Genomic DNA, 47,969 nt, shown 5'->3' with positions numbered 1-47,969 from the left:
CTTCCCCGACATCTTTCATTCTCTCTCCGCCCCCCACCTTGGAATGGAAATGACGAAGCGACAACTATCCTGACATGGAGGGCGCGCCCAGAAAGGTAACCCAAAGATGCGCTCGAACACCAGCTTCCCGGACCTTTGCTCGGGCGCTTCGAGTGGCCAATCCCCCGCGCGACCACTGTCTCCAGCGCCACCGTTACCTATCCCGCGCGGATGCCGTGCCGGCTCATTTCGCCTCGCTGCGCATCGGCTGGTTCTCTGGTCACCCCGACGAAAGTCGGGGGTGACCGGCCAATGGGTCCCGGCTCCCGCCGGAACGACAAGCATTGGGCCAGCCAGCGAAGCGGCAAAGCCCTGGAGCGCGTGCGCCAGGGGAGCCAAGCGCAGCGAGCGACAGATCAAGCTACCGCCGAGCCCGGGTCCCCCGGGCTCCCCCATGGGGGGACCGGCGCGAAGCGCCGTCGGGGGCCCTATTCAGGCCTGCAAGAATTGCATCTGCGTGCCGGCCAGCTCGATCACGTCACCGTTTTTCAGGTGCATCGTGTCGCCGACGAGCGGGTTGCCATTGACGGTGGGGCGCACGGCGCCCTCGACGTGGGCGAAGACGTAGCCGCCCGGGCGCTTCGTGATGGAGGCCACCTGCACACCGGGCTTGCCCACCGTGGTGACGACCTTCGTGAGCGCCACTTCACGGCCTGCCGCGGCGCCGTTGAGCACCTTGATGGAGCCCGGCACCACCGGCTGGCCGAGGCCGCCGAAGTTGGAGTTGGGGGCGCTGGTCTGCGCAAAACCGTGGCTGTAGCTGGGCGGCGGCATGGCCGGCGCACCCTGCTTCATGATCATGGTCTTTTCGTAGTCGGTGCCGTCGTCGACGAGGTACTTGATCTTGTACTTGCCGATCTCGACAGTGTCGTTGTGCGCCAGCAACTGCTTCTTCACGGCCTTGCCGTTGATGTAGGTGCCGTTGGTGCTGTTGAGGTCTTCGATGAAGACGTCGGAGCCCACCATCTGCAGCACGCCGTGTTCCCCGCTTACTGCGAGGTTGTCGATCACGATGTCGTTGTACGGACGGCGGCCGAGGGTCGTCTTGTCCTTCGTGATCTGCACTTCCTTGATCACCACACCGTCGAGCGATACGACCAGCTTGCCCATGCTTAACCTCTAGTTTTGTCTGTAACGCGACCTGCCTCGCAGGCCGGAGTGGTGTCTTGCTGATCAGCGCCGGAACGGCCACCAGGACCGCGAGGCAACGCTCTGCCCCCGCACGCGAACCAGCACCACGGCGATATTATCCTTTCCGCCGGCGTCGTTGGCCGCATCGATCAAGGCGACCCCCGCGGCTTCGGGCGATTCATGCGCCTGCAGCACCTGGGCGATGCTGTCGTCATCGAGCATGTCGGACAAGCCGTCGGAGCACAGCAGGTACATGTCGCCCGGCATCACGTCGTGCAGATGGGTTTCCAGCAGCACGGTGTCTTCCACGCCCACGGCGCGGGTCACGAGGTTCTTGTTGGCCGAGAACGCGGCCTGCTCGGGGGTGATCAGGCCGGCGTCGATCTGCTCCTGGAGCAGCGAGTGGTCATGGGTGATCTGCACGAGGCGGCCGGCACGGAAGCGGTAGCCGCGTGAATCGCCCACGTGGCCCATCAGCAGGCGCCCCTCGCGGAACGCGCCCACCACGAGCGTGGTGCCCATGCCGGCATATTGCGGGTTGGAGTTGGCGGCGTTGAAGATGGCGCGGTTGGCGTTGTCGACACAGATGTCCATGGCCCGGCGCACGTCGCCGTCGGACGCGCTGTCGGACGCCTCGAGCAGCCAGCGGCCCAGTTCGGTCTTGATGAACGAGGTGACCATGCCGCTGGCCACTTCGCCGGCGTTGTAGCCACCCATGCCGTCGGCCAGCACCACGAGAGCCGAAGGCTCATGGATCGCGACGGAATCCTCGTTGTTGTTGCGAGCGCGTCCGGTGTCCGTGGCACTGAAGTATTCGAGCGTCATCGAAGAGGGTGGCGCGGGGAGGTTCATCGGACCTGGGGTGCGGGCAGAGGGGGGAATTGTGCCTTCATTCGGAACGGTTTATTTTCACGGTGGCATCGAAACCGCCGGAATTGGGGGGTAAGACCTCGGTTGGTGCGTTTTCGGCGGCGGTTGGCGCCCCCACGAGGGTCAGCGCGGCGTTCAGGTCGGCGGCCATCTGCCGGCCATCGGCGTACCGGGATTCGGGGCGCTTCTCGAGTGCGTGCGCCACGATGCGAGCCACGGCTTCCGGCACCTCGGGACGCCAGTTGCGCACGTCGGGCGGGGTCTGGTTGGCGATCTCGTACATCAGCACGGCCATCGAGTCCGCCCGGTGCGGCAGGTGGCCGGTGAGCAGTTGGTACAGCATCACGCCCAGCGAGTACAGGTCGCTGCGGCCATCCACCCGCCGGCCTGCCATCTGCTCGGGCGACATGAACGACGGGGTGCCCAGCACCATGCCCGTGCGGGTGCGGCTGGAATCGGCGATGCGGGCGATGCCGAAGTCGGTGACCTTCACCAGGTCGGCGGCCAGGTCGATCATCACGTTCGCAGGCTTGATGTCGCGGTGGACCACGCCCTGGCTGTGGGCATAGGCGAGCGCCTCGGCCACGCGGGCGGCAATGCGCACCACGTCGGCCACCGGGAGCAGGTTCTGGGTGTAGCGCTGCAGGTCCTCGCCCTTGAGGTATTCCATCGCGATGAAGGCGAGGTCCTGATCCTCGCCGGCATCGAAGATGGTGACGATGTCGGGGTGCTGCAGCCGGCCGGCCGTCTCGGCCTCGCGGAAGAAGCGCTGGCGGGCCTCGGTGAGTTCGTCGCCATGGAATTCCTTGCTCAGCGCCATCGTCTTGATGGCGACCGGGCGGCCGATCTTGGGGTCGGTGCCGAGGTACACGGCCCCCATGGCACCACGGCCGATCTCACGTTCGACGCGGTAGCGGCCCAGCGTCTTGCGATCGAGCACGGCGGGGGCCGTGGAGACCGGGGCCGGTGCGGCCCGCTGGGGCGCGGGAACGGGCACCGGGCGCGGGCGAAGTGCCAGCACCCCGAACATCCAGCCGGTGTGGCCCACGCCGAGCGCCACCGCCCCGAGGACACACGGCAGGTCCCAAGGGGCGCGCACCACGGCCGCGAGCAGCAGCAAGGCGATGACCCCACTTGCCGACCCGAAGATGGCGGTGATGGGGGCCAGGCGGGGCAAGGCCCACCGCAGGTAGGCCAGCACCAGCACCACGAACCCGCACGCCAGCCCGATGGCCGGCCCTTGCTGGATCCAGAACAACCTCATGCGCGATCACTCCCCTGGGGCCCTTGGAGGGCCGCCTCATTGACGAAACGGGGAATCGGCTTCAGGTCGATGTCAGGCCGATTCCTCTGCATTGCCCGCCGATTGTCGGGCCACGAGGATCTTGCCCAACGCCAGCACCAACAGGGCTCCGGCGATACCCGCAGCGTACTTGATGGTTTCGGTGGGCACGATCTTCGGGAAGTCGGGCACGACGGCCGGGCTCACGAGCGCCGGGTCGGTGACGAGCATGCTGCCGGCAATCCAGCCGAGGAGCATCCCGCCCGCGGTGATGATGATCGGGAAGCGGTCCATCAGCTTGATGACGAGCTGGCTGCCCCACACGATGATGGGAATGCTGACCAGCAGGCCGAAGATCACGAGCGGCATGGTGTGGCCGCCGCCCACGTTGCCGGCGGCGCCGGCAATCGCGATGACGTTGTCGACGCTCATCACCAGGTCGGCAATGATGACGGTCTTGACCGCGCCCCAGAGCCTGTCGCTGCCCTCGATCTTCGAGTGGTCGTCCTCGGCCTCGGGCACGAGCAGCTTGACGCCGATCCACACAAGCAGCAGCGCGCCGACGATCTTCAGGAACGGGATGGCCAGCAGTTGCAATGCGAAGAAGATCAGCGCCACGCGCATCACGATGGCACCGGCGGTGCCCCACAGGATGCCGCGGGTGCGCAGGTTCGGGGGCAGCTTGCGGCACGCGAGCGCGATGACCACCGCGTTGTCGCCGCCAAGCAGGATGTCGATCATGATGATCTGCCCCACTGCGATCCAGAACGCAGGGGTGATGAACTCCGCCATGGAGATTCCTTCAGAAATTGGGCCGAGCCCGGGAGTTCGGGCAGAACGGGAAGTTTAGGGGCGCGCGGTGACAGGTGGGCTGCGTGGAATTACTCACACCGACGGTGCACGCCGACTGCGCATACCGGCGCCTGAAGCGCACAAGGCCGCCCGGAGGCGGCCTTGTGCGGTGCGGCAGGCGCCGTCAGCGGATCAGAGCAGGCCCTTGAGCAGCTTGCCCATCTCGGACGGGTTGCGCGTGACGGTGAAGCCACACTCTTCCATCACCGCGAGCTTGGCATCCGCCGTGTCGGCGCCACCGGAGATCAGCGCGCCGGCGTGGCCCATGCGCTTGCCCGGAGGGGCGGTGACACCGGCGATGAAGCCGACGATCGGCTTTTTCATGTTGGCCTTGGCCCAACGGGCGGCTTCGGCTTCGTCCGGACCGCCGATTTCGCCGATCATGATGACCGCATCGGTCTCCGGATCGTCGTTGAACAGGCGCATCACGTCGATGTGCTTCAGGCCGTTGATGGGGTCGCCACCGATGCCCACGGCGCTCGACTGGCCAAGGCCGATTTCGGTGAGCTGCGCCACCGCTTCGTACGTCAGCGTGCCCGAACGGCTCACGACGCCGATGCGGCCCTTGCGGTGGATGTGACCCGGCATGATGCCGATCTTGATCTCATCGGGCGTGATGAGACCGGGGCAGTTGGGGCCCAGCAGCAGGGTCTTCTTGCCGCCAGCGGCTTCCTTGGCCTTCATGCGGTTGCGCACTTCCAGCATGTCGCGGACGGGGATGCCTTCGGTGATGCAGATGGCCAGGTCCAGGTCGGCTTCGACGGCTTCCCAGATGGCGGCAGCGGCGCCTGCGGGCGGCACGTAGATCACGCTCACGGTGGCGCCGGTGTTCTTGGCGGCGTCCTTGACGTTCGCGAAGATGGGGATGCCTTCGAAGTCTTCGCCAGCCTTCTTGGGGTTCACGCCAGCGACGAAGGCGGCCTTGCCGTTCGCGTAGTCACGGCACATGCGGGTGTGGAACTGGCCCGTCTTGCCGGTGATGCCCTGGGTGATGACCTTGGTGTCTTTGTTGATCAGGATGCTCATGTTGTTTCCTTGGTGCTCTGTCGGCTTACTTCAGGGCAGCCATGACTTTTTGCGCGGCTTCGGCCATCGAGTCGGCGCTGATGATCGGGAGGCCCGACTCGGCCAGCATCTTCTTGCCGAGTTCCTCGTTCGTGCCCTTCATGCGCACGACGAGCGGCACGTTCAGGTTCACGGCCTTGCACGCGGCGATGACGCCTTCGGCGATGGTGTCGCAGCGCATGATGCCGCCGAAGATGTTGACCAGGATGGCCTTGACCTTCGGGTTGCCAAGCATGATCTTGAAGGCTTCGGTGACCTTCTCGGCCGTGGCGCCACCGCCCACGTCGAGGAAGTTCGCGGGTTCGCCGCCAAACAGCTTGATGGTGTCCATCGTGGCCATGGCCAGGCCGGCGCCGTTGACCAGGCAGCCGATGTTGCCGTCGAGCTGGATGTAGGCCAGGTCGAACTTGCTGGCTTCGATTTCAGCCGGATCTTCTTCGTCGAGGTCGCGGTAGGCGACGATCTCGGGGTGGCGGAACAGCGCGTTGCTGTCGAAGTTGAACTTCGCGTCGAGGGCCTTGATGCCGCCGTTGCCTTCGAGGATCAGCGGGTTGATTTCGGCGAGCGACGAGTCGGTGTCCATGTACACCTGGTACAGCTTCTTGAACACGTCGATGGCTTGCGCCTGCGAGGCGGCCGGCACGCCAATGCCGTTGGCCAGTTCGATGCCTTGCGCATCGGTCAGGCCGGTGGCGGGGTCGACGAACACCTTGATGATCTTCTCGGGCGTGGCGTGGGCCACTTCCTCGATGTCCATGCCACCTTCGCTGCTGGCCATGATGGCGACCTTCTGCGTGTCACGGTCGGTCACGGCAGCGACGTAGTATTCCTTCTTGATGTCGGCGCCTTCTTCGATCAGCAGGCGGCGCACCTTCTGGCCTTCAGGGCCGGTCTGGTGGGTCTTGAGCTGCATGCCGAGGATTTCACCCGACAGCTGCTTCACTTCCTCGATGGAGCGGGCCAGCTTGACACCACCACCCTTGCCACGGCCACCGGCGTGGATCTGGGCCTTCACCACCCAGACCGGGCCGCCCAGCTTCTGTGCGGCATCGAGTGCCTCTTGAACGCTGAACGCGGGATAACCGCGCGGCACGGGCACGCCGGCCTGGCGCAGGATTTCCTTGCCTTGGTATTCATGGATTTTCATCGCTGACTCTCTTGCTCGGGTTCGGGAACGGGTGGGGTGATTGCGCGGCGCAGGACGCCGTCACACGGGCCTCTCGGCACGCCGGACCGGGGCGGGCGCACCTTGCCCTGCGCGGGAGCGCGAGGGGCAATGGGGTGCGCGCACCAGGGGCGCATCGAAAGGCAGGGCCATCGGGATGGGTTCGAAGGTGAGGCCTGCCATCAAGCGAGAGCAAGCACGAATCCACAGGGAAAAGCCTTGGGAATATAGCATCTTGCACTGCACCAATCTGGCGCGAGTGCTGCGTACGTCCCCCGTTGCAACGGGGCTTCCCCGGAAATTTCAGTCGTCGTCAGCACTGCTGCCGCCCTGCACGACGCGGCGGATCACCTCGGGTGAAAAGCCCCGCCCGCCCAGGAAACGCATCTGGCGGGCGCGGTCCGCCGCGTCGGCCGGTGGCTCCCCGAACTTGCGGCGCCACACGTCGCGCGCACGTGCGAACTCCGAATCTTTCAGTGACCGGGCTTCTTCGGCCGACAGGGTCACGCCGTGCTGGGCCAGTTCCTGGCGGATGCGCAGGTTGCCGTAGCGAGAGGCGCGCGCGTGAACCCGGCTTTCGACAAACCGTTCTTCACTGAGGTATCGGTGGGCTTGCAACCAGTCGAGGATGGCGTCGACGGTGTCTTCGGGGGAAGTGGCGGGCGTGTCGGAAGGCGGAGGCTCAGCCTGGCCTGCGCCGGGCAAATCGAACCCGGGACGGTGGAGATCCCGGCTTTCGCCGGGATGACAAGCTGCGGGATGACAAGCTGCGGCCGCCTCGGCCCGCGCATGGCGCAGCAGCTTCTGGCGCAGCTCGGAGCGGCTGTGTTCGCGCTGGGCGAGGTATTGGAGGCCTCGGCCCTTGAGGGACAGCTTGGGTTTCACGGGGATGGTGAGGGACCGGCCGGCGATGGCATGGGGCGGGGGTGGGGTCCGGCCTCGGCTTTCACCCTCGGCTGCCCGGAACAAGTGCCTTGTCACCCCGACGGAAGTCGGGGCCCACCGGGTTCGGGCGCTGCGGCGCTTCGGGCCCGGTGGGTCCCGGCCTTCGCCGGGATGACGGCCGGGGATGGCGGCAGGGATGGCGGCCGGTATCGCAGCCGGGATGGCGCCACCGGCCAACGATCACTCCTCGGCGGGGGCGTCCTTCGGGGCGGCCTTGGCTTTCGATGCCTTGGCCGGCTTGGCCTCGGGTTCAGGGGCCTGCTGCACCGGCAGCAGCGGGATGCCCATGGCTTCGCGCACCTTGTTTTCGATCTCGACGGCGAGGTCGGGGTTTTCTTTCAGGAACTCGCGGGCGTTGTCCTTGCCTTGGCCGATCTTCTCGCCGTTGTAGGCGTACCAGGAACCGGATTTTTCGAGGACCTTGGCTTCGACACCCATGTCGATGACCTCACCTTCGCGGCTGATGCCCTGGCCGTAGAGGATGTCGAATTCGGCGGTCTTGAACGGGGGCGACACCTTGTTCTTGACGACCTTGACCTTGGTTTCGTTGCCGATGACCTCTTCGCCCTTCTTGATGGAGCCGATGCGACGGATGTCGAGGCGCACCGAGGCGTAGAACTTCAGCGCGTTGCCACCCGTGGTGGTTTCGGGTGAACCGAACATCACACCGATCTTCATGCGGATCTGGTTGATGAAGATGACCATGGTGTTGGTCTTCTTGATGGTGCCGGTGAGCTTGCGCAGGGCCTGGCTCATCAGGCGGGCCTGCAGGCCGGGCAGTGAATCGCCCATTTCGCCTTCGATTTCGGCTTTGGGGGTGAGTGCGGCCACCGAGTCGACGACGACCAGGTCGACCGAGGCGGAGCGCACCAGGGCATCGACGATTTCGAGGGCCTGTTCGCCGGTGTCGGGCTGGCTGATCAGCAGCTCTTGCAGGTTCACGCCGAGTTTCTGGGCGTATTGCACGTCGAGGGCGTGTTCGGCGTCGATGAACGCGCAGGTGCCGCCGAGCTTCTGCATTTCGGCGATGACCTGCAGCGTGAGCGTGGTCTTGCCGCTGGATTCCGGGCCGTAGATTTCGACGACACGGCCGCGCGGCAAGCCGCCCACGCCCAGTGCGGCATCGAGGCCGAGGGAGCCGGTGGAGACCACGTCGATGTCGTCGATGACCTCGCCTTCACCGAGGCGCATGATGGTGCCCTTGCCAAACTGCTTCTCGATCTGCGCGAGCGCAGCCTGCAGGGCCTTGGCCTTTTCGGTGTTGAGGGTGGCGGGTTTGACGGCAGCGTCCATTGGGCGATCTCCAGAAAGGTTGTTCGAGATTATCTACAAGGCTGGTTATTTGTACAGTCTTTTCGACAGCCCCTAAATGGCCCCATCCGAGGGGTAGCCCCGAAGCCGGTGTCACGACGGCGTGCGAAACTCATCGCATTCCCCCCGACCGGACCCTCGACCGTGCCATGCGTATCCTGATAGCCGAAGACGACCAGGTCTTGGCGGACGGCTTGTTGCGCTCGCTGCGCAACGGCGGTTATGCCGTCGACCACGTCGCCAGCGGCAGCGAGGCCGATGCCGCCCTCGCCTCCCATGAGTTCGACCTGCTGATCCTCGACCTGGGCCTGCCGAAGCTGCACGGCCTGGAAGTGCTGCGCAAGCTGCGGGGCCGCGGCAGCAGCGTGCCGGTGCTGATCCTGACCGCGGGCGACAGCGTCGAGCAGCGCGTGAAAGGCCTCGACCTGGGCGCAGACGACTACATGGCCAAGCCGTTCTCGCTGCAGGAACTCGAGGCCCGCGTGCGTGCCCTCACGCGCCGCGGCCTGGGCACGGCCTCGCACGTGCTGAAACACGGCCCGTTGAGTTTCGACACCACGGGACGGGTGGCCTACTTCAACGACCAGATGATCGAGCTGTCGGCCCGCGAGTTGAGCCTGCTGGAAGTGCTGCTGCAGCGCGCCGGCCGCCTCGTCAGCAAGGACCAACTGGTCGAGCGCCTGTGCGAATGGGGCGAAGAGGTGAGCAACAACGCCATCGAGGTCTACATCCACCGGCTGCGCAAGAAGATCGAGCACGGCCCGGTCCGCATCGCCACCGTCCGGGGGCTGGGCTACTGCCTGGAAAAGATTGCGGCTTGACATCTTCCGCTGGCGCCGCCTGACGCGCCGGGCCGAAGGTGTTGCGCCTCCGGCCGGCGAGGCCGCCTTTCCCCGCGAACAGCGTTCGCTGTTCGGCGAGATCCTCGACTGGATGCTCGCCCCGCTGCTGCTGCTGTGGCCCATGAGCGTGGTGCTCACGTGGCTCGTGGCGCAAGGCATCGCCAACAAGCCGTTCGACCGCGAGCTGGGCGACAAGGCCCGCTTGGTGGCCCAGCACCTGAGCGTGCAGGCCCAACCCGGCGGCACCCCGCACACGCTCTTTTCGCTGCCGGCCGAGGCGGCCGAACTGCTGCACGCCGACGAGTCGGACACGCTGTACTACCAGGTGATCTCCCCGGGCGGCGAGTTCATCGGCGGCGACCGCCTGATGCCCGCACCGGCCGACGAGGAAGTGGCCGCGATCGGCTCGATGGTGTTCCGCGACGACGAGATGAACGGCGAACCGGTGCGTGTCGCCTACGTCCGCGTGCGGTTGCCCGGCCAGGCAGACGGCGCCCCCCTCGTGCAGGTGGCCGAGACGCTGGGCAAGCGCTCGCGCCTGGCCACCGAGATCATCAAGGGCGTGATGCTGCCGCAGTTCGTCATCCTGCCGGTCGCCGTGCTGCTGGTGTGGCTCGCGCTCGCCCGCGGCATCGCGCCGCTCAACGAGCTGCAGCAGCGCATCCGCCGGCGTGAGAGCCACGACCTGAGCCCCATCGATGAACGCGAGGCGCCCGAGGAGGTGTCGCCGCTCGTGCGCGCCATCAACGACCTGCTGGCCCGCCTGGACCGCAGCATCAGCACGCAAAAGCACTTCCTCGCCGACGCGGCCCACCAGCTCAAGACGCCACTGGCGGGGCTGCGCACGCAGGCCGAACTGGCCCAGCGCGAGATCGACGCCGGCCAGTCGGACCCGCAGACGCTGAAGAAATCGCTGCAGCAGATCGCGCGGTCGAGCCAGCGGGCGGCCCACATGGTGAACCAGCTGCTCGCGATGGCCCGCGCCGAAAACGCGGCCCAGTCGCTCACGCACCCGGCCATCGACATGACCCGGCTCGCCACCGAGGCGGTGCGCGACCTGGTGCCGCGAGCCCTGGAAAAGCGCATCGACCTCGGCTACGAAGGGCCGGAGGCGGTGCGCACGGGCCGCCCCGCGCCCGGCCTGCATGTGCGCGGACAGCCGGTGTTGCTGCGCGAGCTGATCCGCAACCTCGTCGACAACGCGCTGAACTACACACCGTCCGGCGGCACGGTCACGGTGCGGGTGGTGGACGATCCGTTCGGCCAGGTGGTGGTGCTGCAGGTAGAGGACTCGGGGCCAGGCATTCCGGCCGCCGAACGCGAGAAGGTGTTCCAGCCGTTCTACCGGGCACTGGGCACCAACGTGGACGGCTCGGGCCTCGGGCTCGCCATCGTCGCCGAGATCGCCTCGCAGCATGGTGCCGAGGTGTCGCTCGAAGACGCCAACCTGCGCTCGCGCAACGCGCTGCCCGACGGTGCGCCGGCCGGTCCTGGCGCGCGCTTCACGGTGCGGTTTCCCGCGGTGCCGGCCGACCCGGGCCCCGACGATCCCCCCAAAGGCTGAGCGCCCCATGCGGAATGCGCACAGCCGCATAGACTCGGCCGGACCACCGAGGACCCGCCATGCCCGACGACGCCCGCCCGATCGACCCCGACGCCACCACCATTCGCCACCTCGACCTGGCGCTGCAAGGGGGTGGCTCGCACGGCGCCTTCACATGGGGTGTGCTGGACCGGCTGCTGGAAGACGGCCACATCGAGTTCCAGGGCATCTCGGGCACCAGCGCCGGTGCGATGAACGCGGGGGTGATGGCCACCGGCTACCACCGTGGCGGACGCGAGGGTGCACGCCAGGCGTTGCGGGACTTCTGGATGGACGTGAGCCGGTCGGGGTCCATCTTCGCGCCGTTTTCGGCAAGCAAGGTGAACAACATCACCGACAGCCTGAGCCTCGACATGCTGCCGGGGTACCAGTGGGCGAGCGCGTTCTTCCGGTCGTTCAGCCCGTACGAGTTCAACCCGTTGAACCTGAACCCGCTGCGCGACGTGTTGCACCGGCACGTCGACGAGGACGCGATGCGCGACTGCGCGCTGCACCTGTTCATCACGGCCACCAGCGTCACCACGGGCCAGCCACGCGTGTTCACCGGCAAGGACCTCAGCCTCGATGCCTTGCTCGCGTCGGCGTGCCTGCCGTTCCTGTTCCAGGCCGTGCCCATCGGCAACGATTCGTACTGGGACGGCGGCTACACCGGCAACCCGGCCATCTACCCGCTGATCTACAACACCACGTCGCTCGACATCCTGCTCGTGCGCATCAACCCGCTCGTGCGCGAACGGGTGCCGCACCGCAGCGAGGAGATCATGGACCGCATCAACGAGATCACGTTCAACGCCAGCCTCGTCTCGGAGCTGCGGGCCATCTCGTTCGTGTCGCGCCTCGTGCGCGAAGGCAAGCTCGACCCCGGGCGCTACAAGGACCTGCGGCTGCACATGGTGTCGGACGACAAGGGCCTGGTGGACTTCGGTGCGAGCTCCAAGCTCAACACCGAGCGCGCGTTCCTGGAGCAACTCTTCGACCTGGGCCGCACCGCGGCCACCCGCTGGCTCAAGAAGCACCGCGACGACATCGGCGTCAGCGCGTCGCTCGACATCGACAAGGAATTCCTGAAGAGCCCGAAGAAGGCCCGCTGATCAGCCGCCCCGCGCCTGGCGCATCCACGTGAGCAGGCTGGCGTCGTCCTCGTCGGCGAGCCCCTGCGCGCAGGCCAGCGCAAACAGCGCCGCCGCCTGCCCACCCAGCGGCACGCCGAACCCCACCGACCGGGCGGCGTCGAGCGCGAGGCCGCTGTCCTTGGCCAGCAGCGCGGTGCGCGCCCGGGCCTGCGTGTCGCCGCGCAGCAGGCGCTTCATGCGCTCGGAGCCGATCCAGTTCTGCCCGCTCGATTGATCGATCACCTCGAGCGTGCGGGCCATGTCGAGCCCGAGCCGCTCGGCCAGCGCCAGCACCTCGGCGGTGCCGGCAAGGTTGATGGTGGCCAGCAGGTTGTTGACGAGTTTGGTGCGGGCGCCGTCACCGGCCCGCTCGCCCACGTACATGACACGGCTGGACAGCACGGACAGCAGCGCCCGGTGGCGCACCTGCACGTCCGCCGCACACGCGAGCATCAGGCTCGTGTGGCCCTCGCGCACGCGGATGGGGCCGCCGGACGTGGGCGCGTCCATCCACTCGAGGCCCAGCGCGTCGAGCCGGGCGGTGAAACGTTCGACGTCGCCGGGCGAGATCGTGGGGCACAGCATCACGAGGCTGCCCGGGGCCAGCGCCGCCGCGGCACCGTGGTGGCCGAACAGCACCGACTCGGTCTGCGGGCCGTCCACCACCGCGACGATCAGCACGTCGCAGGACATCGCCAGCCCCGCCGGGGTGGCACACGCCATGGCCCCGAGCGCCACCGCCCGGGCCTCGGCCTCCGGGTCGATGTCGTGCACCGCCACCGTGAACCCGCACGACCGCAACCGCGCCACCATCGCACCGCCGATGTTGCCGACCCCGACGATGCCCACGCGGGGCGGGCCGAGGGATGAGGGAATGGTGGGGTCGAAGGATGAGGTCATGGGTACCGCGCGAAACAGCTAGCTTTTCATGAAGCGGCGGGACTTGGAGATGGACATGAGGATACCCAGGCTCAAGCCCAGCGTCACCATCGCCGTGCCGCCATAGCTGATGAACGGCAGCGGCACCCCCACCACGGGCAGGATGCCGCTCACCATGCCCATGTTGACGAAGCAGTAGGTGAAGAAGCTCAGCGTGATGGCGCCCGCGAGCAGGCGCGAGAACAGCGACGGGGCGTCGGCTGCGATCATCAGCCCGCGGAAGATCAGGAACGTGAACCCGAGCAGCAGCGCGATGCAGCCGGCGAGGCCGAACTCTTCGGAAAACGCCGCGAAGATGAAGTCGGTGGTGCGTTCGGGAATGAACTCGAGGTGGGTCTGCGTGCCCTTCATGAACCCCTTGCCCTGCACCCCCCCGGACCCGATGGCGATCATGCCCTGGATGATGTGGAAGCCCTTGCCGAGCGGGTCGAGGCTGGGGTCGAGCAGCGTGCAGACGCGGTCCTTCTGGTAGTCCCGCAAGAGCGGCAACCACGATACCCCGGGCTGGCAGATCTGGTCCTCGGACATCACCAGTGCACCGATGCCGATGGCCCCGGCCAGCACCACCGGGATGATCAGCTTCCACGACAGCCCGGCAAAGAACACCACGAACATCCCGGCGGACAGCACGAGGATGGCGGTGCCCAGGTCGGGCTGTTTGGCGATCAGGCCCACGGGCACCAGCAGGATGCCGATGGCCGCCACGAAGTCGAGCGTGCGCAACTGCCCTTCGCGGCGCTGGAACCACCACGCGAGCATCAGCGGCGTGGCGATCTTCAGCATCTCGCTGGGCTGGATCACCATGCCCACGTTGAGCCAGCGCGTGGCGCCCTTTTTCGTGATGCCGAAGAGCGCCACCGCCACGAGCAGCATGACCCCGACGATGTACAGGGGCACCGCCGCCGCCATCAGCCGCTGCGGCGGCACCTGCGCCACGACGAACAGGATGCCGAGGGCGATCAGCATGTTGCGACCGTGGTCGACGAAGCGCGTGCCATGGTCGAACCCGGCCGAGTACATCGTGACGAGGCCGCCGGCCGCGAGCAGCACGATGGCGAGGAACAGCGGGCCGTCGAAGCCGATGAACACCGGCTTCAGCCGCTTCCACACCGAAGGTTTCTCGAACACGGCGTTCATCGGGGAGCTCCGGAGGCGGCGGAAGCGGGGGCGGCCGGTGCCGGCGCGATCACCACGGGAGCGGTAGGCACGACGGGCCCGGTCACCGCCACCGACGGCGCGTTGCCCGGCAACGGGATGGTGGACGCGGCACGGGCCACACCCACCGGCGGGCCGGACTTGCCCTCGCGGGTGAGCGCGATGTCCTCGACGCTCGGATACCTGCCGAGCAGCGCGTAGTCGATCACGCGGCGGGCGATGGGGGCGGCCGCGGTGGCGCCGAAGCCCGCGTTCTCGACGATCACGGCCAGCGCGATGGTGGGCGCCTCGATCGGGGCGAACGCGGTGTACAGCGAGTGGTCGCGGCGGTGTTCCTCGAGCTTCGACGCGTTGTACTTCTCGTTCTGGCGCACGCCCACGGCCTGCGCGGTACCGGTCTTGCCGCCGCTCTGGTAGCCGGCGCCCATGAAGATGCGGGTGGACGTGCCTTCCTGGGTCACGCCATGCATGGCCTTCATCACCACCTCCACGTGTTCGGGCTTGAGTGGCAGCGGCTCCAGCGCGTCGTGCGTGACGTCGCGGCGTTCGCGCGTGACCACATCTTCCACCTGCCGCACCAGGCGGGGTTTGTAGCGTTGCCCGCCGGACACCAGCGTGGACAGCGCGCTCGAGAGCTGCAGCATCGTGAAGTTGTTGTATCCCTGCCCGATGCCGAGCGAGATCGTTTCCCCGGCGTACCACTTCTGCATTTCGGGCTTCTTGTAGGCGCGCCGCTTCCACGCGGTGGACGGCAGCAGCCCGGTCACCTCGCCCTCGAGGTCGATGCCCACCTTGCGGCCGAAGCCGAACGGTTCGAGCTGGTCGTGGATCAGGTCCACGCCCATGTCGTTTGCGAGCGAGTAGTAGTACACGTTGCTCGACTTGACGATGGACCGCGTCATGTCCACCTGGCCCAGGCCACCGTCGCCGTGGCTGCGGAAGGTGTGGTTGCCGAACTGGAACGTGCCGCCGTCGAAGGTGACCTGCGTGGGGGTGCGTTTGCCGCTGGCAAGCGCCGCCATGGCCATGAAGGGCTTGAACGTGGAGCCGGGCGGGTACGTGCCGCGCAGCGCGCGGTTGAGCAGCGGCTTGTCGATGGATTCGTTCAGCTCGCGCCACGAGTCGACGTCGATGCCGTCGACGAACAGGTTCGGGTCGAACGTGGGTTTGCTGACAAACGCGAGGATCTCGCCGGAGCGGGGGTCCATGGCCACCAGCGCGCCGCGCCGGTCGCCGAAGAGTTCCTCCACCATGGCCTGCAGGCGGATGTCGATGGACAGCACCAGCTTGTTGCCCGGCGTGGCCGGGTGGCTCTTCAAGCGGCGCACCGCGCGGCCGCCGGCGCTGGTCTCCACTTCGTCGAAGCCGGTGATGCCGTGCAGGTCGGACTCGTAGCTCTGCTCGATGCCGAGCTTGCCGATGTACTCGGTGCCGCGGTAGTTGTCGAGCTGCTCTTCCGGCCAGTCTTCCATGGCCGTCTTTTCGGTCTGGTTGATGCGGCCGATGTAGCCGATCAGGTGCGCGCCCACCTCGCCGAGCGGGTAGTTGCGGAACAACCGCGCCTTGATGTCGACGCCCGGGAAGCGGAACCGCTGCGCGGTGAACTTGGCCACTTCCTCGTCGGTGAGCCGCGTGCGGATGGGCAGCGACTCGAAGCTCTTGCTTTCGTCGATCAGCCGCTTGAACCGCTTGCGGTCGCGGGCCGTGATGTCGACGAGCGGGGTCAGCGCGTCGATGGTGGCCTCGATGTCGTCCACCTTCGACGGCGTGATCTCGAGCGTGTAGGCCGAGTAGTTGTTGGCCAGCACCACCCCGTTGCGGTCCACGATGAGGCCGCGGTTGGGCACCACCGGCACCACCGCGATGCGGTTGTTCTCGGCCCGCGTGGACAGCTCCTCGTGCCGCACCACCTGCAGCACCACCAGGCGCGTGAGCAGCAGGCCGAACGCAATGAGCACGAAACCCGCAGCGGCGAGCAGCCGCGTGCGGAACCGGCTCAGCTCCTGCTTGATGTTCTTGAGTTCAGTCATGGGGCGGGGCCCCCACGTCGCTCACGCTCCTGCCCCCCGAGGGGGCGCCAACGGTCGCCCGGGAGACCCGGGCTCGCCATGGTCGGGCCCCCACGTCGCTCACGCTCCTGCCCCCCAAGGGGGCGCCAACGGTCGCCCGGGAAACCCGGGCTCGCCATGGTCGGGCCCCCACGTCGCTCACGCTCCTGCCCCCCGAGGGGGCGCCAACGGTCGCCCGGGAAACCCGGGCTCGGTTGTGGCTTGAAGGGGCGCTTCGCTGCGCTGGCTTGGCCATCGATGTCATCCCGGCGAAGGCCGGGATCTCCAACGCGGGCGGGCGCGTGGCAGGACCGGTGGGCCCCGGCGTTCGCCGGGGTGACAAGGGTGGGGGGCCGCGAAAACAGCTGCGGGCTCATGATCAAAGTGGTCGGTTTTTATCGGAGTCGGGCGGGCGCCGTTGCGGGGCGAGCAGCAGCAACGACACCACCGGCCACAACAAGCTTTCGAACACCGGCGCGAGCATCAGTTCCCAGCCCGGGAACATGCCGCCCACCAACATTCTCACGGTCAGCGACACCGCGTGGGCCGCCAGGAACAGCGGCAGGATGTGCAGGGCCTGGGTCAGCAGGTCGAACCACAGCAGGCGGCGGTGGATGGTGATGGCGAAGTAGCTGAGCAGCGTGTAGGCGAGCGCGTGCTGGCCCAGCACGGCGCTGTCGTGCACGTCCATCATCAGCCCGAACACGAAGGCAACCCCCACGCCGACGCGGCGGGGCTGGTGCACGTTCCAGAACACCAGCACCAGCGCCAGCAGGTCGGGCAGCGCCGGGTTGCGGCCGAGCGGCACGAGGTTGAACGCAAAGGCCATCAGCAGCGTGAACCACATGAACAGCGGGTTCACCGGCAGCAGCAGCTGGTCGGCGCCACGGGGCATCATTTGCGGCCCCCTTTCTTCGCGGCAACCACGGGTTTCGGCGGCTCCACTTCCGGCTTGGGCGGCATCTGCACGCCCACGGGTTCCAGCACCAGCACGTGGCGCACGCTGTCGGGCGACGCGAGCGGGACGAGCGAGATGCGCGCGAAACCAGATTCGACCACGCGGTCGATCTGCGTGACCTTGGCCACCGGCACACCGGCCGGGTAGATGCCGTCCACACCGGACGTGGAGAGTTCGTCACCCACCTGCACGTCGGCGTTGCCGGCCATGAAACGCAGTTCGAGGCCCGCGCCGTTGGGGTTGCCGAACGCGGCGCTGCGCGCCTGGGTGCGGTTGTTCAACACGGGGATGGCGGCTTCCTTGTCGGTCAGCAGGGTGACTTCGGCACTGTACGGGTACACCCGGGTCACCTGGCCCAGCACACCGGCCTCGTTGATGACGGGCGACGCCAGTGCCAGCCCGTGGCGGGCGCCGCGGTCGATGATGACCTTGCGCGAGTAGGGATCGGGGGCGTCGTACAGGATCTCGGCGGCCTGCGACCGCACCTTCAGCGCGGGGCGCAGGTCAAGCAGCGCGCGCAGCCGGAGGTTTTCCTGCATCAGCTGGTCCACCCGCGCGGACCGGGCCGCCTGGGCCGACAGCTCCTGGCGTGCCTTCGCTTCCTCTTCGAGCGCGTGTTCGAGCCCGAGGAAGTATTCGGCACCGCCCTGCCAGGCGTCCACCGGCACGCGCAGCACCCGTTCGACGGGGTGCAGCACGGTGGCCATGATGGCCCGCAACGGCTGGGTCAGCTGGAAGCGGGTGTCGGCGACCATCAGGAACAGGGCGAGCGCCGAGAAAAACATCAGGCGCGTGAGCGCCGAGGGCCCTTGCCGGAAGAAGGGCGGAGGGGTCCGGTCGAGCATCCCTAGAGCCATGGGTGAACCCGTGTCGGCAGATCGGTGGTGTCAGCGGGCCGGTTGGGGGCCCGCGCTTGGAAAGGTCACTCGGACGTGAAGATCGAACCCAGGCGTTCCATGCGCTCGAGGGCCATGCCACATCCGCGCACGACACAGGTGAGCGGGTCTTCGGCCACCAGCACCGGCAGGCCGGTTTCCTCGGCGAGCAGGCGGTCCAGGTCGCGGAGCAACGCGCCGCCACCCGTGAGCATCATGCCGCGTTCGGCAATGTCGGCGCCCAGCTCGGGCGGGGTCTGCTCGAGGGCGTTCTTGACGGCCGAGACCATCTGGTTGAGCGGGTCGGTCAGGGCTTCGAGGATTTCGTTGCTGCTGATGGTGAAGCTGCGCGGCACCCCTTCGGAGAGGTTGCGGCCCTTGACTTCCATCTCCTTGACCTCGGAGCCGGGAAACGCGCTGCCGATGTTCTTCTTGATGGCTTCGGCGGTGGGTTCGCCGATCAGCATGCCGTAGTTGCGGCGGATGTAGTTGATGATGGATTCGTCGAACTTGTCGCCGCCGACCCGGATGCTGCCCTTGTAGACCATGCCGCCCAGCGAGATGACACCCACCTCGGTGGTGCCGCCGCCGATGTCGACCACCATGGAGCCACTGGCTTCGGACACCGGCAGGCCGGCGCCGATGGCCGCGGCCATGGGTTCCTCGATCAGGTACACCTCGGAGGCGCCGGCGCCGAGGGCCGATTCACGGATGGCACGGCGTTCGACCTGGGTGGAACCACAGGGCACGCAGATGATGATGCGCGGGCTGGGACGCAGCATCTTCGAGTCGTGGACCATCTTGATGAACTGCTTGAGCATCTGCTCGGTGACGGTGAAGTCGGCGATCACACCGTCCTTCATGGGGCGGATGGCCTCGATGTTGCCCGGCACCTTGCCGAGCATGGCCTTGGCTTCGGCGCCCACCGCCTGGATGGTCTTCTTGCCGTTGGGGCCGCCTTCGTGGCGGATGGCCACGACCGACGGTTCGTCGAGGACGATGCCCTTGCCGCGCACGTAGATCAGCGTGTTGGCGGTGCCCAGGTCAATGGCGAGGTCGGTGGAGAAGTAGCGGCGCAGGGATGCGAACATGGATTTGAGGTGTTGGGTCGTCTGGGCTGTCGGTGCAGGCATCGCGGTCGGCCAGGGGGGACCTGGGGGACCGGACACGGGCTCGGGGGCAGGCTGGGCGACGTGGTTCCGTGGATTGGAGGGCGGGTACCCGCGCCGGCGAATCGAAAATCGCCCGCGTGAGCGCAAAAAGGGTTTCAAGCCCGGCCGAGGGTGAAACGTGTCCCTGGCGGATGGCACTGGGACGGTCGCACGCCCGGAAGGGCTTGTGGATAACCGGGGATAATACTGCATCACCCCTGGTTTTCGCCCCCGCGGAGACCCCTTCCAGAGCGCATTTTCAATGGCATTGACCCCTGACGACGTCGGCCGCATCGCCAAGCTGGCCCGCCTTGAACTCACCGTTTCCGAGCAAGCCGCGATGCTGCAGCAGCTCAACGGCTTCTTCTCCATCGTCGAACGCATGAAGGCGATCGACACCAGCGGCGTCGAACCGCTGTACACGCCGCTGTCCGCCGTGCACGACGTGGCGCTGCGCCTGCGCGACGACGTGGCCACCGAAACCAACCAGCGCGAGCTGAACCAGCGCAGCGCCCCGGCCGTCGAAGACGGTCTTTTCCTCGTGCCGAAGGTCAAGGAATGAACAAGACCCTGCACTCCCTCGGCGTGGCCGGACTGGGCCAGGCGCTCGACGCGGGCACCGTCTCCAGCGTCGAATTGACGAAACATCTGCTCGCACGGGTTGCCGCTCACGAACATCTCGGTGCGTTCCTCGCCACCGACACCGAACATGCGCTGGCCCAGGCCGCCGCGGCCGACGCACGCCGGGCCCAGGGCGAACGCGGGCTGCTGCTCGGCGTGCCGCTGGCCCACAAGGACATCTTCGTCACCACCGCGCTGCCCACCACGGCCGGCTCGAAGATGCTCGCGGGCTACCAGAGCCCGTTCGACGCCACCGTGGTGCGCCAGCTCGCCGAAGCGGGCATGGTGACCCTCGGCAAGCTCAACTGCGACGAGTTCGCGATGGGCTCGGGCAACGAGAACTCGGCCTACGCCCCGGTCAAGAACCCATGGGACGTGACCCGCGTGCCAGGCGGTTCGTCGGGTGGCTCGGCCGCCGCGGTGGCCGCACGCCTGGTGCCGGTGGCCACCGGCACCGACACCGGGGGCTCCATCCGCCAGCCCGCCAGCTTCACTGGCATCACCGGCATCAAGCCCACCTACGGCCGCGTGTCGCGCTACGGCATGATCGCCTTCGCGTCGAGCCTCGACCAGGCCGGCCCCATGGCCCGCAGCGCCGAAGACTGCGCGCTGCTGCTGACGGCGATGAGCGGCTTCGACGAACGCGATGCCACCAGTGCCAACCAGCCCACGGCCGACTACACCGCCGCCCTCACCGCCCCCCGCGAGGGGGCCACGGCCGCGCAGCCGCTCAAGGGCCTGCGCATCGGCCTGCCCACCGAGTTCTTCCCGCAGGCGCTGGCCGCCGACGTGAACGGCGCGGTGCGCGCCGCGCTGGCCGAGTTCGAGAAGCTCGGCGCCATGCTGGTGGACGTGAGCCTGCCGCGCACGGAACTGTCGATCCCGGTGTACTACATCATCGCGCCGGCCGAGGCCTCGTCCAACCTGAGCCGCTTCGACGGCGTGCGTTACGGCCACCGCGCGAAGTCGTACGTGGACCTCGACGACATGTACAAGAAGACACGCGCCGAGGGGTTCGGCGACGAGGTCAAGCGCCGGATCATGATCGGCACCTACGTGCTGAGCCACGGCTACTACGACGCCTACTACCTGCAGGCGCAGAAGCTGCGCCGCATGATCGCCGACGACTTCCAGGCCTGCTTCCGCCAGTGCGACGTGATCGCCGGGCCGGTGGCCCCCACGGTGGCGTGGAAGCTCGGTGACAAGACCGACGACCCCGTCGCCAACTACCTCGCCGACATCTTCACGCTGCCAGCCAGCCTCGCCGGCCTGCCCGGCATGAGCCTGCCCGCCGGCCATGGCGAAGCAGGCCTGCCCGTGGGGCTGCAGCTGATCGGCAACTACTTCCAGGAAGGCACGCTGCTGCACGCGGCCCACGCATTCCAGCAGGCTACCGACTGGCACGCCCGCACCCCGACCGGCTACTGAGCGCATCCATGTCCACACCGTCCAAACTCATCCGGGGCTACGAGGTCGTGATCGGCATCGAGACCCACGCCCAGCTGTCCACCCAGAGCAAGATCTTCAGCGGCTCCACCACGCAGTTCGGCGCCGAACCCAATACGCAGGCGTCCGCGGTGGATCTGGCCCTGCCGGGCACCCTGCCCGTGATGAACCGCGGCGCCGTGGAGCGGGCCATCCGCTTCGGCCTCGCCGTGGGCGCCAAGGTGGCGCCACTGTCGATCTTCGCGCGCAAGAACTACTTCTACCCCGACCTGCCCAAGGGCTACCAGATCAGCCAGTACGAGACCCCCGTGGTGCAGGGCGGCGTGGTCGAGTTCTACGTGGGTGACGTGAAACACAAGGTCAACCTGACCCGCGCCCACCTCGAGGAAGACGCCGGCAAGTCGCTGCACGCCGATTACGTGGGCCAGACCGGCATCGACCTGAACCGCGCCGGCACGCCGCTGCTCGAGATCGTGACCGAGCCCGAGATGCGCTCGGGCCCCGAGGCCGTCGAATACGCACGCACGCTGCATGAGCTGGTGAAGTGGATCGACATCTGCGACGGCAACATGCAGGAAGGCTCGTTCCGCTGCGACGTGAATGTGTCGGTGCGCAAGCCCGGCGCCGACTTCGGCACGCGCCGCGAGATCAAGAACCTGAACAGCTTCAAGTTCATGCAGCAGGCCATCGACTTCGAGGTCAACTACCAGATCGACCTGATCGAGGACGGCGGCACCGTGCAGCAGGCCACCGTGCTGTTCAACCCCGACACGGGCGAGACGCTGGCGATGCGCACGAAGGAAGACGCAGCCGATTACCGCTACTTCCCCGACCCCGACCTGCCGCCGCTCGTGATCGCCGACAGCTGGGTGCAGGCCGTGCGCGCCGCGATGCCCGAATTGCCCCGCAAGATGGCCGAGCGTTTCCAGGCCGACTACGCGCTGCCCGCGTACGACGCCACGGCGATGACGCAGGACAAGGCCACCGCGGCCTACTTCGAGACCGCGGCCAAGGCCAGCGGCCAGGCGAAGCTGGTGGCCAACTGGGTGATGGGCGAGATCTCCCGCCGGCTGAACGCCGAAGGCCTCGCGCTCGACGCGAGCCCGGTCAAGGCCGAGGTGCTGGCGCAGCTGATCGTGCGCATCAACGACGGCACCATCGCGAACAACGGTGCCAAGCAGGTGTTCGACACGCTGTGGACCGAGGGCGGTGACGTGGACGCCATCATCGAGGCCAAGGGCCTCAAGCTGATGCGCGACACGGGCGAACTCGACCGCATCCTCGACGAGGTGCTGGCCGCCAACGCCAAGTCGGTGGAGGAATTCCGCGCCGGCAAGGAGAAGGCGTTCAACGCGCTGATCGGCCAGGCGATGAAGGCCACGAAGGGCAAGGCCGACCCGGCGGCGGTGAATGCGTTGCTGAAGAAGAAACTGGCAGGCTGAGGCCTGCCGGGCCCGTCAGCGTGCGGCGTCCTTGCGCGGTGGCGCGGACGCCGACGGCATCGCCCCCATCGACCCTGGGGCGGCGCCCCCCCACAGCTTTTTCAGCCGGGCCAGTTCGGCGTCGTACAGGCGGTCAATGCGCAGGATCTCGTCCTTCTGGTTCTGCACCAGGGACCGCTGGGCGGTGGTGGCCGCCTCGTTGGCATCGAGCGACTGGCGCAGCTTCAGCGGCATCTGCTTGCCCTTGTAGAACTCGGCCTCGTCGGCCAGCGGCTTGCGCTCGCGTTCCAGTTCCTTCAGGCGGCCCTCGGAAAAACGCACGCCCTTGTCCACGTCGTCGAGTGCGGCCTCGCGGGCCTTGCGGTGCGCCGGTTCGTCGGGGAAACGGCCCAGCAGGTTGCGGTCGCGACGGATGGCGTCCTGCAGCGCGGCGCGTTCGAGCGCGGCCTTGCGCTCGCGGGCCTCGTATTCAGCCTGTTCGTCGAGGGTGCGGGTGGGCGGCACGATGCGCTGCACCGACCCGTCGGCGTTGAGCATGCGCTGCTCGCGGGTGGAACATTCCGGGATGGGCCGGTCGGACGTGAGCCGGCGCCCGTTGCCGTCGACACAGCTGTAGATGCCGGCGGCGTCGGCGCCGCTGGCCGAACAGGCCAGCAGGAACCAGGCTGCCAGCCGGCGGCTGACCGGGAAACGCACACGCGACAACTGCACCATCACACCCCGTATCGGTCTCTGTAGGCGGCCACCCGTGCGCCATGTGCGCCGAGGGCCGGATCCTGGTTGGTCTCCAGATACTGCAACAAGTCCTTCAGGGTCGCAATGGCGCAGACGTCGAGGCCCAGCTGGCGTTGCACGAACTGCACAGCGGACCAGGGCGCGTCGTTGCCGTTGTCGGTGGCCTTCTCCTGCCGGTCGAGCGCAATGACGACGGCCGAAGGCGTGGCCCCCGCCGCCTGGATCATGGAGATGGATTCGCGCACGGAAGTTCCCGCGGAGATCACATCGTCGATGATGAGCACACGGCCGGCGAGCTTGGCGCCCACGAGCGTGCCGCCTTCGCCGTGGTCCTTTGCTTCCTTGCGGTTGTACGCGTAGGGCACGTTGCGGCCCTGGCGGGCCAGTTCGACGGACACGGCGGCGGCCAGCGCGATGCCCTTGTAGGCCGGGCCGAACAGCATGTCGAACTGCAGGCCGGAGGCGATCAGGCGGCGCGCATAGAATTCCGCGAGACGGCCGAGCTTGGCGCCGTCATCGAACAGGCCGGCGTTGAAGAAATAGGGCGACAGCCGCCCGGCCTTGGTCTTGAATTCCCCAAAGCGCAGTACGCCTGCCTCCACCGAAAACGTCACAAAGTCTTGTGCGAGGGGGTCGGCTTCGCGCGTGGGGCTCATGGGAGTCTTTCGTGTTCCGTCTGGTGTCTCTGAATCTGAACGGCATCCGGTCTGCGGCGACCAAGGGGCTCGTTCCCTGGGCCGAAGCCCTGGGTGCCGATTGTATGGGTGTGCAGGAAATCAAGGCCCAGCAGGCCGATGTGGCCGGCCGCTTCGAGCGTTTGCACGACCTGCACGGGCACTTCCACTTTGCCGAAAAGAAGGGGTACTCGGGGGTCGGGGTTTACACCCGGAAGACACCGTCGAACGTCGTGGTGGGTTTCGGTTCACCCGAATTCGACGCCGAAGGCCGGTACCTCGAACTGCAGTTCGACACCCCCACGCGCAAGCTGAGCGTCATCAGCTGCTACTTCCCGAGCGGTTCGAGCGGCGAGGAACGCCAGCTCGCCAAGTTCCGTTTCCTCGCGCTGATGACCCCGCACCTGCAGCGGCTCAAAGCCGAGCGCGAGTTCATCCTCGTGGGCGACGTCAACATCGCCCACAAGGAGATCGACCTGAAGAACTGGCGCAGCAACCAGAAGAACAGCGGCTTCCTGCCCGAGGAACGCGCATGGATGACCCACACCCTCGATGAAGTGGGCCTCGTGGACGTGTTCCGCACGCTGAACCCGAACGCCGAGCAGTACACGTGGTGGAGCAACCGCGGCCAGGCCTGGGCCAAGAACGTGGGGTGGCGGCTCGACTACCACCTGGCCACGCCGGCCCTGGCCGCGCTGGCCCGCAAGGAATCGATCTTCCTCGACCAGCGCTTCTCCGATCATGCGCCGTTGATCATCGACTACGACTTCACGTTGTAGACCGCACGCGTCATTCAGCCTCGACAGCGGCCCCGGCACCTGGCCGATCGATTCATTTGTGACGTGCCCGACATCCGTTGGCTGGCTGAATATCGGGTCGTTGATCATCCAGGACGAATCCGACGTTTGACCGGCGGTGGCGCGCCAGCACGCAGCGCACCCAACTGCAGGTCCAGCATGGGCGCGAGGGTCGCGCGCAGCATCGCCTCGCGCCCTTCGGGCGGGGTGAAGGCGTTGAACTGCCCGGCCAGCGCCAGGTGCGCGAAGCCGTGCACCACCGACCAGACCGCCAGCAGGGCCTGCCACTGAAGGGGCGGCAGCGGCTCGTCGGCGGGCGTGCCGTACAGACCGCGGATGCCCGCTTCCAACACCGAAAACGCGGCGCGGCCGCTGCTGTCCACCGCGTCAGCTTCGTGCGGACCGCACCGGAACATCAGGCCGAACCGGCCCGGGTGTTTCAACGCAAAGCCCACGTAGGCTACCCCCTGCTCGCGCAACCGCGCCACGGGGTCGTCGCCCCCGCGCATGTTGCCGGCCTCGAGCGCCGCGGTGAGGCCGTCGAACGCGAGCGATGACACGGCCGCGAGCAAACCGGCCGCATCGCCGAAATGGTGGGCCGGCGCGGCAGGCGACACCCCCGAGCGGCGCGCCACCTCCCGCAGCGAGAACCCCTCGACGCCACGTTCGGCCAGCACGGCCTCGGCCGCGTCGATCAGCGCTTCGCGCAACGCGCCATGGTGATACCCGTCGCGAGACGGTGTGCCGGCAGCGGCGGCGGGCGGGGACTTCGGCTTGGGCATGGACGGCTCGGGGCGGGGAACGCCTCAACTTGACACCGTTCAGATCATAACTTATCGTCAATCTGAACGCTGTTCAGATCGAATGGCGTGCGCCCCCTGACTGGAGAAGCCATGCCCACCCCCGACCTGATCTTTTCGATGTCGAACAGCCTGGCCATGGCCGCCTGGCTGGCCTTGGCCGTGTCGCCCCACGGCGCACGCTGGACACCCCGCGTGCGCCTGGTGGCCGGGCGCCTCGTGCCCCTCCTGTTCGCCGTCGTGTACGTGGGCCTGTTCGCCACCCATGGCATGGCCGGCGGCGGCTATGACTCCCTTGCCGCCGTGCAACGCCTCATGGCCGTGCCCGGCCTGCTCACGGCCGGCTGGCTGCACTACCTGGCGTTCGACCTGTTCGTGGGCACGTGGATCGCCGAACGCGCCGGCACGCTGGGCGTGCCCCACGTCCTGGTGCTGCCGCTGCTCGCACTGACTTTCATGTTCGGCCCGGCCGGGCTGCTCGCCTTTGCCGCGCTGCGGTTCGTCTGGCAACGCCGCCACCCGGCGTCCGCCCTGGCCTGACCTCGAAGGAACGCTCGATGGCCACGATGCCCCTCTCCCCGAACGCCATCACGCCGTCGCCGTGGCGCCGGCTGCCCGGCGAGTTGCTGGCACGCGAGCGCCGGCTGGCGCGGTACGGCTTCGTGCTGCTCGCCCTGCTCGTGCCGCTGGCCCTGGCCTGGGCGCTGGACGACCGTGTGCTGCGCGACGCGAACGTCTGGATCAAGCCGTTCAAGTTCACGCTGTCGGTCGCGGTGCTGGCCCTGACCACCGCGTGGTTCGTGGGCCACCTGCCCGCCGCGCGGCGCACGCACCGCTCGGTGGATTGGATCGTGGGCTTGCTGATGGGCTCCGGCACCTTCGAACTGGTGTACATCACGCTGCAGGCCGCCCTGGGACAAGCCTCGCACTACAACGAGACCGACCTGCTGCACACGGTGATGTACACGTTGATGGGCATTGGCGCCCTCGTGCTCACCGCCACCCAACCGATGCTCGCGTGGCAGCTCCACCGCCACCCCGATGCCACGCGGCCGCGGGTGTACCGGCACGCGGTGTTGCTGGGCCTGGTGCTGACGTTCGTGCTGGGCGCCGGCGCCGGCATGCTGCTCGGCAACCGCCCGCCGGCCAGTGCGGGTGCCACGCTGCCGGTATTGGGGTGGTCGCTCGCGGGCGGCGACCTGCGGCCGGCGCATTTTGTCGGCATCCATGCCGAACAGCTGTTGCCGTTCATCGCCCAGGCCGCCCTTGCCGCCCGATTGCGACGGCCCGCGTGGGCAGCGTGGGTGATGTGGGGCTTCGCCGGGGTCTACATGATGTTGTTCGGCGCGCTCGCGGTGTGGGGGCTGGCCGGCCGTCACTGAATCGCGGTATCCCCGCGGCCGGTTTCTCACTACCATGCGCCTTCAGGATCGATGGCACCGCGCTCTCGGCAATCCGGCCGGAGCGTGACACCACGCCTGCTACACCAGGAGCGCGACATCATGGGATTCTTCAGCACGATCCTCGAGAAACTCGGCATTGGCAACGCGAACGCCGCACCTGCACCGTCCGCCACCGCACCGGCCCCTTCGGCCTCGCCCGCGGCGGCCACGGCCATCCCCGTCGTCGACGTGGTGGCTCAACTGGAGCAAAAGGCGGCCGCCAACGCGCAGAAGCTGAACTGGCGAACGTCCATCGTCGACCTGTTGAAGCTCCTCGACATCGACAGCAGCCTCACCGCCCGCAAGGAGCTCGCCACCGAACTGGGCTGCCCGGCCGACAAGATGGGTGACTCCGCCCAGATGAACATCTGGCTGCACAAGGCCGTGCTCGCCCGCATCGCCGCCAACGGCGGCAACGTGCCGGCCGACCTCCTCGACTGACCCGGGGAGCACACCATGCAGATCACTGATCTCCTCGCCCAGACGGGCGGCCTCGAATCGATGGCGCGCGAGCTGGGCATCAGCGAGGACGAGGCGGCCAGCGGCGCGGAGGCGCTGGCGCCCGCGCTGCTCGGCGGGTTCAAGAAGCAGGCGCTCAGCCAGCCCCAGGGGCTGGGCGGCCTCGGCGACCTGCTGGGCCAGTTGGGCGGCGGCGGGCTGCTCGACCAGGTGCTGTCGCCCCAACCCACCGACACCCGCCAGGGCGACGACGTGCTGGGCCAGATCTTCGGCTCGCGCGACGTGAGCCGCACGGTGGCCGACGACGCCGCATCGAAGTCGGGCCTCGACCCGTCGCTGCTGAAGAAGATGCTGCCGATGCTCGCGATGCTGGTGGCGGGGTACATGGCCAAGCAAGGGGGCGGCGCATCCGCCGCGGCACCCGATGCCGGGGGCGGCCTCGGCGGCTTGTTGGGTGGCCTGCTCGGCGGGCGCGGCGCCAACGCCGGCGCGGGGGGCGGCCTCGCGTCCATGCTGGACATGAACGGCGACGGCAATGCGCTGGACGACATCCTGCGCATGGCGGGCAAGGCGTTGCGCTGAGTTCGCGCCGAAAATCGCCAACGACTTCACAATCCGGGTCGCGCCGCCGGTCCCGGCGTTGAAGTCGGCACGCCACCGTGCCGACACCGAGTCGTTGTGCCGCGGACGCGCCGGGCGAGGCGTCCGTTCCATCCCCATTCTCCGTGGAGACCCCATCCGATGATCCGCCCTGCCCTCGCCCTTGCCGCCCTCGTTGCCACTGCCGCTCCGGCCCAAGCCGGCGAGGTGTATGCCGGTATCGGCCTGCCGGGTGTGCTGGTGGGTTACGCCCACAGCCTGAGCCCCACCATCACCGTGCGCGGCGACTTCGCCACGCTCGGCAGCCGCAGCGAGCGGTCGAACGAGGAAGGCATCACGTACGACACGAAGGCCTCGTTCAGCCGCACCGGCCTCTTCGCCGACTGGTTCGTCGCCGGCGGCTTTCGCCTGACGGGTGGTGTCACGTTCAACCGACTGAAAGCCGACATGCACGCCCGCGGCGACGGCACGAACTTCCAGATCGGTGACGTGTCCGTGCCGTCGAGCGCGGCCGACCGCCTCGATGTGAAGATCGAGTACCCGAAGGTGACGCCCTACCTGGGCATCGGCTACGGCCACCAGCCCGACAGCGGGTGGGGCTTCGTGGCCGACCTCGGCGCCTCGATCGGCAAGGCCAAGGTGTCTGAAACCCATTCGGGCCCGAATTTCAGCCTCGTGTCGCAGGCCGAGGTGGACAAGGAAATGGCCGAAGTGCGCGACAGCGTGGCCAAGTTCAAGGCTATTCCGCAGATCACGGTTGGCGTCAATTACAGATTCTGAGCCCCCCAGTCGCTTCGCTCCTGCCCCCAAGGGGCGCCCGCGGTCGCCCGGGGGACCCGGGCTCGGCAGTAGCTTGATCTGTCGCGTCGCTTCGCTTGCTCTCCTGGCGTGCGCGATTCGGGGCGTTGCTTGCTTCGCTTCGCTTGCCGGCGGGGATAATCGCTGGATGCGCTCTCTTCCTGTCTCCCTCTTTTCCCCCAAGGCCCACTGATGTCGATCCAGTGGTATCCGGGGCACATGCACGCGACGAAAAAGGCCATCGTCGAGCGGATGAAGGGCGGCATCGATGTGGTGATCGAGTTGCTCGATGCGCGGCTGCCAGGGTCGAGCGCGAATCCGATGCTGGCCGACCTGACCCGCGGCAAGCCGGCGTTGAAGGTGCTGAACAAGCAGGACCTGGCCGACCCGGACCGCACGGCCGCATGGCTCGCGTACTACAACGCGCTGCCGGCCACGCAGGCGATCGGGCTCGATGCCAGCGTCACGGCCCCCGCGCAGCGCCTGACGGACGCGAGCCGCTCGCTGGCGCCGCTGCGCGGTGGAATGGCCAAGCCTTTGCGGGTGCTGATCTGCGGCATCCCGAACGTCGGCAAGTCCACGCTGATCAACACCCTCGTGGGCAAGAAGGCCGCCAAGACCGGTGACGAACCGGGCATCACGAAGGTGGAGCAGCGCATCTCGCTCGCGAGCGATTTCTACCTCTTCGACACCCCCGGCATGCTGTGGCCCCGCATCGCGGTGCCCGAAAGCGGGTACCACCTCGCGGCCAGCGGTGCCGTGGGCCGCAACGCACTCGACGAGGAGATCGTGGCGCTCGAACTGCTGCAGACGCTGCGCGCGAACTACCCCGGCCACGTCGAGGAACGGTTCCAGCTGAAGGACGTGGCGGAACTGCCCGATGAAGCCTGGCTCGAGGCGATCGGCCGCCGCCGCGGGGCCGTGCTGGGTGGCGGGCGGGTCAACCTGCAGAAGGCGTCGGAGATCCTGATCCACGAGTTCCGCGCCGGTGGGCTCGGGCGAGTGACACTCGAGACGCCGGAGCAGTTCCTCCAATGGCAAGCCACCGCCGCGGTGCACGACGCGGAACGGGCGCAGAAGAAGGCCCGCGGCAAACGCGGGGCACCCGAACCCGCTGACAGCGATCGCGATCGCGACAGCGAGTGATCAACGCGGCGCGCGATGCGCCGCCCGGGTCCACCGCAGCGCGGCGTTGACGAGGTCGGCCGCCAGCACCGGTTTGGTCAGGAAGTCGTTCATGCCCGCGGCGATGCACGCCGCACGGTCCTCGGCAAATGCATTGGCCGTCAGCGCCAGGATGGGCACGTGGGTGCCGTGTTCGCCCGACGCGCCCGCACGCAGGCGGCGCGTGACCTCCAGGCCGTCCATGTCGGGCATCTGCCAGTCCATCAGCACGAGGTCGAAGTGGGTCTGCGCGAAACACGCGAGCGCCGCGGCCCCGTCACTGGCCACCACGACGGAGAACCCCGCGCTCGTGAGCATCGACCCCACGATGGTCTGGTTCACCGGCTCGTCCTCCACCACCAGCACGTGGCAGGTGTCGGGCCGCGCCGCCATCGGGCTCGGGGCCAGGGGGACGCTGGCCTGCGCCGGCACGGCGCGGCCGCCCAGGCGGTTGGCCACCGATGTCTGCAGCACGGGTTTCGCGGCACTGACGTGCCAATGCCGCGGCTGGCGAACGGCGTCGGCGCCGGTGACCGCGATCACGCGCCCCTCCCCCAGCCGAGGCGCCGCCGCATCGACGAGGGCCGCGCCGCCGGGGGCGTCGGTGGCCACCAGCAACCAGCCCTGTCCACCCGCCGCAAACGCCAGCGCGTCGTCGACCGTGTGGCATCGTGTCGATGTGTACCCGAGCCGGGTGAGCACCGCGCCGAGCGCCTCGGCGCTGGCGCCGTGCGGGTCCCAGTAGGCGACGGCCCCCGCGCGGCGCGGCGGCACCGCGGGGTTGCCCGGCACCTCGGGCAGCGGCACCGCCACGCTGAAACACGACCCCTGGTCAGGCCGGCTCGCGAGCGTGATCGCCCCGCCCATCAACTGGACCACCTGGCGGCAGATCGCGAGCCCGAGGCCGCTGCCACCGAAACGGCGCGTGGTCGATTCATCCGCCTGGCGGAACGGCTCGAACACCGCATCCACCGCGGAGGCGTCCATGCCGATGCCGGTGTCCGACACGTCGAACACCAGCTCACCCGGCACCGTGCCGGGACGCACACGCACGACCACTTCGCCCTGCAGCGTGAACTTGACGGCATTGCCGAGCAGGTTGAGCAGCACCTGGCGCAGGCGCAACGCATCGCCGCGGCGGCGGGCCACGACCGAGGGCTCGATCACCACGGCCATCTGCAGGCCCTTCGCACGCGCCGGCACGGCGGAGGTCGCGACGGCCGCGTCCACGCATTCGACGAGGTCGAACTCGCCGACGTCGAGTTCCATGGCACCGGCTTCGATGCGGGCCAGGTCGAGGATGCTGTCGATGAGGCCCAGCAGGTTCGAACCGCTGGTGCGGATGATATTCACCAGGTCGTCACGCTGCGCGCCCTGGACGTTGCCCTCCTGCAGGAGTTGCGCGGCACCGATCACGCCGTTGAGCGGGCTGCGCAGCTCGTGGCTCATGTTCGACAGGAACCGCGTCTTCGCGACCGAGGCGGCCTCGGCCCGCTGCATCGACAGCGTGCGGATCTCCACCTGGTACTCGAGCGCGCGGTTGGCTTCCACGAGCGCGTCACCGCGGCGCTCCACCTCGTCGATCATCGCGTTGAACGCGGTGACGGCACGGCCCACCTCGTCGTCGCCCGCGGCCCGCAGGCGCCGGTCGTACGTGCGGCCCGAGGCGATCGCGGAGGCGGTTTCGGCGAGGTCGAGGATGGGCGCAGTCACCCGCCGCGACAACCGGCCCGACACCCACACCGACAGCAGCACACCGAGCAGCCCGGCGAGCGCGGCGGTCAGCGCCTGCCACGCGAGCAGGCGCCGCTGTTCACTCAGGTCGACGTACAGCGACACCGTCCCGAACGGCTCGCCGCCATCGAGGGCCTCGACCGGCGAACTCACCGCCACATGCCCGGTGAGCAGGCCACCGCTCAGTGGTTGCAGCGGGGTCGACGAGGCACGGCCCCACGACATGGCCAGTTCACCGGTGCGGTCGTACACCCAGGCCCCCTGGACGTGCGGCCGGGCGCGCAGCATGTCGAGTGCGTCGCGCAGGCCCTGCCTGTCCTCGAACGCCAGCGGGGCCCGCAACGCGAAGGCGAGGGACTGCGTGGCCTCGACCGCGTCGGCCCGCGCGTGTTCGTCCATCGACCACCACGAGATCGCGAACACCGTGCCACTGACGAACACCGCCGTCATCGCCGCACACAGCCCGAGCAGCGCTGCCAGCTTGTGGCGCAGCGGCCGGTGGCGAAAGCCGAGACTGGCCACGGGGGCCCTGGAGATCGTGGTCATTCGCGCACCTGCCGGGCCAAGCGCAGCACCTGGCTCGACAACACGAGGTGTGCTGCGCGCAACACCGCGAGGTTCACATCGAATCGCACCGCGTCGTTGACCGGCACCAGTTCCACCATGCCGCCGGCCGCGACAAACCCGTCCCCGTCACCCACCGTCAGCACGCTCCGGCGCACCGCGTCCTGCACGTGCTCGGCGAACGCCGGCGCCGAAGCATGGACGAACAGCACGTGGCATCCGGCCACGCCGCCCGGCGGGGCCTCCAGCACCAGCAGGCGGCTCCCGTTGACGAGTTCACCCGCCTTGCCGCGGAACGATGCGAACACCGGCGGTGAACGGTGCAGCACACACAGGCGCAGCGCCTCCGCCATGGACGGGTCCACGCTCGGCCACTGGGTGAACCGTGCGAGGCTGAGCGTGAGCCGCACCTTGACCCCCAGGTCCTGCTGCGCCCATGCCAGGGGCCAACCGAGCGGACCGGCCAGGGTCAGCAGCACGAGCACGCGGGCAACGAACGTCATCGCAGGTGCCCGTCAGAAGCGAACGGTGAACCCGAGGGCCGCCGAACGGCCCTCGCGCTGCAACACGTCAGGACGGTGTTCGGGGCCGCCCGGCTCGGGAGACGGCACATCGCCGAGGTTGTAGACGCTGAAGACGAGGCTCCACGGCTGGCCCGTCGGGTCGTACTGCACCGTCGCGTTCGCGATCGTCCGGCCCGGCAGGCGCTGGCCCGCCAGCGTGGTGCGCGGCCCCATGCCGAGCACCTCGAGCCCCAGGCGCGCGGCGGACGCACCCAGCGGCACGCTGCCGTGCCATTTGAACAAGGACGCGGGCGCGTTCGACGCCGGGCGCCCGTCGGACAGGCGCACCCGCTGCCGCGCCCAACTCGTCCGCACGCGCCAGCCACTGTCGCCCACGAAATCGCCTTCGATCTCGGCACCGTCGGCCGCCGCATTGGCGGTGTTGCGGTAGACGAGCAGGCCCGTGGCCTCGTCCGTCACTTGTTCGATGAGGCCGCGGATGCGCGTGTGGTACACGGACGCCGACAGCCGGGCCTGGTCGGCCACGCGCCAGTCGGCGGCCAGTTCGTGGGTGCGCAGGCGTTCACGGGTGAGGGACGGATCCGACATGTTGCCCTCGATGCCGTCGCGGGTCTCGAAGACGTTCGGGTCGCGGAACGCCGACCCGGTGAGCGCCTTCAGCACGAGGTCGGAACGTGGCGTCCACAGCAGCGATGCACGCGGCGTCATCCGCGCATCACGCGACGACGACTTGTCCACCCGCGCCCCGAGGCCCAGCGTGACCTGCGGGGTGAGCACGATCTCGTCGTTGGCGAACAGGCCGTACCGGTTGCTGCCGGTGTTCACCTCGAGCGTCGGGACCGTCGAAGGTTCGATGCGCTGGACCACCGTGCGCTGCCGGAAGTTGCGCTGGAACTCGCCGCCCCACACGAGGTGGTGGCCGGCAAAGGCCCGCGTGGCCCACCGGGCCTCGCCCCCGAACCACCGGCCCTCGTCGCGGTAGCGGTTCAGCAGGCCATCGGACACGTACCGCCCGACTTCCGTGTAGTCGTAGCCGGCGACGCCCAGGTGCACCGTGGCCTGGTTGTGCACGTCGACGTCGCGCTGCCACGTCAGGTCCGTCGACAGGAACGAGTCGCGCCAACGGGCGCCGGGGTCGTTGAACACCGCGTCGTACGCGGCGTTGGGGATTTCCTTCGTGCGTTGCGACGCCATCGCCGACACGGTCCACTCCTGCTGGACATACCGTGCGTAGACTTTGCGGTCGTCTTCGGCATCGACGCCGGTGGCCACCCCGTCGTGGGACGCCGGTGTGTCGTACTCGGGGTAGTACCGGTCGGTGCCTGGCCGGTGTTCGGCACTGGCGGCCAGCAGCAGGGATCCCGCACCCAGCTCACGGCCAGACGTGGCCTGCACCTTGCGGCCGGCCCGGCCCGCGGTGGTGACGGTCACCTGGTTGCCCCGCAGGTTGGCCGCGCTGCGCGTGACGACGTTGACCACGCCGAACACCGCGTTCGAGCCGTACAGGGCCGAGCCCGGACCGGAGATGAACTCGACACGCTCGATCAACCCCACGTCGAGTGGAAACTCGCGGCCCACGAGCGCCGAGTCGTACATGTTCTCGTTCGTGCGGACGCCGTCGACGAGCAGCAGCACGCGCGAGCTGTAGTCGCCCGGGCGGCTCAGCCCGCGCACGCCCACGTAGTCGTAGGCCTGGTCGTTGCGCAGGTGCACGCCGCGCACCGCGTTGAGCACCTCGGCCAGCGTGCGCCAGCCGAACGTCCGGATGTCACCCGCGGTCAACACCGTCACGGTGGCCGGGGCCTCGGCCACCTTCTGCGCAAACTTGGAGGCGGCGTAGACCGGCGTGGCCAGCAACGCCTCCAGTTCGTCGATGCCGGGTTCGGCGGGTGGGGCCGCGTGGCCGTTCACGGCCGCCAGGGCCAGCGACAGGCACGGGGCGAGCCGCGCAAAACCTCTAAACAACATGCAGGGATACCAGACGCAACACAACTTCACCGCGTCGAGCAGTGGTCAGCGGGTACGCAGATTCGCGGACCGTTGTTGATTTTCGGCGTGCTGGCGGGCCGGCTGGAGCCGGTCATTGCGACTTAGTTGGCAGGCAGTGCGGATAGCGCCCCTTGCCACGCCGATCAGGCGAGCGCGGAGGCCGGCCCGAAGAACTCCCAACGGGTCTGCGCGGCCGGCACCCCCAGGTCGAGCAGCTGGCGCCGCACCGCCTGCATGAACCCCTTCGGGCCCACGAAACACGCCTCCACGTCACGCGACGCGGGCAACCACGCCCCCAGCTGCGCGGTGCTCAGCAGCCCCACCGCATCGGGTCGGGGTGCCTGTGCCGCGTGTTCGGCATCCGTGTATTCCGCATAGCAGTACCGGCGTGTCAGGTGCGGATGCCGGACCGCGAGCGCATCGATGGTGTCGCGGAAGGCGTGCACCGCGGCGTCGCGCGCGCAGTGGATGAAGTGCACCGGTCGGCCGCTTGGCAACACCGCCTCGAGCATGGCCAGCAGCGGCGTGATGCCCACACCACCGCTGATCAGCACCAGCGGCTTGCTCCCGGCGGGCAGCACGAACTCACCGGCCGGCGGGAACAGGTCGATCGTATCGCCGGGCTGCAGGCGGTCGTGCAGGAACTGCGACACGCGGCCACCCGCCTCGCGCTTGACGCTGATGCGGTACGACTGCCCGTTCGGCGCGGCCGACAGCGAGTAGTTGCGCCGCACCTCGTCACCGTCGATCACGAGCTTCAGGCCGATGTACTGGCCCGGCTGGAAGGCCATGACGGGCGCGCCATCGGCCGGTGCCAGCACGAACGACACGATCTCCGCGCTTTCACGCACCTTTTGCGTGATGCGGAACGCGCGGGCGCCGGCCCAGCCACCCGCCGCCTGGGCGTTGCTGTCGTAGGCCGCGCGCTCGGCGCCGATCAGGATGCCGGCGAGCTGCCCGTAGGCCGCGGCCCAGGCGTCGATCACCGCGTCGGTGGCGACCTCGGCGCCCAGCACCTCGCGGATCGAGCGCAGCAGGCACTGGCCCACCAGGGGATAGTGCTCGGGCTGCACCTGCAGCGACACGTGCTTGTTGACGATCTGCGCGGCCAACCCGCCGATGGCCTCCAGCCGGTCGATGTGTTTCGCGTACATCAACACGCCATGGGCCAGCGCCCGCGACTGCGCGCCGCTCGCCTGGTGCGCCTGGTTGAACAGGGGCCGCACCTCGGGGTGTTCGGCCAGCAGGATCCGGTAGAAGTGCGCCGTCAGCGCCTCACCTCCGGTTTCGAGGAGCGGCACGGTGGCCTTGACGATGTCACGTTGGGTAGAGGTCAGCATCGGGTTTCCTTTTTCGTCGCGGGTGATGCACCAGGAGTGCAACCGGCATGCCATCGCCGGCGGCCTGGAAAATCAAGGACTTGGCGCGTTGAGAGTCATAATGACAACACTCGATGCGAGTCATGTTGACTCGCATGAGGTCCGTATGACTCCCACCCCCCTGCTCGATGCGCTGGTCCCCCTGGTGGCCGACCTCGCACGCGACCTGCCCGAGCGCGAACGCTACCGCCGCCTGCTGGAAACGCTGCGGGTCGTGTTGCCGAGCGACGCTGCCGCGCTGCTGAAGCTCGACGGCGAGGTCCTGGTGCCCCTCGCGGTGGACGGCCTCAGCGACGACACGCTGGGCCGGCGCTTCCAGGCGGCAGAACACCCACGCCTCGCCGCGCTGCTGGATGGCGGCGGGCCCATTCGTTTTGCCCCGGACTGCGGCCTGCCCGACCCGTACGACGGCCTGGTGGACGGTGCGGGCCCGCACCTGGAGGTGCACGACTGCATGGGTTGTGTGCTGCGGGTGGCTGAACGGCCTTGGGGCGTGCTCACCCTCGATGCACTCGACCCATCGCGCTTTTCAGCCGGCGACCTGCCCACGCTGCAGGCGTTCGCGAGCCTCGCCGAGGCCACCGTGCGCGTGGCCGAACGCATCGACCAGCTGGCGCTGCGCGCGGAAGGTTTCCGTGCGGCAGCTGGCCCGCGGCCGTTGCTGGGCCACAGCGCCGCGTTCAAGACCTTGCAGAAGGAGATCGCGCTGCTCGGGTCGAGCGAACTGACGGTGCTGATCGGTGGCGAAACCGGCGTGGGCAAGGAACTGGTGGCCAAGGCCATCCACGCCGCATCGTCGCGCGCCACGCGGCCGCTCATCAGCCTGAACTGCGCAGCACTGCCCGACACGCTCGTCGAGAGCGAACTTTTCGGGCACGTGCGCGGTGCGTTCACCGGCGCGGTGGCCGACCGCCGCGGCAAGTTCGAACTCGCCGACGGCGGCACGCTCTTCCTCGACGAGGTGGGTGAACTGCCCCTGGCAGCGCAGGCCAAGCTGCTGAGGGTGTTGCAGGGCGGCCAGCTGCAGCGGGTGGGGTCCGACCGCGAACCGAAGGTGGACGTGCGGCTGATCGCGGCCACCAACCGCGACCTCGCCGAAGAAGTGCGCGCCGGGCGCTTCCGGGCCGACCTGTACCACCGCCTCAGCGTGTACCCGCTGCGCGTGCCGCCGCTGCGCGAACGCGGCCGCGACGTGCTGCTGATCAGCGGCAGCTTCCTCGAGGAAAACCGCTCGCGCCTGGGCCTCGGCGGCCTGCGGCTCGCGCCCGACGCGCAGGCCGCGCTGCTGGCCCACCCGTGGCCCGGCAACGTGCGCGAACTCGAACACACGATCGCGCGGTGTGCGTTGCGCGCGTTCGGCCAGCACACGCAGCGGCCGCGCATCCTCACGCTGACCGCGGCCGATTTCGACATCGCCGCGGCGGCGCGCCCCGTCGACACCCCGGCCGCCCCGCCCGCCGTGCCGTCGACACCGGGCACGCTGCGCGACGCCACCGGCACCTTCCAGCGGCATCACATCGAGGCGTGCCTGCTGCGCCACCAGGGCAACCGCGCAGCGGCCGCCCGCGAACTCGGGATGGACCGAGCCAACCTCGCGCGCCTCGTGCGGCGGCTGACGGGTTCCGTCAACAACTGACACGCCCGCGACGGGATACTGGAATCGCGCCCCCGGCGAGGCGCCCTGGCCCAGCTCGTGCTTCCCGATGAGGCCGACCAGCAGCCGACCCCGGCACTGGTGGCACCCACCGAGCGCCACATGTTTTCCACCTTTCCCCGATGGGATGTTCTCCCGTCGGCCACCCGACCGTTGCAAACGCTGTACTGGACCCACCGCTGGCTGGGCGTCCTCGGATGCCTGCTGTTCGCGATGTGGTTCCTGTCTGGCGTCGTGATGACGTACGTGGGCTTTCCCGCGCTGACGGACACCGAGCGCCGCGCGGGACTCGCGCCGCTCGTGCTGGCGGACGCCCGCGTGTCCGCCAGCGCCGCCATGGACGGCCTGCCCGGCCCGCCGCGCCGGCTCAGCCTCGACATGCTGCTCGGCGAACCGGTGTGGCGCATCGTTGATGCGGACGGGGCGCGGCACACGGTGTCCGCGCGCGACGGCCGCGATGCCGGAGCCACCGGCGCCGCACGCGCGGAACGCATCGCCCGGCAGTTCTCCGGACACCCGCAAGCGCGGTGGGTCGAGACCCTCGCCCATGACGAGTGGACCGAACCGAACGCCCTCGACCCGTGGCGCCCGCTGCACCGCATCGCGGTGGGCGACGATGCCGGCACCGAGCTCTACGTGTCCGCCCTCACCGGCGAAGTGGTGCGTGACACCACGCGGCACGAACGGTTCTGGAACTGGCTCGGCGCGGTGCCGCACCGGCTCCCCTTCACGCCGTCGCGTGCCGATCCGCCGTGGTGGCACGACGCCGTGCGGTGGATCGCCGGCGCCAGCATCGTCTCTGCCGTCACGGGCGCCGCGATCGGCTGGTGGCGAGCGCGCCGGCGGAGGCATGGCCAGGGCGGCGCCGCGTGGCGCGGGGTCGGCACCCTGCTGCTGCTCGCCTCGGCCGCCAGCGGCGGGTGGTCGATGGCGGTCCACCGCGGGTTCGCCAGCGCCGCGACACCCGTGGCGCAGGCCGGCCCCATGCCGTCGCGCCTGCCCCGCCCACCGGACGGTGCCCGCGAAGTGCGCGTGTCGTGGCTGTCCGGCCGCCCGCTGCTGCAGTGGCACGACGCCGCCGGCCCGGTCGCGGTCACGGGCCTCGACGGCACGCCGGTGTTTGTCGCGCAGGCCGACATCCTCCGGGCGGCCGTGCAAGAGCGGCCCGGCGCAGCGGTGGCCTCGGCCTCCCTGCTGATGCAGCCCGACGCCCAGTGGTTCGGCAACCCCGCCAGCCACCCGGTGCCGGTGTGGCGCATCGTGTTCGCTGACGCGGAGTCCACGTGGCTTTACCTCGACCCGGCCAGCGGCCAGGTGCTCGGCCGCAGCGACCGGGTGTTGCGCCTGAACCGCTGGCTCTTCGACGGCGCCCACCGCCTCGCGTTTCCATGGCTCGTGCAGCACCGGCCCGCATGGGACATGGTGGTCCTGGTTCTCTCGGCGTCGGGCTTCGCCGCGTCGGTGCGAGGGGTGGTGGCGGGCTGGCGGCGTGCACGCCGGGCCCCCTGACGCCCAGGGAAACACCGGCCCCGACAACGGTGCCGGTTCGACGCCCCATGTGGACCCCGGGCACACTGGGCACCTTCTGTTCACCCGCCCACCTGCCATGGCCGCCTCGCTCCCGCCCCGCCTCGTGCTGACCGACGTCGATGACACCCTGACCTGGGAGGGCCGCCTGCCCGCCGAGGCGCTGCAGGCGATGTACCGCCTGGCGCAGGCCGGCATCGAGGTGATCCCCATCACCGGGGCCTGCGCCGGCTGGTGCGACCAGATGGCCCGCACCTGGCCGGTGGCCGCGGTCATCGGCGAAAACGGTGCGTTCGTGATCGAACGCGATGGCCGCCACCTGCGGTACCACGACACACAGGATGAGACCACCCGCGCGCGCCACCGGGTTCAGCTTGCCGACGTGGCCGCGAGGGTGATGGCCCAGGTGCCGGGGCTCGGGTTGGCACGCGACAACGGCTACCGCCGCTACGACCTCGCGCTCGACCATGCACAGGAGGTCGACCCCGTTCCCGCCGCCGACGTGCGCCGCGCGCTGGACGCCGCCCACGCCGCGGGCGTGCAGGCCACGGCCAGTTCCATCCACATCAACCTGTGGCTCGGCGACTTCAGCAAGCGGCTCGCCGCCCAGCGCTGGCTGCACCAGCGGTTCGGGTGGAACGATGCCGACCGTGCGGCCCACGCGGTGTTCGTGGGCGATTCGCTCAACGACGCCCAGATGTTCGAGGCGTACCCGCGCAGCGTGGGCGTGGCCAACGTGCGGCCACACCTGCCGCACCTTGCCCATCCGCCGGCACACATCACCCGCGCACCCGGCGGGTTCGGGTTTGCGGAATGGGTGGACGACTGCCTGCGCGGTCAGCCCAGTGCCCGGTCCAGGTGAACGTACCCGCCATCCGGGTGCAGCCACTGCCCCGTGGTGTGCGACGACCGGTCGGAGATCAGGAAGACCACCAGGTCGGCGATCTCGGCATCGGTGGTCATGCGGTGGCCCAGCGGAATGCGGTCGGCGATGGTGCGGGCCGCGGCCTCGGGATCGGGCCGGGACTGGAGCCAGCGGCGGTACATCGGGGTCATCACTTCGGCGGGCAGGACCGCGTTCACGCGCACGCCATGGGGCGCCAGGCTCACCGCCCACTCGCGTGTCAAACCCAGCAGCGCGCCCTTGGCCGCCACGTAGCCACTGGTGTCGCCTTGGCCGGTCAGCGCCGTCTTCGACGACACGTTGACGATGGTGCCACGGCGCGCCTTGATGGACTCGGCGCACAGGTGCGCGAGCAGGTAGGCATGGACCAGGTTGGCCTCGAGCGACTGCCGGAAGGCCTGGGTGCCTGCCGCGAGCCCGACACCGTCGTTGATGCCGGCATTGTTGACGAGTGCGTCGATGCCGCCCAGCTCGGCCACGGTGGCTTGCACCGCAGCCGTGCAGGCGGCTTCGTCGCGGAGGTCCAGCTGGAAAAACCGGAACCGGGGCGCCAGCGCGCGCAGTTCACGTTCGAAGCCGGGCTGCAGTTCATCTCGGCCCAGGATCACCGGCACGGCGCCCTCGCGCGCCAGCTGGAGGGTGATGGCGCCGCCGATGCCTTCACCGCCACCGGTGATGACAACGACCTTGTCGTCCAGGTGCAGGTCCATCGCGTGTGTTCCCTTCAGTGGCGGTGCGTGTGCGCAGCCAGCGACGACCGCTTCATTTCAATGGAATAGCCCGGGCGCGTGGGCGGCATGTAGGCCGCATCGCGGATGACACACGGGTCGATGAAGTGTTCGTGCAGGTGGTCCACGTACTCGATCACCCGGCCCTCCTTCGACCCGGCGATGCAAAGGTAATCGATCATCGAGAGGTGCTGCACGTACTCGCAAAGGCCCACGCCCCCGGCATGCGGGCACACCTTGAGCCCGTGTTTTGCCGCCATCAGCATCACAGCGAGCACCTCGTTCACCCCGCCCAACCGGCACGCATCGATCTGGACGACGTCGATCGCACCCCGCATGATGAGTTGCTTGAACATGATGCGGTTCTGGCACATTTCGCCAGTGGCCACCTGCATGTGCCCCTTCATCTCGTTGCGGATGCGCCGGTGCCCCTCGATGTCATCGGGGCTCGTGGGTTCCTCGATGAACCAGGGTTTCGCGAACGCGAGCGCTTTCAGCCAGCCGATGGCCTCGTCCACCTCCCACACCTGGTTGGCGTCGATCATCAACTGGCGGTCGGGGCCGAGCACCTCGCGGGCAATGCGCACGCGGCGCACGTCGTCCGCCAGGTCGCGGCCCACCTTCAGCTTGATGTGCGTGAAACCTTCGTCCACGGCCTGCTGCGCCAGGCGCCGCAGCTTGTCGTCGCCGTAACCCAGCCAGCCAGCCGACGTGGTGTAGCAGGGGTATCCGTTGGCCACGAGGTCCGCCAGACGGGCGGCCTTGCCGGCCTCGCGTTCGCGCAGCAACGCCAGCGCTTCGTCCGGCGTGATGCAGTCGGTGATGTACCGGAAGTCGATCAGCCGCACCAGTTGTTCCGGGCTCATGTCGGCCACCAGCTGCCACACGGGCTTGCCCTCGGCCTTGGCCCACAGGTCCCACACCGCGTTGACGACCGCGCCGGTGGCCAGGTGGATCGCCCCCTTGTCCGGGCCGATCCACCGCAGCTGGCTGTCGGACGTGATGTGGCGCCAGAAGCGCCCCATGTCGGCCGCGACCCACGCCAGGTCGAGGCCGACCACGAGGGGTTCCAGCGCACGGATCGCGGCGCAGCAGATCTCGTTGCCGCGGCCGATCGTGAAGGTCAGGCCATGACCTTCCAGGTCCGGCCGATCCGTCTCGAGGACCACGTAGGCGGCCGAATAGTCGGGGTCCGGGTTCATCGCGTCGGACCCGTCCCGCTGGACGGACGTGGGAAACCGCACGTCGAGGACGCGCATGGCTCGGATGGTGGTCATGGTGTGGTCATCCCGGCGCGAAGCATCACGCCTGCACCGTCCGTTGCTGTTGTTCGCCGAGGCCCTGGATGCCCAGGCGCATGGTCTGGCCGGCGGCCAGGTAGACCGGGGGCTTCTGCCCGAGGCCCACGCCGGGTGGCGTACCGGTCGAGATCAGGTCGCCGGGCTGCAAGCTCATGAACTGGCTCAGGTGACTCACGAGCTTCGCCACGCCGAAGACCATCGTGCGGGTGTTCCCGTTCTGGAAGCGGCGGCCGTCGACCTCGAGCCAGAGGTCCAGGGCCTGCGGATCGGGCACTTCGTCGGCCGTCACCAGCCACGGCCCGATGGGGCCGAAGGTGTCATGGCCCTTGCCCTTGTCCCACTGGCCACCGCCCCGTTCGAGCTGCACCTCGCGCTCCGACACGTCGTTGATGACGCAGTAGCCGGCCACGTGGCCCAGCGCGTCGGCCTCGGCGATGTAGCGGCCGCCCCGGCCGATGACCACGCCGAGTTCGACCTCCCAGTCGGTGCGCCGGCTGCCGCGCGGGATCTCCACCGCGTCGTTCGGCCCCACGATCGCGCTGGTCCACTTGGAGAACACCACCGGCTCGGGCGGCACCGGCATGCCGGATTCCGCGGCGTGGTCGGCGTAGTTCAGGCCGATGCAGATGAACTTCCCCACCCGGCCCACGCACGGGCCGAGGCGCAGCCCTTGTTGCGGGGTGCCGGGCACGATCGGCAGGCTGCCGATGGCGATGTGCCGCAGGCGCTCGAGGCCTTCGGGGGTAAGCACGTCGCCAGCGATGTCCGGGATGACCCCGGAGAGATCACGGACGAGCCCGTCGTTGTCCAGCAGGCCGGGTTTTTCCTGGCCGCGCGGGCCGTGACGCAACAGTTTCATGGGAGCTTTCGAAAGAGGAAGGGTTGGAGAAAGGCGCGCAGGAACTCAGATCGTCACACCACCGTCGACCAGCACGGCCTGGCCCGTGACAAAACGGGAGGCGTCGCTGAGCAGGAACACCACTTGCGGCGCGATGTCATCCACCGTGGCCAGGCGGCCCATGGGCTGGCGCGCGATGAAGTCCTTCTCGGCCTGCACGGGGTCCGGCGCGCCGGCGATGCGCTGGCGCAGCGACGGTGTGTCCACGGTGCCCGGGCACAAGGCATTGCACCGCAGGCCGACGCGCACGTAGTCGGCGGCGATCGCCTTCGTCATGCCGATCACCGCCGCCTTGGTGGTGCCGTAGGCGAACCGGTTCGGGAACCCCTTCACCGACGACGCCATCGACGCCATGTTGAGGATGGACCCGCTGCTCTTCTGGTTCGCCATGCGCTCCAACATGCGGGGCAGGACCGCGCGGATCACCCGGTAGGCGCCCTTCACGTTCAGGTCGAAGCTGAAGTCCCAGGCGGCGTCATCGCACTCCAGCACGGTGCCCTGGTGCACGAAGCCCGCGCAGTTGAACAAGCCATCCAGGGCCGGCAAGTCGCCGGCCAGCGCCGCGACGGCGGCATCGTCGCGCACGTCGAGCAGACGCGTCTCGATGCTGCCGTGGGCGGCGGCGAGCCGCTCCAGCAGCGCGGGGTCGATGTCGGTGGCCACGACGCGGGCGCCGGCGCTCGCGCAGGCCAGGGCGCTGGCGCGGCCGATGCCCTGGCCCGCGGCGGTGATCAGGATCGTCTTCCCTTCGAGATTCACGGCATTCATGGTTGACCTTTGCAACGGTTGTTGATCCACCCGCGTCATGGCGTGGGCCCCCACGCGTCGAGCTGTTCTCGTGTCGGAAGGCCGTCGCTGTCGCCGGGGTGCTGCACGACCCGCGCGCCGATGCGGTTGCCCCGCATCGCGGCGGCCACGAGGTCCAGTCCTTCCAGCCGGGCGCTGATCACCCCCACGGCGAAACCATCCCCCGCGCCCACGGTGTCCACCACCTTCGGCACCGGCACGCCGGGCACCCGGGTCGACAGCCCGTCCCGGCCTGCACACCACGCCCCGTCCGCACCGAGCTTGACGACCACGTCCGCGGCGCCCAGGTCCAGGTAGTGCCGTGCAATGGTTGCGGCATCGTCGAGCCCCGTCAACCGTCGCCCTTCCGCGATGCCCGGCAACACCAGGTCGCTCAAGCCGGCCAACGTGTTGACGGTGCGGCACATCTCCTCGGCCGAAGGCCACAGGCGCGGCCGCAGGTTCGGATCGAACGACACGCTCATCCCGCGAGCCCTCGCCCAGCGCACCGTCTCGAACACGAGTTCGCGGCAACCGGGCGACAGCGCCGGGGTGATGCCGGTGACGTGCAGGTGGCGTGCGCGCACCGGCCGGAGCGAGGCGAGGTCGCCACCCGCCATGGCACTGGCCGCCGAATGCCGGCGGTGGTACTCGATCTCCGGGTCTCGGCCGTCGGTCGCACGGGACTTGAGCATGAAGCCGGTGGGTCGGGTGTCGTCCACCGCGACGAGGCCGGTGTGGACGCCCTCGTGCCGCATCGTGTCGAGCAGGAACGTGCCGAACGCGTCGTCGCCCACGCGGCTCAGGTAGCCCACCCGCAAACCGAGCCGGGCGAGCCCGATGGCCACGTTCAGTTCGGCCCCGGCACAGAAGCGCCTGAAACGGGCGGCCCCGGCCAGCGGCCCCGCGTCCTCGGCGGCGAACAGCACCATGGCCTCGCCCAGGGTCAGCACATCCACGTCGAACGGCACCATCACATGACCGCGCCGAGTTGCCAGGGCACGAACTCGTTGTCGCCCAGGCCATGCACTTCGCTCAGCGACGACGCACCGGACGCGGTGGCCAGCATCAGCTCGAACAGGCGCCCCCCGGCGTCCTGCACGCTCAGCACACCGTCCACGATGTCGCCGGCATTGAAGTCCATGTCCATGCGCATGCGGCGGTACATGGCCGTGTTGGTCGCGATCTTCAGCGACGGCGTGGGCTTGCAGCCGTAGGTGGAGCCCCGCCCCGTGGTGAAGCAGATCAGGTTCGCACCACCGGCCACCTGGCCCGTGGCCGACACCGGGTCGTACCCCGGGGTGTCCATGAACACGAGGCCGGGACCGCTCACCGGTTGGGCGTACACCACCACGTCCATCAGGCCGCTGCCACCGCCCTTGGCCACCGCGCCGAGCGACTTCTCGAGGATGGTGGTGATGCCGCCGGCCTTGTTGCCCGGTGACGGGTTGTTGTTCATCGTTGCACCGTGCTGCGTGGTATAGGCCTCCCACCATTGCAGCCGGGCCATCAGCGCGTGCGCCACCGCGGGGCTGGCGGCGCGTGCCGTCAGCAGGTGTTCGGCCCCGTGGATCTCCGGCGTTTCCGACAGGATGGCCGTGCCGCCGTGGCGCACCAGCAAGTCCACTGCCGCCCCCAACGCCGGATTGGCGCTGATGCCCGAGTAACCATCGGATCCCCCGCACTGCAGGCCGACCACCAGCCGCGACACGGGCACCGTGCTGCGCCGCGCCGTTGCGGCAGCGGCGGCCAACTGGTGCACGATGGCGGTGCCTTGTTCGATGGCTTCGCGCGTGCCACCGGCCTGCTGCACCGTCATCGACCGCAGCCGCGACCCACGGTCCGTGGCCAGCCCCTCGGTGATCAGGTCGACCTGGTTCACCTCGCACCCCAGGCCGATCACCAGCACCGCCGCGAAGTTGGGATGGGTGGCGTAACCCCGCAGCGTGCGCCGCAGCACGTCGATGCCCTCGCCCTCGCCGCTCATGCCACACCCGCTGCCGTGTGTGATGGCCACGACACCGTCGACACTCGGGTACGCGGCCAGCCCCGGTCCGGCGAAGGCCTGCGCGATGGCCTTGCACACCGTGGCAGAGCAGTTCACCGACGAGATCACGCCGATGTAGTTGCGGGTGCCGACCCGCCCGTCGCCGCGCACGAACCCTTCGAACGTGGCCGCCGGTTCGATGGGCACCGTGGGCCGGTAGGACCGCCCCACGCCATGCGCGAGGTTCGACTCGCCCATCCCGACGTTGTGCACGTGCACGTGGTCACCGGCCGGGATCGCGTCGCGCGCCACGCCGATCACCTGCCCGTACTTCAACACGGCACCGCCACGCGGGATGTCGCGCAGCGCGATCTTGTGGCCGGCGCCGATGTCACCCCTCGCGACCACGGCGGTTTCCGGGTGCGGGTTCAGCGTGGTGCCGCGGGTGATGTCCACGCGGGCCACGCCCACGTTGTCGCTCGCATGCAGCACGAGCAGCTGCTGGGTCGGGGTGGTGTCAGTCGGCATGGAACACCTGCTCCATCGGCGCCCAGTGTTCACCCTCGCCGCGGCTGTCGAGTGGACGCTGGCAGGGTCCGCAGAGGGCCCACCACCGGCGGGTTTCCGGATCCTCGGCGATGGCCGCCATGTCGGCGGCGTAGTCGTTGCCGTGGTACTCCCAGCAGCCGAACAGCAGGTTCTCGGGCTCTCGCAGGAAGATGCTGTAGTTGCGGATGTGGGATGCGGCCAACCGGCTCAGCACCGATGGCCAGACGGCGGCGTGAAGCCGGCGGTATTCGTCGATGTGTTCCGGCGCGATGCCGATCACCATGCCCATTCGTTCCATGTCGAAAAGTCCGTCAGTCGGCGAGCACGCGCCGGAGTTGAGGTTGCAGCAGCCCGGGCACCCGCGACCGCGCCAACGCAACGACCGGTTCGATGCGCCGCTGCTTCTTCTGCGCGTGGTTCTGCGCGATGTCGGCGAGCCGGTGGGCCAGGTAGGGGTTGAGAAAGCGGTCGCGGAGTCCGGCCAGGTACGTGCGGGCGGCGACGCCCTCCCCCAGGGCATCGAACACCGGCAGCACCTCCTGCTGCCATGCGGCTTCCAGCGCGTCGCGCAGTGGCGTGTCGTTCATGGCCTGCCGAACCGTCATGTCACCGCCGTGACCACCCCGCAGCCACAGGTCGGCGAGCACTGTGTGCCCGAGGTTCAGCAGGAAAAGCTTCAAGCGCTCGAACCGCGCCAGGTCGTCGGTGAGCACGATGGCCGGGTGGCCACAGGGCAGTTGCAGCCGTGGCTGGCGTTCGATCGCCCACAGCGCATAGGGCTCCGCCACCGCACCCACCGGGTCCAGCGCCTCCGACACGATGCGGTCCACCAGCGAGTTGGCCCACACGACATGGGATTGCATCCACGCCACGCAGGCCGGCGCGCAGGCCCAGGTTCGGGCGAGGTCCACCACGATGTCGCGCAGGCGCTCGCCGTTGCGCGAGACCAGCTCACACGGCAGCACCGTCAGGTCGGCGGTCGGCCGGGCCTGCCACCGGTCGTGCAGGAGCACCACCAGCTTGGCCGGGAACGACACCGGCGCCGCCGCATCGCCCGACAGCAGCGCTGCCGTGTCTTCGGCGATGCACTGCCACCCGGTGTCACCGGTGTTGGACACGATGAC

General features: G+C 68.8%; 45 protein-coding genes (1 of these 45 only partly in view). 16 read left to right on the top strand and 29 right to left on the bottom strand.

Going from position 1 to position 47,969, the window contains the following annotated elements; all coding sequences use genetic code 11:
• Positions 1-471: 471 nt before the first annotated feature.
• The 8 genes from ASC87_RS15055 to recA form a co-directional block, all read right to left on the bottom strand.
• Positions 472-1,149 carry an FHA domain-containing protein gene (locus tag ASC87_RS15055; protein ID WP_056663316.1) on the bottom strand — a complete coding sequence of 226 codons (678 nt, stop codon included), beginning with the start codon at positions 1,147-1,149 and terminating at the stop codon, positions 472-474.
• 63 nt (positions 1,150-1,212) lie between these two features.
• Positions 1,213-1,995, bottom strand: coding sequence for a Stp1/IreP family PP2C-type Ser/Thr phosphatase (locus ASC87_RS15050; RefSeq protein ID WP_056663313.1), 783 nt, complete (start codon positions 1,993-1,995; stop codon positions 1,213-1,215).
• Positions 1,996-2,059: 64 nt separating this feature from the next.
• Positions 2,060-3,304 (bottom strand): serine/threonine-protein kinase, encoded by a 1,245-nt coding sequence (locus tag ASC87_RS15045; protein ID WP_056663311.1) that lies wholly within the window; start codon positions 3,302-3,304, stop codon positions 2,060-2,062.
• 72 nt (positions 3,305-3,376) lie between these two features.
• Positions 3,377-4,114, bottom strand: coding sequence for a TerC family protein (locus ASC87_RS15040; protein ID WP_056663308.1), 738 nt, complete (start codon positions 4,112-4,114; stop codon positions 3,377-3,379).
• A gap of 192 nt (positions 4,115-4,306) precedes the next feature.
• Positions 4,307-5,200, bottom strand: a complete 894-nt coding sequence (sucD, locus tag ASC87_RS15035; RefSeq protein WP_056663305.1) for a succinate--CoA ligase subunit alpha — start codon at positions 5,198-5,200, stop codon at positions 4,307-4,309.
• A 25-nt stretch (positions 5,201-5,225) separates the two neighbouring features.
• Positions 5,226-6,386, bottom strand: coding sequence for an ADP-forming succinate--CoA ligase subunit beta (gene sucC, locus ASC87_RS15030; protein ID WP_056663303.1), 1,161 nt, complete (start codon positions 6,384-6,386; stop codon positions 5,226-5,228).
• A 321-nt stretch (positions 6,387-6,707) separates the two neighbouring features.
• Positions 6,708-7,289, bottom strand: a complete 582-nt coding sequence (locus ASC87_RS15025) for a regulatory protein RecX (protein WP_369820766.1) — start codon at positions 7,287-7,289, stop codon at positions 6,708-6,710.
• A 240-nt stretch (positions 7,290-7,529) separates the two neighbouring features.
• Positions 7,530-8,642 (bottom strand): recombinase RecA, encoded by a 1,113-nt coding sequence (recA, locus tag ASC87_RS15020; protein WP_056663297.1) that lies wholly within the window; start codon positions 8,640-8,642, stop codon positions 7,530-7,532.
• 167 nt (positions 8,643-8,809) lie between these two features.
• Here recA and ASC87_RS15015 point away from each other — a divergent pair, with 167 nt between their 5' ends.
• From ASC87_RS15015 to ASC87_RS15005, 3 genes are all read left to right on the top strand, one after another.
• Positions 8,810-9,481: a response regulator transcription factor gene (locus ASC87_RS15015; protein WP_056663294.1), complete on the top strand. Its 672-nt coding sequence runs from the start codon at positions 8,810-8,812 to the stop codon at positions 9,479-9,481.
• 112 nt (positions 9,482-9,593) lie between these two features.
• Positions 9,594-11,066, top strand: a complete 1,473-nt coding sequence (locus tag ASC87_RS15010; RefSeq protein ID WP_056663363.1) for a sensor histidine kinase — start codon at positions 9,594-9,596, stop codon at positions 11,064-11,066.
• A gap of 59 nt (positions 11,067-11,125) precedes the next feature.
• On the top strand, positions 11,126-12,196 hold the full coding sequence (locus ASC87_RS15005; RefSeq protein WP_056663292.1) for a patatin-like phospholipase family protein: 1,071 nt from the start codon (positions 11,126-11,128) through the stop codon (positions 12,194-12,196).
• Here the strand turns inward: ASC87_RS15005 and ASC87_RS15000 are convergent, their stop codons facing one another.
• The 6 genes from ASC87_RS15000 to ASC87_RS14975 form a co-directional block, all read right to left on the bottom strand.
• The gene (locus tag ASC87_RS15000; protein ID WP_157604055.1) at positions 12,197-13,117 is read right to left on the bottom strand and encodes an NAD(P)-dependent oxidoreductase; all 921 of its coding nucleotides are present in this window, start codon (positions 13,115-13,117) and stop codon (positions 12,197-12,199) included.
• Positions 13,118-13,135: 18 nt separating this feature from the next.
• Positions 13,136-14,293: a rod shape-determining protein RodA gene (rodA, locus tag ASC87_RS14995; protein ID WP_056663289.1), complete on the bottom strand. Its 1,158-nt coding sequence runs from the start codon at positions 14,291-14,293 to the stop codon at positions 13,136-13,138.
• Positions 14,290-16,341, bottom strand: coding sequence for a penicillin-binding protein 2 (gene mrdA / locus ASC87_RS14990; RefSeq protein WP_056663284.1), 2,052 nt, complete (start codon positions 16,339-16,341; stop codon positions 14,290-14,292). The genes rodA and mrdA overlap by 4 nt, the downstream gene beginning before the upstream one ends.
• Positions 16,342-16,738: 397 nt before the next feature.
• Positions 16,739-17,257, bottom strand: a complete 519-nt coding sequence (gene mreD, locus ASC87_RS14985) for a rod shape-determining protein MreD (RefSeq protein ID WP_056663281.1) — start codon at positions 17,255-17,257, stop codon at positions 16,739-16,741.
• The gene (mreC, locus tag ASC87_RS14980; protein WP_056663277.1) at positions 17,254-18,174 is read right to left on the bottom strand and encodes a rod shape-determining protein MreC; all 921 of its coding nucleotides are present in this window, start codon (positions 18,172-18,174) and stop codon (positions 17,254-17,256) included. The genes mreD and mreC overlap by 4 nt, the downstream gene beginning before the upstream one ends.
• Before the next feature lie 65 nt (positions 18,175-18,239).
• Positions 18,240-19,283 carry a rod shape-determining protein gene (locus ASC87_RS14975; RefSeq protein WP_056663273.1) on the bottom strand — a complete coding sequence of 348 codons (1,044 nt, stop codon included), beginning with the start codon at positions 19,281-19,283 and terminating at the stop codon, positions 18,240-18,242.
• 322 nt (positions 19,284-19,605) lie between these two features.
• Between ASC87_RS14975 and gatC the strand changes: the two genes are divergently transcribed.
• From gatC to gatB, 3 genes are read left to right on the top strand one after another with little or no spacing between them, the layout of a single operon-like run.
• Positions 19,606-19,905: an Asp-tRNA(Asn)/Glu-tRNA(Gln) amidotransferase subunit GatC gene (gene gatC / locus ASC87_RS14970; RefSeq protein ID WP_056663270.1), complete on the top strand. Its 300-nt coding sequence runs from the start codon at positions 19,606-19,608 to the stop codon at positions 19,903-19,905.
• Complete coding sequence (gene gatA / locus ASC87_RS14965) at positions 19,902-21,392, top strand: Asp-tRNA(Asn)/Glu-tRNA(Gln) amidotransferase subunit GatA (protein WP_056663267.1); 1,491 nt, start codon at positions 19,902-19,904, stop codon at positions 21,390-21,392. The genes gatC and gatA overlap by 4 nt, the downstream gene beginning before the upstream one ends.
• Before the next feature lie 8 nt (positions 21,393-21,400).
• On the top strand, positions 21,401-22,852 hold the full coding sequence (gene gatB, locus ASC87_RS14960) for an Asp-tRNA(Asn)/Glu-tRNA(Gln) amidotransferase subunit GatB (RefSeq protein WP_056663264.1): 1,452 nt from the start codon (positions 21,401-21,403) through the stop codon (positions 22,850-22,852).
• Between the two features lie 15 nt (positions 22,853-22,867).
• Here the strand turns inward: gatB and ASC87_RS14955 are convergent, their stop codons facing one another.
• Positions 22,868-23,566: a DUF4124 domain-containing protein gene (locus tag ASC87_RS14955; RefSeq protein ID WP_056663261.1), complete on the bottom strand. Its 699-nt coding sequence runs from the start codon at positions 23,564-23,566 to the stop codon at positions 22,868-22,870.
• A complete protein-coding gene (gene pyrE, locus ASC87_RS14950) occupies positions 23,566-24,243 on the bottom strand; it encodes an orotate phosphoribosyltransferase (protein ID WP_056663258.1) in 678 nt (225 codons plus the stop codon). Before pyrE ends, ASC87_RS14955 begins: the two co-directional genes overlap by 1 nt.
• Positions 24,244-24,254: 11 nt before the next feature.
• Here pyrE and ASC87_RS14945 point away from each other — a divergent pair, with 11 nt between their 5' ends.
• Entirely contained in the window at positions 24,255-25,040 is a 786-nt protein-coding gene (locus ASC87_RS14945; protein ID WP_056663255.1) for an exodeoxyribonuclease III, read from the top strand.
• Positions 25,041-25,144: 104 nt separating this feature from the next.
• Here ASC87_RS14945 and ASC87_RS14940 read toward each other — a convergent pair whose 3' ends face one another.
• On the bottom strand, positions 25,145-25,840 hold the full coding sequence (locus ASC87_RS14940; protein WP_082568638.1) for a TetR/AcrR family transcriptional regulator: 696 nt from the start codon (positions 25,838-25,840) through the stop codon (positions 25,145-25,147).
• A gap of 111 nt (positions 25,841-25,951) precedes the next feature.
• On the opposite strand from ASC87_RS14940, the gene ASC87_RS14935 reads away from it, so the two are divergent.
• The 6 genes from ASC87_RS14935 (at position 25,952) to ylqF (ending at position 30,303) form a co-directional block, all read left to right on the top strand.
• On the top strand, positions 25,952-26,398 hold the full coding sequence (locus tag ASC87_RS14935; protein WP_056663253.1) for an ABA4-like family protein: 447 nt from the start codon (positions 25,952-25,954) through the stop codon (positions 26,396-26,398).
• 17 nt (positions 26,399-26,415) lie between these two features.
• Complete coding sequence (locus ASC87_RS14930) at positions 26,416-27,240, top strand: hypothetical protein (RefSeq protein ID WP_056663249.1); 825 nt, start codon at positions 26,416-26,418, stop codon at positions 27,238-27,240.
• A 120-nt stretch (positions 27,241-27,360) separates the two neighbouring features.
• A complete protein-coding gene (locus ASC87_RS14925) occupies positions 27,361-27,741 on the top strand; it encodes a DUF3597 domain-containing protein (RefSeq protein ID WP_056663246.1) in 381 nt (126 codons plus the stop codon).
• Between the two features lie 15 nt (positions 27,742-27,756).
• Positions 27,757-28,341 (top strand): DUF937 domain-containing protein, encoded by a 585-nt coding sequence (locus ASC87_RS14920; RefSeq protein WP_056663244.1) that lies wholly within the window; start codon positions 27,757-27,759, stop codon positions 28,339-28,341.
• Positions 28,342-28,500: 159 nt separating this feature from the next.
• Positions 28,501-29,139 (top strand): hypothetical protein, encoded by a 639-nt coding sequence (locus ASC87_RS14915; RefSeq protein ID WP_056663240.1) that lies wholly within the window; start codon positions 28,501-28,503, stop codon positions 29,137-29,139.
• Between the two features lie 210 nt (positions 29,140-29,349).
• Positions 29,350-30,303: a ribosome biogenesis GTPase YlqF gene (gene ylqF, locus ASC87_RS14910; protein WP_056663238.1), complete on the top strand. Its 954-nt coding sequence runs from the start codon at positions 29,350-29,352 to the stop codon at positions 30,301-30,303.
• Here ylqF and ASC87_RS14905 read toward each other — a convergent pair whose 3' ends face one another.
• From ASC87_RS14905 to hmpA, 4 genes are all read right to left on the bottom strand, one after another.
• Positions 30,304-32,601, bottom strand: a complete 2,298-nt coding sequence (locus ASC87_RS14905) for an ATP-binding protein (RefSeq protein WP_082568637.1) — start codon at positions 32,599-32,601, stop codon at positions 30,304-30,306.
• The gene (locus ASC87_RS14900; RefSeq protein WP_056663232.1) at positions 32,598-33,122 is read right to left on the bottom strand and encodes a YfiR family protein; all 525 of its coding nucleotides are present in this window, start codon (positions 33,120-33,122) and stop codon (positions 32,598-32,600) included. Before ASC87_RS14900 ends, ASC87_RS14905 begins: the two co-directional genes overlap by 4 nt.
• A gap of 12 nt (positions 33,123-33,134) precedes the next feature.
• Positions 33,135-35,111, bottom strand: coding sequence for a TonB-dependent siderophore receptor (locus tag ASC87_RS14895; RefSeq protein WP_056663229.1), 1,977 nt, complete (start codon positions 35,109-35,111; stop codon positions 33,135-33,137).
• Between the two features lie 164 nt (positions 35,112-35,275).
• On the bottom strand, positions 35,276-36,472 hold the full coding sequence (gene hmpA / locus ASC87_RS14890) for an NO-inducible flavohemoprotein (RefSeq protein ID WP_056663226.1): 1,197 nt from the start codon (positions 36,470-36,472) through the stop codon (positions 35,276-35,278).
• Positions 36,473-36,617: 145 nt separating this feature from the next.
• Between hmpA and norR the strand changes: the two genes are divergently transcribed.
• The 3 genes from norR (at position 36,618) to ASC87_RS14875 (ending at position 40,554) form a co-directional block, all read left to right on the top strand.
• Complete coding sequence (gene norR / locus ASC87_RS14885) at positions 36,618-38,147, top strand: nitric oxide reductase transcriptional regulator NorR (protein ID WP_056663221.1); 1,530 nt, start codon at positions 36,618-36,620, stop codon at positions 38,145-38,147.
• A gap of 120 nt (positions 38,148-38,267) precedes the next feature.
• Positions 38,268-39,674 carry a hypothetical protein gene (locus tag ASC87_RS14880; protein WP_056663357.1) on the top strand — a complete coding sequence of 469 codons (1,407 nt, stop codon included), beginning with the start codon at positions 38,268-38,270 and terminating at the stop codon, positions 39,672-39,674.
• A 97-nt stretch (positions 39,675-39,771) separates the two neighbouring features.
• Positions 39,772-40,554 carry an HAD family hydrolase gene (locus ASC87_RS14875; protein ID WP_056663218.1) on the top strand — a complete coding sequence of 261 codons (783 nt, stop codon included), beginning with the start codon at positions 39,772-39,774 and terminating at the stop codon, positions 40,552-40,554.
• Here the strand turns inward: ASC87_RS14875 and ASC87_RS14870 are convergent.
• The 8 genes in view from ASC87_RS14870 to ASC87_RS14835 are tightly spaced (at most 45 nt apart) and all read right to left on the bottom strand, a layout consistent with a single transcriptional unit that may run on beyond the window.
• Positions 40,530-41,306 carry an SDR family oxidoreductase gene (locus ASC87_RS14870; protein WP_056663215.1) on the bottom strand — a complete coding sequence of 259 codons (777 nt, stop codon included), beginning with the start codon at positions 41,304-41,306 and terminating at the stop codon, positions 40,530-40,532. The two genes, ASC87_RS14875 and ASC87_RS14870, sit on opposite strands and share 25 nt — an antisense overlap.
• A gap of 14 nt (positions 41,307-41,320) precedes the next feature.
• Positions 41,321-42,601: an L-fuconate dehydratase gene (locus tag ASC87_RS14865; protein ID WP_056663213.1), complete on the bottom strand. Its 1,281-nt coding sequence runs from the start codon at positions 42,599-42,601 to the stop codon at positions 41,321-41,323.
• 25 nt (positions 42,602-42,626) lie between these two features.
• Positions 42,627-43,484 carry an ureidoglycolate lyase gene (locus tag ASC87_RS14860; protein ID WP_056663211.1) on the bottom strand — a complete coding sequence of 286 codons (858 nt, stop codon included), beginning with the start codon at positions 43,482-43,484 and terminating at the stop codon, positions 42,627-42,629.
• A 45-nt stretch (positions 43,485-43,529) separates the two neighbouring features.
• The gene (locus tag ASC87_RS14855) at positions 43,530-44,282 is read right to left on the bottom strand and encodes an SDR family oxidoreductase (RefSeq protein ID WP_056663354.1); all 753 of its coding nucleotides are present in this window, start codon (positions 44,280-44,282) and stop codon (positions 43,530-43,532) included.
• A gap of 44 nt (positions 44,283-44,326) precedes the next feature.
• A complete protein-coding gene (locus tag ASC87_RS14850; protein ID WP_369820767.1) occupies positions 44,327-45,280 on the bottom strand; it encodes a sugar kinase in 954 nt (317 codons plus the stop codon).
• Between the two features lie 2 nt (positions 45,281-45,282).
• A complete protein-coding gene (locus ASC87_RS14845) occupies positions 45,283-46,824 on the bottom strand; it encodes a UxaA family hydrolase (RefSeq protein WP_056663204.1) in 1,542 nt (513 codons plus the stop codon).
• Positions 46,814-47,143 (bottom strand): L-rhamnose mutarotase, encoded by a 330-nt coding sequence (locus tag ASC87_RS14840; RefSeq protein WP_056663200.1) that lies wholly within the window; start codon positions 47,141-47,143, stop codon positions 46,814-46,816. Before ASC87_RS14840 ends, ASC87_RS14845 begins: the two co-directional genes overlap by 11 nt.
• Before the next feature lie 13 nt (positions 47,144-47,156).
• Positions 47,157-47,969, bottom strand: partial view of a D-mannonate oxidoreductase gene (locus ASC87_RS14835; RefSeq protein ID WP_056663198.1) — the 3' portion only. It continues 321 nt past the right edge of the window; the window shows 813 of its 1,134 coding nt (coding positions 322-1,134); the start codon falls outside the window, past its right edge — the gene reads right to left on this strand; the stop codon is at positions 47,157-47,159.

The sequence above is a fragment of the Rhizobacter sp. Root1221 genome, assembly GCF_001425785.1.
Taxonomy (GTDB): Bacteria; Pseudomonadota; Gammaproteobacteria; order Burkholderiales; family Burkholderiaceae_C; genus Rhizobacter.
Note: the sequence above shows the minus strand (reverse complement) of the source record. Positions and strands in the feature narration are given on the sequence as shown.

Excerpts from the sequence above, each read along its gene's own strand:
- ASC87_RS14900 (WP_056663232.1), bottom strand. The coding sequence starts at position 33,122 with ATGACGTTCGTTGCCCGCGTGCTCGTGCTGCTGACCCTGGCCGGTCCG.
- gatB (WP_056663264.1), top strand. The coding sequence starts at position 21,401 with ATGTCCACACCGTCCAAACTCATCCGGGGCTACGAGGTCGTGATCGGC.
- ASC87_RS15015 (WP_056663294.1), top strand. The coding sequence starts at position 8,810 with ATGCGTATCCTGATAGCCGAAGACGACCAGGTCTTGGCGGACGGCTTG.
- ASC87_RS14920 (WP_056663244.1), top strand. The coding sequence starts at position 27,757 with ATGCAGATCACTGATCTCCTCGCCCAGACGGGCGGCCTCGAATCGATG.
- ASC87_RS15000 (WP_157604055.1), bottom strand. The coding sequence starts at position 13,117 with ATGACCTCATCCTTCGACCCCACCATTCCCTCATCCCTCGGCCCGCCC.
- recA (WP_056663297.1), bottom strand. The coding sequence starts at position 8,642 with ATGGACGCTGCCGTCAAACCCGCCACCCTCAACACCGAAAAGGCCAAG.
- ASC87_RS15055 (WP_056663316.1), bottom strand. The coding sequence starts at position 1,149 with ATGGGCAAGCTGGTCGTATCGCTCGACGGTGTGGTGATCAAGGAAGTG.
- ASC87_RS14875 (WP_056663218.1), top strand. The coding sequence starts at position 39,772 with ATGGCCGCCTCGCTCCCGCCCCGCCTCGTGCTGACCGACGTCGATGAC.
- ASC87_RS15005 (WP_056663292.1), top strand. The coding sequence starts at position 11,126 with ATGCCCGACGACGCCCGCCCGATCGACCCCGACGCCACCACCATTCGC.
- sucC (WP_056663303.1), bottom strand. The coding sequence starts at position 6,386 with ATGAAAATCCATGAATACCAAGGCAAGGAAATCCTGCGCCAGGCCGGC.
- hmpA (WP_056663226.1), bottom strand. The coding sequence starts at position 36,472 with ATGCTGACCTCTACCCAACGTGACATCGTCAAGGCCACCGTGCCGCTC.
- mrdA (WP_056663284.1), bottom strand. The coding sequence starts at position 16,341 with ATGACTGAACTCAAGAACATCAAGCAGGAGCTGAGCCGGTTCCGCACG.
- gatC (WP_056663270.1), top strand. The coding sequence starts at position 19,606 with ATGGCATTGACCCCTGACGACGTCGGCCGCATCGCCAAGCTGGCCCGC.
- ASC87_RS14905 (WP_082568637.1), bottom strand. The coding sequence starts at position 32,601 with ATGACCACGATCTCCAGGGCCCCCGTGGCCAGTCTCGGCTTTCGCCAC.
- ASC87_RS14935 (WP_056663253.1), top strand. The coding sequence starts at position 25,952 with ATGCCCACCCCCGACCTGATCTTTTCGATGTCGAACAGCCTGGCCATG.
- ASC87_RS14840 (WP_056663200.1), bottom strand. The coding sequence starts at position 47,143 with ATGGAACGAATGGGCATGGTGATCGGCATCGCGCCGGAACACATCGAC.
- ASC87_RS14845 (WP_056663204.1), bottom strand. The coding sequence starts at position 46,824 with ATGCCGACTGACACCACCCCGACCCAGCAGCTGCTCGTGCTGCATGCG.
- ASC87_RS14880 (WP_056663357.1), top strand. The coding sequence starts at position 38,268 with ATGTTTTCCACCTTTCCCCGATGGGATGTTCTCCCGTCGGCCACCCGA.
- ASC87_RS14860 (WP_056663211.1), bottom strand. The coding sequence starts at position 43,484 with ATGAAACTGTTGCGTCACGGCCCGCGCGGCCAGGAAAAACCCGGCCTG.
- pyrE (WP_056663258.1), bottom strand. The coding sequence starts at position 24,243 with ATGAGCCCCACGCGCGAAGCCGACCCCCTCGCACAAGACTTTGTGACG.
- ASC87_RS14870 (WP_056663215.1), bottom strand. The coding sequence starts at position 41,306 with ATGGACCTGCACCTGGACGACAAGGTCGTTGTCATCACCGGTGGCGGT.
- ASC87_RS15040 (WP_056663308.1), bottom strand. The coding sequence starts at position 4,114 with ATGGCGGAGTTCATCACCCCTGCGTTCTGGATCGCAGTGGGGCAGATC.
- gatA (WP_056663267.1), top strand. The coding sequence starts at position 19,902 with ATGAACAAGACCCTGCACTCCCTCGGCGTGGCCGGACTGGGCCAGGCG.
- ASC87_RS14865 (WP_056663213.1), bottom strand. The coding sequence starts at position 42,601 with ATGACCACCATCCGAGCCATGCGCGTCCTCGACGTGCGGTTTCCCACG.
- ASC87_RS15010 (WP_056663363.1), top strand. The coding sequence starts at position 9,594 with ATGCTCGCCCCGCTGCTGCTGCTGTGGCCCATGAGCGTGGTGCTCACG.
- ylqF (WP_056663238.1), top strand. The coding sequence starts at position 29,350 with ATGTCGATCCAGTGGTATCCGGGGCACATGCACGCGACGAAAAAGGCC.
- mreC (WP_056663277.1), bottom strand. The coding sequence starts at position 18,174 with ATGGCTCTAGGGATGCTCGACCGGACCCCTCCGCCCTTCTTCCGGCAA.
- ASC87_RS14955 (WP_056663261.1), bottom strand. The coding sequence starts at position 23,566 with ATGGTGCAGTTGTCGCGTGTGCGTTTCCCGGTCAGCCGCCGGCTGGCA.
- ASC87_RS14940 (WP_082568638.1), bottom strand. The coding sequence starts at position 25,840 with ATGCCCAAGCCGAAGTCCCCGCCCGCCGCCGCTGCCGGCACACCGTCT.
- ASC87_RS14975 (WP_056663273.1), bottom strand. The coding sequence starts at position 19,283 with ATGTTCGCATCCCTGCGCCGCTACTTCTCCACCGACCTCGCCATTGAC.
- ASC87_RS14895 (WP_056663229.1), bottom strand. The coding sequence starts at position 35,111 with ATGTTGTTTAGAGGTTTTGCGCGGCTCGCCCCGTGCCTGTCGCTGGCC.
- mreD (WP_056663281.1), bottom strand. The coding sequence starts at position 17,257 with ATGATGCCCCGTGGCGCCGACCAGCTGCTGCTGCCGGTGAACCCGCTG.
- ASC87_RS15045 (WP_056663311.1), bottom strand. The coding sequence starts at position 3,304 with ATGAGGTTGTTCTGGATCCAGCAAGGGCCGGCCATCGGGCTGGCGTGC.
- ASC87_RS14925 (WP_056663246.1), top strand. The coding sequence starts at position 27,361 with ATGGGATTCTTCAGCACGATCCTCGAGAAACTCGGCATTGGCAACGCG.
- sucD (WP_056663305.1), bottom strand. The coding sequence starts at position 5,200 with ATGAGCATCCTGATCAACAAAGACACCAAGGTCATCACCCAGGGCATC.
- ASC87_RS14930 (WP_056663249.1), top strand. The coding sequence starts at position 26,416 with ATGGCCACGATGCCCCTCTCCCCGAACGCCATCACGCCGTCGCCGTGG.
- ASC87_RS15050 (WP_056663313.1), bottom strand. The coding sequence starts at position 1,995 with ATGACGCTCGAATACTTCAGTGCCACGGACACCGGACGCGCTCGCAAC.
- norR (WP_056663221.1), top strand. The coding sequence starts at position 36,618 with ATGACTCCCACCCCCCTGCTCGATGCGCTGGTCCCCCTGGTGGCCGAC.
- rodA (WP_056663289.1), bottom strand. The coding sequence starts at position 14,293 with ATGAACGCCGTGTTCGAGAAACCTTCGGTGTGGAAGCGGCTGAAGCCG.
- ASC87_RS14915 (WP_056663240.1), top strand. The coding sequence starts at position 28,501 with ATGATCCGCCCTGCCCTCGCCCTTGCCGCCCTCGTTGCCACTGCCGCT.